Source organism: Brotomerdimonas butyrica (genome assembly GCF_025567305.1).
GTDB lineage: Bacteria > Bacillota > Clostridia > Peptostreptococcales > Anaerovoracaceae > Lentihominibacter > Lentihominibacter butyricus.
Window position 1 is genome coordinate 247027 of the sequence record NZ_JAOQJP010000001.1, and the last position, 57671, is coordinate 304697.

Annotated in this window: 51 protein-coding genes (2 of these 51 only partly in view); 41 read left to right on the forward strand and 10 right to left on the reverse strand. The window is 49.8% G+C overall.

What is annotated here, in order from left to right:
* The 33 genes from spoIIIAA to OCV59_RS01190 form a co-directional block, all read left to right on the forward strand.
* Window positions 1–785, forward strand: partial view of a stage III sporulation protein AA gene (gene spoIIIAA, locus OCV59_RS01030; RefSeq protein ID WP_147592462.1) — the 3' portion only. It extends 136 nt beyond the left edge of the window; the window shows 785 of its 921 coding nt (coding positions 137–921); the start codon falls outside the window, past its left edge; its stop codon occupies window positions 783–785.
* Between the two features lies 1 nt (window position 786).
* A complete protein-coding gene (locus OCV59_RS01035) occupies window positions 787–1299 on the forward strand; it encodes a stage III sporulation protein AB (protein ID WP_147592463.1) in 513 nt (170 codons plus the stop codon).
* A 125-nt stretch (window positions 1300–1424) separates the two neighbouring features.
* Window positions 1425–1619, forward strand: a complete 195-nt coding sequence (gene spoIIIAC / locus OCV59_RS01040) for a stage III sporulation protein AC (protein ID WP_147592464.1) — start codon at window positions 1425–1427, stop codon at window positions 1617–1619.
* A 9-nt stretch (window positions 1620–1628) separates the two neighbouring features.
* A complete protein-coding gene (locus OCV59_RS01045) occupies window positions 1629–2015 on the forward strand; it encodes a SpoIIIAC/SpoIIIAD family protein (RefSeq protein WP_262584027.1) in 387 nt (128 codons plus the stop codon).
* 19 nt (window positions 2016–2034) lie between these two features.
* The gene (gene spoIIIAE, locus OCV59_RS01050; RefSeq protein ID WP_147592466.1) at window positions 2035–3120 is read left to right on the forward strand and encodes a stage III sporulation protein AE; all 1086 of its coding nucleotides are present in this window, start codon (window positions 2035–2037) and stop codon (window positions 3118–3120) included.
* Entirely contained in the window at window positions 3117–3296 is a 180-nt protein-coding gene (locus OCV59_RS01055) for a stage III sporulation protein AF (RefSeq protein ID WP_147592467.1), read from the forward strand. Before spoIIIAE ends, OCV59_RS01055 begins: the two co-directional genes overlap by 4 nt.
* Window positions 3297–3334: 38 nt before the next feature.
* Window positions 3335–3769 (forward strand): hypothetical protein, encoded by a 435-nt coding sequence (locus OCV59_RS01060; RefSeq protein WP_147592468.1) that lies wholly within the window; start codon window positions 3335–3337, stop codon window positions 3767–3769.
* Window positions 3759–4373: a SpoIIIAH-like family protein gene (locus OCV59_RS01065; protein WP_262584012.1), complete on the forward strand. Its 615-nt coding sequence runs from the start codon at window positions 3759–3761 to the stop codon at window positions 4371–4373. The genes OCV59_RS01060 and OCV59_RS01065 overlap by 11 nt, the downstream gene beginning before the upstream one ends.
* A 112-nt stretch (window positions 4374–4485) precedes the next feature.
* Window positions 4486–5907, forward strand: a complete 1422-nt coding sequence (locus OCV59_RS01070; RefSeq protein ID WP_147592470.1) for a sigma-54 interaction domain-containing protein — start codon at window positions 4486–4488, stop codon at window positions 5905–5907.
* A gap of 291 nt (window positions 5908–6198) precedes the next feature.
* Entirely contained in the window at window positions 6199–7428 is a 1230-nt protein-coding gene (locus OCV59_RS01075; protein ID WP_262584013.1) for a saccharopine dehydrogenase family protein, read from the forward strand.
* Between the two features lie 340 nt (window positions 7429–7768).
* The gene (locus OCV59_RS01080; RefSeq protein WP_147592472.1) at window positions 7769–8410 is read left to right on the forward strand and encodes a hypothetical protein; all 642 of its coding nucleotides are present in this window, start codon (window positions 7769–7771) and stop codon (window positions 8408–8410) included.
* A gap of 13 nt (window positions 8411–8423) precedes the next feature.
* On the forward strand, window positions 8424–9872 hold the full coding sequence (locus OCV59_RS01085; protein WP_147592473.1) for a sodium:solute symporter family protein: 1449 nt from the start codon (window positions 8424–8426) through the stop codon (window positions 9870–9872).
* A gap of 16 nt (window positions 9873–9888) precedes the next feature.
* Complete coding sequence (locus OCV59_RS01090; protein WP_147592474.1) at window positions 9889–10128, forward strand: hypothetical protein; 240 nt, start codon at window positions 9889–9891, stop codon at window positions 10126–10128.
* The gene (locus OCV59_RS01095) at window positions 10103–11716 is read left to right on the forward strand and encodes an amidohydrolase (protein ID WP_147592475.1); all 1614 of its coding nucleotides are present in this window, start codon (window positions 10103–10105) and stop codon (window positions 11714–11716) included. Before OCV59_RS01090 ends, OCV59_RS01095 begins: the two co-directional genes overlap by 26 nt.
* A gap of 181 nt (window positions 11717–11897) precedes the next feature.
* Window positions 11898–14435 (forward strand): YhgE/Pip domain-containing protein, encoded by a 2538-nt coding sequence (locus OCV59_RS01100; protein ID WP_262584014.1) that lies wholly within the window; start codon window positions 11898–11900, stop codon window positions 14433–14435.
* Entirely contained in the window at window positions 14435–16615 is a 2181-nt protein-coding gene (locus OCV59_RS01105; protein WP_147592477.1) for a YhgE/Pip domain-containing protein, read from the forward strand. The genes OCV59_RS01100 and OCV59_RS01105 overlap by 1 nt, the downstream gene beginning before the upstream one ends.
* Before the next feature lie 223 nt (window positions 16616–16838).
* Complete coding sequence (nusB, locus tag OCV59_RS01110) at window positions 16839–17240, forward strand: transcription antitermination factor NusB (protein WP_147592478.1); 402 nt, start codon at window positions 16839–16841, stop codon at window positions 17238–17240.
* Window positions 17230–18249: a tRNA (adenosine(37)-N6)-threonylcarbamoyltransferase complex transferase subunit TsaD gene (locus OCV59_RS01115; protein WP_147592479.1), complete on the forward strand. Its 1020-nt coding sequence runs from the start codon at window positions 17230–17232 to the stop codon at window positions 18247–18249. Before nusB ends, OCV59_RS01115 begins: the two co-directional genes overlap by 11 nt.
* Window positions 18231–19439, forward strand: coding sequence for an exodeoxyribonuclease VII large subunit (gene xseA / locus OCV59_RS01120; RefSeq protein ID WP_147592480.1), 1209 nt, complete (start codon window positions 18231–18233; stop codon window positions 19437–19439). The genes OCV59_RS01115 and xseA overlap by 19 nt, the downstream gene beginning before the upstream one ends.
* A gap of 4 nt (window positions 19440–19443) precedes the next feature.
* Complete coding sequence (xseB, locus tag OCV59_RS01125) at window positions 19444–19650, forward strand: exodeoxyribonuclease VII small subunit (protein ID WP_147592481.1); 207 nt, start codon at window positions 19444–19446, stop codon at window positions 19648–19650.
* Window positions 19643–20539 carry a polyprenyl synthetase family protein gene (locus tag OCV59_RS01130; RefSeq protein WP_147592482.1) on the forward strand — a complete coding sequence of 299 codons (897 nt, stop codon included), beginning with the start codon at window positions 19643–19645 and terminating at the stop codon, window positions 20537–20539. The genes xseB and OCV59_RS01130 overlap by 8 nt, the downstream gene beginning before the upstream one ends.
* 3 nt (window positions 20540–20542) lie before the next feature.
* Window positions 20543–22414, forward strand: coding sequence for a 1-deoxy-D-xylulose-5-phosphate synthase (gene dxs, locus OCV59_RS01135; protein ID WP_147592483.1), 1872 nt, complete (start codon window positions 20543–20545; stop codon window positions 22412–22414).
* Window positions 22415–22436: 22 nt separating this feature from the next.
* Entirely contained in the window at window positions 22437–23189 is a 753-nt protein-coding gene (locus tag OCV59_RS01140; protein ID WP_262584028.1) for a TlyA family RNA methyltransferase, read from the forward strand.
* A 39-nt stretch (window positions 23190–23228) separates the two neighbouring features.
* The gene (locus tag OCV59_RS01145; protein WP_147592485.1) at window positions 23229–24419 is read left to right on the forward strand and encodes a pyridoxal phosphate-dependent aminotransferase; all 1191 of its coding nucleotides are present in this window, start codon (window positions 23229–23231) and stop codon (window positions 24417–24419) included.
* A 22-nt stretch (window positions 24420–24441) separates the two neighbouring features.
* The gene (mutS, locus tag OCV59_RS01150) at window positions 24442–27144 is read left to right on the forward strand and encodes a DNA mismatch repair protein MutS (protein WP_147592486.1); all 2703 of its coding nucleotides are present in this window, start codon (window positions 24442–24444) and stop codon (window positions 27142–27144) included.
* The gene (mutL, locus tag OCV59_RS01155; RefSeq protein ID WP_147592487.1) at window positions 27141–29054 is read left to right on the forward strand and encodes a DNA mismatch repair endonuclease MutL; all 1914 of its coding nucleotides are present in this window, start codon (window positions 27141–27143) and stop codon (window positions 29052–29054) included. Before mutS ends, mutL begins: the two co-directional genes overlap by 4 nt.
* 13 nt (window positions 29055–29067) lie before the next feature.
* Window positions 29068–29997: a tRNA (adenosine(37)-N6)-dimethylallyltransferase MiaA gene (miaA, locus tag OCV59_RS01160; RefSeq protein ID WP_147592534.1), complete on the forward strand. Its 930-nt coding sequence runs from the start codon at window positions 29068–29070 to the stop codon at window positions 29995–29997.
* Window positions 29976–31109 carry a tyrosine-type recombinase/integrase gene (locus tag OCV59_RS01165; protein ID WP_262584016.1) on the forward strand — a complete coding sequence of 378 codons (1134 nt, stop codon included), beginning with the start codon at window positions 29976–29978 and terminating at the stop codon, window positions 31107–31109. The genes miaA and OCV59_RS01165 overlap by 22 nt, the downstream gene beginning before the upstream one ends.
* On the forward strand, window positions 31069–32679 hold the full coding sequence (locus OCV59_RS01170; RefSeq protein WP_147592488.1) for a hypothetical protein: 1611 nt from the start codon (window positions 31069–31071) through the stop codon (window positions 32677–32679). Before OCV59_RS01165 ends, OCV59_RS01170 begins: the two co-directional genes overlap by 41 nt.
* 5 nt (window positions 32680–32684) lie before the next feature.
* The gene (locus OCV59_RS01175) at window positions 32685–33980 is read left to right on the forward strand and encodes a methionine gamma-lyase family protein (protein WP_147592489.1); all 1296 of its coding nucleotides are present in this window, start codon (window positions 32685–32687) and stop codon (window positions 33978–33980) included.
* Between the two features lie 45 nt (window positions 33981–34025).
* Entirely contained in the window at window positions 34026–34766 is a 741-nt protein-coding gene (locus tag OCV59_RS01180) for a TVP38/TMEM64 family protein (RefSeq protein ID WP_262584017.1), read from the forward strand.
* 137 nt (window positions 34767–34903) lie between these two features.
* Complete coding sequence (ilvA, locus tag OCV59_RS01185) at window positions 34904–36109, forward strand: threonine ammonia-lyase (RefSeq protein WP_147592491.1); 1206 nt, start codon at window positions 34904–34906, stop codon at window positions 36107–36109.
* 545 nt (window positions 36110–36654) lie between these two features.
* Window positions 36655–36969, forward strand: coding sequence for a LysM peptidoglycan-binding domain-containing protein (locus OCV59_RS01190; protein ID WP_262584018.1), 315 nt, complete (start codon window positions 36655–36657; stop codon window positions 36967–36969).
* A 320-nt stretch (window positions 36970–37289) separates the two neighbouring features.
* Here OCV59_RS01190 and ruvX read toward each other — a convergent pair whose 3' ends face one another.
* From ruvX to OCV59_RS01240, 10 genes are all read right to left on the reverse strand, one after another.
* On the reverse strand, window positions 37290–37715 hold the full coding sequence (ruvX, locus tag OCV59_RS01195) for a Holliday junction resolvase RuvX (protein ID WP_147592493.1): 426 nt from the start codon (window positions 37713–37715) through the stop codon (window positions 37290–37292).
* Between the two features lie 244 nt (window positions 37716–37959).
* Window positions 37960–38208 (reverse strand): IreB family regulatory phosphoprotein, encoded by a 249-nt coding sequence (locus OCV59_RS01200; RefSeq protein ID WP_147592494.1) that lies wholly within the window; start codon window positions 38206–38208, stop codon window positions 37960–37962.
* 315 nt (window positions 38209–38523) lie between these two features.
* Window positions 38524–41151: an alanine--tRNA ligase gene (gene alaS / locus OCV59_RS01205; RefSeq protein ID WP_147592495.1), complete on the reverse strand. Its 2628-nt coding sequence runs from the start codon at window positions 41149–41151 to the stop codon at window positions 38524–38526.
* Between the two features lie 286 nt (window positions 41152–41437).
* The gene (locus OCV59_RS01210) at window positions 41438–41854 is read right to left on the reverse strand and encodes an aspartate carbamoyltransferase regulatory subunit (RefSeq protein WP_147592496.1); all 417 of its coding nucleotides are present in this window, start codon (window positions 41852–41854) and stop codon (window positions 41438–41440) included.
* Window positions 41855–42769 carry an aspartate carbamoyltransferase gene (gene pyrB / locus OCV59_RS01215; RefSeq protein ID WP_147592497.1) on the reverse strand — a complete coding sequence of 305 codons (915 nt, stop codon included), beginning with the start codon at window positions 42767–42769 and terminating at the stop codon, window positions 41855–41857.
* 67 nt (window positions 42770–42836) lie between these two features.
* Window positions 42837–43469 (reverse strand): orotate phosphoribosyltransferase, encoded by a 633-nt coding sequence (gene pyrE / locus OCV59_RS01220; protein WP_147592498.1) that lies wholly within the window; start codon window positions 43467–43469, stop codon window positions 42837–42839.
* Between the two features lie 119 nt (window positions 43470–43588).
* Complete coding sequence (gene pyrF, locus OCV59_RS01225; protein WP_147592499.1) at window positions 43589–44287, reverse strand: orotidine-5'-phosphate decarboxylase; 699 nt, start codon at window positions 44285–44287, stop codon at window positions 43589–43591.
* Window positions 44287–45198: a dihydroorotate dehydrogenase gene (locus OCV59_RS01230; RefSeq protein ID WP_147592500.1), complete on the reverse strand. Its 912-nt coding sequence runs from the start codon at window positions 45196–45198 to the stop codon at window positions 44287–44289. Before OCV59_RS01230 ends, pyrF begins: the two co-directional genes overlap by 1 nt.
* Complete coding sequence (locus tag OCV59_RS01235) at window positions 45192–45941, reverse strand: dihydroorotate dehydrogenase electron transfer subunit (RefSeq protein WP_147592501.1); 750 nt, start codon at window positions 45939–45941, stop codon at window positions 45192–45194. The genes OCV59_RS01230 and OCV59_RS01235 overlap by 7 nt, the downstream gene beginning before the upstream one ends.
* Window positions 45942–46009: 68 nt before the next feature.
* Entirely contained in the window at window positions 46010–47194 is a 1185-nt protein-coding gene (locus OCV59_RS01240) for a dihydroorotase (RefSeq protein ID WP_147592502.1), read from the reverse strand.
* Window positions 47195–47407: 213 nt separating this feature from the next.
* Here OCV59_RS01240 and OCV59_RS01245 point away from each other — a divergent pair, with 213 nt between their 5' ends.
* The 8 genes from OCV59_RS01245 to OCV59_RS01280 form a co-directional block, all read left to right on the forward strand.
* Window positions 47408–48352, forward strand: coding sequence for a DDE-type integrase/transposase/recombinase (locus OCV59_RS01245; protein ID WP_147592503.1), 945 nt, complete (start codon window positions 47408–47410; stop codon window positions 48350–48352).
* Between the two features lie 414 nt (window positions 48353–48766).
* Complete coding sequence (locus OCV59_RS01250; RefSeq protein WP_147592504.1) at window positions 48767–50467, forward strand: 2-isopropylmalate synthase; 1701 nt, start codon at window positions 48767–48769, stop codon at window positions 50465–50467.
* 142 nt (window positions 50468–50609) lie between these two features.
* Complete coding sequence (gene leuC, locus OCV59_RS01255) at window positions 50610–51869, forward strand: 3-isopropylmalate dehydratase large subunit (protein ID WP_147592505.1); 1260 nt, start codon at window positions 50610–50612, stop codon at window positions 51867–51869.
* Window positions 51870–51891: 22 nt separating this feature from the next.
* Complete coding sequence (leuD, locus tag OCV59_RS01260; RefSeq protein ID WP_147592506.1) at window positions 51892–52377, forward strand: 3-isopropylmalate dehydratase small subunit; 486 nt, start codon at window positions 51892–51894, stop codon at window positions 52375–52377.
* Window positions 52378–52438: 61 nt separating this feature from the next.
* On the forward strand, window positions 52439–53518 hold the full coding sequence (gene leuB, locus OCV59_RS01265; protein ID WP_147592507.1) for a 3-isopropylmalate dehydrogenase: 1080 nt from the start codon (window positions 52439–52441) through the stop codon (window positions 53516–53518).
* 733 nt (window positions 53519–54251) lie between these two features.
* Window positions 54252–55550 (forward strand): saccharopine dehydrogenase family protein, encoded by a 1299-nt coding sequence (locus tag OCV59_RS01270; protein WP_147592508.1) that lies wholly within the window; start codon window positions 54252–54254, stop codon window positions 55548–55550.
* Window positions 55551–55697: 147 nt separating this feature from the next.
* Window positions 55698–57392 (forward strand): APC family permease, encoded by a 1695-nt coding sequence (locus OCV59_RS01275; protein WP_147592509.1) that lies wholly within the window; start codon window positions 55698–55700, stop codon window positions 57390–57392.
* Window positions 57393–57660: 268 nt separating this feature from the next.
* Window positions 57661–57671, forward strand: partial view of an Rrf2 family transcriptional regulator gene (locus tag OCV59_RS01280; protein ID WP_147592510.1) — the beginning only. The gene runs 397 nt beyond the window's last position; the window shows 11 of its 408 coding nt (coding positions 1–11); it begins with the start codon at window positions 57661–57663; its stop codon lies beyond the right edge, outside the window.

Sequence of the window (57671 nt, forward strand, 5' to 3'; positions counted from 1 at the left end):
GCGACGGGCGGGAGATAAGTCTGCATGACCGCAGGCTGATGACCCCTGAGATCCTGGACGAGACTCTGAACAGACTGCTGGACTATTCGTACTACGCATACGAGGATGAGCTCTCGAAGGGATACATCACGATAGAGGGCGGACACCGCGTAGGGATATGCGGGACCGTGACGCTCAGAGACGGGAACGTTCATCTTATCAAAGACATTTCGTCGCTAAATATCAGGAGAAGCAGACAGATAATAGGCGCAGCCGCAAAGGTGATAGATTCGGTATGCGACAAGTCGCTGAACACGATACGAAACACGCTCATAATCTCACCGCCTAAATGCGGCAAGACGACGATACTGCGCGATCTGGCACGGACGCTGAGCTACCGCGGATACAGAGTCGGGATATGCGATGAGCGCTCGGAGATCGCAGGCTGCACAGGCGGCGAGAGCAGCTACGATCTCGGAAGCAGGACGGACATACTCGACGGCTGCCCGAAGGCCGAAGGCATACTGATGCTGATAAGATCGATGTCGCCTGACGTGATCATAACGGATGAGATAGGCAGGCACGAAGATGTGGGAGCCATAGAAGCCGCGCTCTGCGCAGGGGTGAAGACGATAACGACCATACACGGCAGCAGCTTTGAAGATGTGGAAAACTCAGCTGTGGGCGAGCTGATACGCAGGCATGTGTTCGAGACGCTGATATTTCTGTCGGCAGAGCCGTGCACGGGAACGGTGAAGCGCATCATGAAGCTTTCGGGTGTGCGGGAAGCAGCCAGAGGTGCGTAGGATGCTGAAGATCGCAGGATGCATACTGATATTCGCGGGGTGTACATCGCTCGGATTCATCAAGTCTTCGGGCTATGCGGCAAGGCGCAGAGAGCTGGAAAACGCGCTCGAGCTGATAAGACTGCTCGCGGTGGAGATCACATACAGACAGGATCATCTGGCGAAGACATTCATGAAAGTGTCGGAGCTGAAACGATGCTGGTTCTCAGACGTGCTCCACAGCTGCAGCCTTTGCATGAAAGAACAGAGACCGCTCGCAGACTCGTGGGAGGCTGCGCTCAGCGAAAATGCGAAAAACTGCCCTTTGCACGAAAGAGACACGGCGGTCCTGCGCGATATCGCGGCGGGGCTCGGCAGGAGCGATGCGAAAGGACAGCAGGATATAATAAAGCCGGCAGTGATACGGCTTGAGACATGTCTAGCGGACGCCGGAGAGCAGGAGAAAAAGCAGGGCAGGATGTACAGAGGGCTCGGAATGGCAGCGGGAGCGGTCATCGCAGTGATGCTGATATGATGATGCAGGCGTTCGCAGAAGGCCGCACACTGCGGCACAGCGGGATCGCAGAGAGGGCGATACCGTTCGCAGCGGGTCGTGCACCGCAGTACAGACGGCAGGTACGGAAATCGGGAGTTTGAGGTATGGAGATAGATATAATATTCAAGATAGCGGCTATCGGTATCGCGATCGCAGTGCTCAACCAGGTGCTGGTCAAGGCGGGGCGCGAGGAGCAGGCGATGCTCACGACGCTGGCCGGGGTGATCGTGGTGCTGATGCTGGTGATACAGATGATAAGCGAATTTTTTGATACTGTCAGGACATTCCTGGAGTTTTAGGTGAACGGCATGGAAATCATCAGGATAGCTGCGCTGGCGCTGACCGGAGTGCTACTGGCGGCTCTAATGAAAAGCGTGAACAGGGAGCTGACGATCTACATAATACTCGCCACAGTGGTGATACTTTTCGTCACGATAATAGACAGACTCGTATACGTCTTCGATTTTCTGGGGGATATATACGATAATGTGGTATACGGCAGGACGTTTTTCCCGGTCATACTCAAAGTGCTGGCAGTGGCATACGTGACGGACTTCACGGCGCAGCTGTGCAGAGACGCCGGTGAGGCGACGATCGGATCCAAGGTCGAACTGGCGGGAAAGGTGATAATTTTCTGTCTCGCCATGCCGGTGCTGACGGCTGTGCTGGAGCTGATCGGTTCGCTTATCGGCTAGAGGATGGAAAGGGCACGATATGGATTACCAGACGATAATAGACGGACAGCTCGATTCGATGGATCTGTCCGGGCTCGAAAGCATGATGTCGGATGCGGCCGGACAGGGCGGCATATTCGGAGACATGACCGTAGAGCAGATAATAAACAGCATGATAAACGGCAGACCGATCTTCGATACGGACAGCATCATAAAAAATCTGACTGATCTTTTTCTGATGGAAGTCAGATCGTCAGTGTTTATAGGCTGCGAGATACTGGCAATATGCATAGTGACGGGGCTGCTGACGAATTTTTCGAACACGTTCGGCAGCAAAACGGTCTCGTCGCTCGGCACGATGATATGCGGCATCATCATCACAGCGCTCTGCATAGGCAATTTCTATCAGACCTACGATTACTGCTCGAGCACGATCGGCACGATGGCCTCGGCGATGGAGATCCTGCTGCCGATAATGATACCTCTGCTGATCTCGATGGGCGGGATCTCGTCGGGGAGCATCATGGATCCCGTCATGGCAGGTGCTGTCACTGGATTCGACTTCCTTATGCAGCACGTTGTCCTGCCGCTCGTTTTTCTGTCGGCGGTCTTCGTGATGATCAATGGTTTAACAGAAAAAGATTATGTAAAAAAGCTGTCGACGTTTTTAAGGAAAGGCGCGATTTTCCTCACGGGTCTGATGATAACGATATTCACAGGTATCACAGCGGTGCAGGGGATCGTGACGAAATCTGCGGACGGCATACTCATAGATACGGCGAAATTTTCGATAGACAACTTCGTGCCCATAGTCGGCGGCTTTGCAGCAGACTCTCTTGATATGGTGCTCAGCTGCATCGGGCTTATAAAAAATGCCGTGGGCGTTATCGGGATCATCATACTGCTTTCGCTGCTTGCAGGTCCGGTCGTGAAGATACTGTCCGTTGCTGCAGTATACAAGCTGATAGCGATCGCAGCAGAGCCTGTTGCGCCTAAGAACATCTCGGACAGTCTGAACGAGATAGGCAACGCCGCAGTGACGATGACCGTGGTGCTGGCGACCGGCGCATTCATGTTCCTTATCTTCATTACTATCATCATGGGTATGGGAGGAGGCAGCTTATGACGGATATCGTGAAACAGTGGGTCAGCAGCCTTTTCATCATAATACTCGCGCTTTCATTCATCGAGATCCTGCTGCCTGATTCATCAATGGGGAAATACGTAAAGTTCGTTTTCTCACTCGTGATAATGGCTACGATCCTGTATCCCGTCATTTATATCGCGGTGGAATATCGGTGAAAGTTTCAGATATACATAGAAAGAGGAGGTAGAGTCTTTTGCTGGAAAAATTCAGAAATGATCCGGGCTTCAGGGACAGATGTGTAAAGGCTGCAGCGCTGCTGATCATCATCGCGGTGATACTGCTTTCCTTTGACGTGTTCACTCAGGGCAGAGACGGCAGGAAACAGATCATAGATGAAGACGGCGGTACGGAAGCCGAGCTGTGCAGCATACTCGCGGATATAGACGGAGTCGGCGAGGTCGACGTGATGCTGCAGCACGACAGCAGTGAACGTGTCAGCGGAGTGATAGTGACTGCGCAGGGAGCCGGAGATCCTGTAGTCAAAAATGATCTGATCAACGCTGTCACCGCGGTTTTCAACATACCGTCGACCAGTGTGGAGGTCTTTGTGAAGAAGTCGGTGAAAAGCTCCGGGGATGCGGCCGGCAGGAGTTCAGGCGAAAAGGGGGAAACATCAAATGAGCGATAAGAAATCAGTGATATCTTTTATAAAGGGCAATAAGAAGAAGGTCGCGGCGCTGATGCTGCTGGCAGCAGGCGTATGCGTCTATTCGATCACGGGAGCAGGAGGCGCAGACAGGACTGCCAGCGACGATGTGCCGCTTCACGACGGTGATGTGCTGGTGGACAGCCTGAACGTTCAGGAGGAAAAGGAAGGCAGCGGCAGTGTAGACGAATCTGCGCTGGTGACGTCGGACGATGTTTCCGAGCTTGAAAATACCGACGCTTATTTCAAGGAGATGAGGGCTACGCTGGACATGGAGCGAAACAAGATAATATCGATGCTCACCGATGCCGAAAGCTCTGCTTCGACAAAGGCAGAAAAGCAGGAGGCGTCGGCCGAAAAAATGCGGCTACTGAACTGCATGGAACAGGAGAAGACCGTTGAAACACTGATAAAGAACAAGGGGCTTCCGGAGACATTCGTCGTGATAACGGACAGCGGAGTCAACGTGACGGTGAACACCGAAGAGCTGGATCAGAGCATGGTCACGAAGATATGCGAGATCATAATGAGAGAAACAGACAGAAAGGCGAGCGAGATAGTCGTTCAGGATGTATCGAAAAAGTAACGCCGGATAACAGATCACACGGCTATGGACTTTTGTAACACATGATGATATCATTGTAACATAAATAAAAGTCGGAATTTTGCGAATAAATCGGTATAAAAAAGGTGTGCACATGTATAAGGATTTTATCAGGAAGAACTACAGGATACTGCTGGATATACTCAACTGCCTCAAAGTCGGAGTTTACATAACAGACGGAGACGGGAACACCGTGTTCCTGAATGACGAGTCGTGCAAGACCGGCGGCCTGACGAGAGAGGAAGTGCTCGGCAAGAATATGGCTGAACTTGAAGAAATGGGCTTCGTCGAGAATTCGGTAACACTGCGGACGCTGAAGAGCGGAAAGGAAGAGGATATCATACAGAACCTCGGGGACGGTGATAAGGTGTTCGTGACCGGCACACCTCTTTACTGCGGCGATGACGGCATCGATCTGATAGTGTGCACAGAACGCAACATCACGGAGACTCTCGTGCTCAGGGATCTGCTGCGCGAACAGAATGAAGACAATGAAAAGATAAAAAAAGAGATCGAATATCTCAAGAATCAGAACATCGTCATGTGGGGAAACATGATAGCGGAAGACGATGAAACGAAGACACTTGCTGAAAAGGCTGCGCGCATAGCCAAACTTGACACTACGGTGCTTCTTACAGGCGAGTCTGGAACAGGCAAGGAAGTCTTCGCAAATTTCATATATCAGAACAGCGGCAGAGCCGGCAGACCTTTCATAAAGATCAACTGTGCAGCGATACCTGAGAATCTGCTGGAGTCAGAGCTGTTCGGATACGAGCCGGGTGCGTTCACAGGAGCAAGCAAAAAAGGCAAGATGGGACTGTTTGAAATGGCGAACACAGGCACACTGTTTCTGGACGAGATAGGCGAGATGCCCGTACATCTGCAGTCGAAACTGCTGAGAGTCCTTCAGGAAAAGGAGATCATGCACGTTGGCGGCAGCAAGGTGATACCTGTTGACGTCAGACTGATAACCGCGACAAACCGGGATCTTCAGAAGGCAGTGGATGAAGGAACGTTCAGACAGGATCTGTATTACAGACTCAATGTGATGCCGCTGGAACTTCTGCCGCTGCGAGGGCGAAAAAAGGATATCGCCGCACTTACGACGTATTTTATCGATCATTTCAATGCGATCTACAAGATGAACAAGGCTATCACGAATGCAGCTGTGGAAGCGCTGCAGCAGTTCGAGTGGCCGGGAAACATCAGAGAGCTGGAGAATATAATCGAGCGCATCATCATCAGCTTTGACGGCGATGTGATAACGAGATTCCAGGTCGAACGCGCACTTGGCGTGCCGGTCGAGCAAAAGGCATCATATACTCCTCAGCTTGAAAACAAAACGATGACAGAGCTCATGGACGAGTATGAGCGCTATATACTCGAAACGATGATGGATACTCACGGGAAAAAAGCAAGCGAAGTGGGAAAAGTGCTTGGCATGAGCAAGGCGACGCTTTCCAGAAAGCTGAGCAAATACGGGTTGAACAAGGGAAGTTCCAGAAATGAAACCTGAGAGGTTCCGGACTGCAACCCTGAAAGGGCTGAAAATCGCATCAGATACAAAAAATACATCTAAAGGTTCCAGAAATGGAACCTTTTCTTATGCCTTCACGCGCCTCGACGGCTGCAGATGCGTCGGCAAGAAGGTATGCTGCGGCTTTGCATGAGAATAAAAAAACGTTGAAATTCCAACGATAGTGCGCTTTGCACGAAATGAATCAAAAGTTTTCTGAATAGTTTGGCATGCATGTTGCTCTATATATGGTCAGTTGAAAAAACATGTAACATGACAGGAGGAAACAGGATGAAAGTTTTGATAGTAGGCGCCGGCGGACAGGGCGGCTCATGCGCATCTATACTGGCCAGACAGGATAATATCGAGGAGATAAGGATAGTCGATCTCAAGGAAGAAACTGCAAAAGCGATAGCAGATCATATAGGCAGTGACAAGGTCAGGACGGGAACGGTGAATGCTACTGACCCTGACGACGTGGCGAGAGCTGCCGAGGGCGTCGATGTCGTAGTCGACATGGTAATGCCGTGGATGGTGCCTTATGTGATGGAGGGCGCGCTCAAGGCAAAGGCTAATTATATAAACACAGCTTTTGACGTGCCGTTCTGGGATAAGTTCGTCGAAGGCGTTGCGATCGAGGATATGCCGCTCTGCAGGGAGTTCAAAGAGGCGGGGCTGACCGCGCTGTTCGGATGCGGATTTGCTCCGGGATGGACTAACGTGCTGGCGAGAAGACTTGCAAACAGACTCGACAGAGTGGACAGCATCAAGATGAGGATAGGAAAGGCAACTCATCTTCCGGGCGAACACGAATACGACTGGGTGCTCAGACCATGGAATCCGGGATGGTCGCCGAAGCAGGCTCTTATCGACTGCGCTGCTCCGACATACGCGCTGGAGGATGGAAAATACGTGCAGTATCCTCCGTTCGGCGGACTGGAGATGTGGGATTTCCCTGAACCGGTAGGACATCTGCCTGTTACGCACCATTCGCATGAGGAGATCTACAGCATGCCGGCTACGTTCAAGGGCGTGAAGGACGTGGATTTCAAATATTACATGATGTATCAGCCTGCGATGTTCTATGCTATGGGACTGTGCTCGCAGGATAAGATCAGGGTAGGAGATGTGGAAGTAGCACCTATCGATGTAGTGACAGCTATGGTGCCGCCTCCTCAGAACAATATCTTCGGCGCTACTGACGAACAGCTCGAGTACGCTGACAAGACTGCATTCATCGAACTCGTTGTGGAAGTGGCAGGAGAAAAAGACGGAAAGAAAATCGCATGGACGGCAAACTGCCCTAAGATGAATGCTCCGGGGCCTGAACTGAAGAAGCTTTACGGAACAGCTCTCGTATACGTATCGCTGCCTCTCGCGACAGGAACGATGCTGATCGACGAGATAGATATGCCGAAGGGTATCGTATTTGCGGATGAACTCGATCCTGAAGTGTTCATAGACAAGATGATGGGCACGGGATATCCGTACAAGTGGAAAGAAACTGTAAAAGAAATATAGTGTCATACGACCTCCAGTAATATATTGACAACAACATTAAAAATGTCGCTGTATCTCAGACGGCATTTTTAATGTTTCAGGGCAGTGGATGAGGACGTACATAAAAGTACGATATGCCTCATAGTATATTTCGTTCAGGGCGGTGCCGGGGCCATGCCGGCCTGCCGCCGATAAATCAAAGAAATCCTGAAGGATAACCTGATGCCGGTCTACGACCGACAAATAAATGAAACCCTAAAGGATACCTTAATGCCGGTCTACGACCGACAAACTATAGAAACCCTAAAGGATACCTTAATGTCGGTCTTCGACCGACAAACTATAGAAAGGAGGATTTTGAATGAGAGATACGGTGGTGAAGCGTCTGAAAACGGCGCCGCGCACAGCGGAACCGCAGACCGGCGAATATCACACGAAACAGGTGGCTGACAGACAGGAGGCCATAGAGAGCAAACTCAGACTCCTGCACGGCAGTATTTTCGGTAAGCCGATGATGAAGTTTGATATCGGGAGAGTCACAGACGTATGGGTGCCTTACTGTTATCTCGAATATGACTTCCGTGTTGAGCGCAATATTTTATTCAAGAAAAAAGGTCTGACAAAAGAAGGCAAGGTGGCCGTGGTGCTGGATGTCAACGAGATGCATCCGTTTCAGTATGATATCTACGAAAGCGGGCAGCTCCCTCTCGTGAAAGGAAAACTCGATACTGCGAAACGGACCGTGATAAAGACAGCGAACACGCTTTCCGATATGGAAAGCAGAGCAGAGGACTACATACAATTCAAGATAATGAAAAAGTTTTACGGACGCAACGCAGCGCTTTACCTGAGCAGCGAGAAGATCTTCTACAGACCTGCCGTTGAAATGGAAATTATCTACAAAGGAAAATACCCGAACATGAGATACGCATATCTCGATGAGTTCGCCGTGGAAAGCGAGCATGTGCTGGGGCTGAAATACAGAGTGGATAATAATTTCTAAAAGGAGGAATCAAATGGCTGTTAATTTTTCTGAAATATGGTCATCGATCGACTGGCTCATAATAGTCGCGTATTTCGTGGCTATCATATCCGTCGGTCTGACGATGCGTAAAAGAGCAAGCAAGAACATGAAGAGCTTTTTCGTGGCGTCGAGAAGACTCACGATACCTGTTCTCGTAGGTGTGGGCGCCGCAAGCTGGTATGACTCGTGGACTATAGTCGGACTCGCTGAGTGCGGTACGACCATGGGTATATGTATCATATTCATATACATCATACCTACGGCGATACTGAGACTTCCTCTCGCCGTGTGGATAGGGCCTCTCGTGAGGAACAAGATACCTGACTGGGTGCTTACGATGCCGGACCTGATGGCATACATGTACGACAGAAAGACGAAGTTCATCATGGCTATCGGCATGCTGCCGCCTTTCCTTTATGAATCAGCGCTGCTGACAGCGGGCGGCTCGGTGATAGCATACGTTACCGGAATGAACATGTGGCTGGCTTTCGCTGCTCTCGGCGTGATAATCATATTCTACACATCGCTGTCAGGGCTCTGGGGCCTTGCGGTGACCGATATGATGCAGTTCGTCGTGATGTCCGTATCGGCAGGCGTGCTCTGCTTCGGACTTTTCAATCACTTTGGAGGATTCGCCACACTGTTCGATCAGGTGGAAGCTGTAAATCCTGATTTCATGACTGTCACTGGCGGGAACGGATTCCTGTCGATACTAGGATGGGTGATCAGTGCGCTGGCAATGTATGCGAACTCTCAGTCATACCAGAGATTCGGATCATCCAAGTCGGGCGGAGATATCAAGGTTTCATACACATGCATCATGATATTCGGACTGTTCTTCAGTACGGTAATGGTATTCGCCGGAATGGCTGCACTGGTGCTCTTCCCTGAAGCTGCATCGCAGGCGCCGTCGGAAGCTTTCTGGGCTGTAGTGTTCACGACTCTGCCGATAGGCCTGAGAGGTCTGTTTGTGGCAGCGCTGTTATCAGCAGTAATGTCAACAGTCAGCGCAGACTATCTGATATGCGGAGCTGTAGTAGTGCATGATATCATCAAGAGTTTCTTCAAACCTGATCTCAGTGACAAGGCTGAAGTATGGGGCACGAGACTCGTTATCTGGATCGTCGGCTTGTTCATGATCGTCGCTACTTATTTCTGGTCAGACGGCATCTCCAAAGCATACTACTACTGCGGAGGATTCCAGGTCGCAGCATTTATCGTGCCGCTCATGCTCGGACTCTTCTACAAAAAGAAGACTCCGTCAGCCGGATTCTGGAGTCTGCTGCTCACTATCGTGGCATATGCAGTATGGGAATTCGTTCTCGGCACACCGGGAGGTATACCTGCAAACGTGGCATGCATAATATTCAGCGTGCTGGTATATGTGATCGTTGCAAAGCTGACCTACAAAGGCGAAGAGAACAAGACTCTCACCGCATGAGAAAGGCAGGGTTAATATGAAAAAAGAACTTAGTGAAGAAAAAAAGACCAAACTCGCATACAGATGGGCGATCATATGCCTGCTGTGCTCTGTGCTGATCGGCGCACTGACGATCGGCAGATCAGATATAGTGCTGCCCGTATTCATGGGCGCGGCTGCGATCCTTTACGGGCCGGTAACTGCATTCCTTTATATAAGAGAAGTAAAGAACGGAGTATTCGAGGTGGGGGATGAAGATGAAGAAGAGAGCGTTTAGGTGCAGGAACATCTACACTGCCGTCTCGCCTGAGCTGATAGACGGCTACGTGATCTGTGAAGGCTCAAGGATAATCTTTGCGGGCACGGCAGACAAAGCCGCGGAGCATATCGACGGGAATACCGAAGTGCTCGACTTTGAAGATAACTTCATAATGCCGGGATTCCACGATTTTCACGTGCATTCCCTTACGGGCGCTTTCATGGAAAAGGACGGCGTGCTGAGACATGCGGACAGCGAGGAGGAAGCTGCGGCGATGCTGTATGCAAAGAACAGCGATGACAGCGGTGGCCGCTGGATCATGGGAGGAGCATGGGACAACTTCAGATGGCCCGGCACCAAACTGCCAACCAGGGAAAGTCTCGACAGGTATTTTAAGAATACGCCGGTATTTCTTCTGAACAAGGAATGCCACGGAGCATGGCTCAACAGCGAGGCTCTGCGCAGGTTCAGCATCACGAGAAATACTCCGGATCCCGAAAACGGCAGTTATTTCAGAGACGCTGACGGCGAGCCGACGGGCTATGTCCATGAAGCAGCCGTGATACCGATGCTCAGAAGTATCCTCAGTGAGATGAGCATGGAAGAGCTTTCAGGATATGCAGAGGCGTTTGCAAAGACTGCAGGCCGCTGCGGCATCACTTCTGTCGGAGATCTGCCGCTTTACGGCGTGAGGGCAGAGCCTGCGTACAGGATCCTTGAAGATAAAGGAAAGCTCAGCGTCAGGATAAACTTTGCCATAGATTTCAAGGAAGAGATAGATGAAATACTCAGGACTAAAGAGGCTTACAGCTCAGAAATGCTCAGATGCATAGGCGTTAAGGACTTTCTGGACGGCACGCCTATGGGTCACACCGGGTTCATGCTCGAAGATTACACCGATATGCCCGGGTTCAGGAGCGAGCCGATGATAGATCCCGAACACCTGAAAGAGCGTGTCGCGCAGATGGCAGCAAACGATATAAAGGTGAGGCTGCATGCATGCGGAGACGGTGCGGTGCGTCTGGGGCTTGACGCTTTCGAATATGCGAAAAGCATGTACGGCGACAGAGACCTCAGACACTGTATCGAGCATATAGAAGCGATATCGCCTGATGATATAAAACGTTTCGGACAGCTCGGGGTCATAGCATCCGTACAGCCTGACCATCTGCCTAAGTACAGCTTTTACGAGCATCCTTTCCACACGATGATAGGCGAGGAGAGAATGAGATACTCCTGGCCGTTCAGATCCATCGCCGACACGGGCGGCAGACTTGCGTTCGGTACCGACTATCCTGTGACAGAGCTGAATCCGCTCCGCGGCATATTCAGGGCTGTTACGAGACTTACCGACGAGCTGCAGCCTGAAGGCGGGTTCTCACCTGATGAAAAGCTGACGGTTCACAGCAGTCTGCAGGCTTATACGTACGGTTCGGCGTTCGCTGCCGACCGTGAGGCGGAGCTTGGCAGTCTGGAGCCGGGAAAACTGGCAGATCTGACGATCCTGGACAGCAATGTGTTCGAGTGCGCATACGACAAAGATGCGATGTTCGGCATGGACGTCCTGATGACCGTCGTCGGAGGAGAGACGGTATATTCAAAGTAAACTGTTCTGTCAAAAATAAATAATACCACTATGTTGATTCCTGAACTAAAAAACGGCACCGCCGCGACAGATGATAAGCACTGTCGCGGCGGTGCCGTTTTTCTGTACAACAAACTGATACTGCCTATAGACAACATTGTGAATTTGATTTAAAATGTATCTGTTAATACAGGAGGTTCTTATGAATACATCATTCCAGATTTTCAGCCGCGATGTGAAAAGGCTGCTGCGAAACAGAGCCGCAGCACTCGTAATGGTGGGCGTATGCCTGCTGCCGTCGCTTTATGCATGGTTCAACATCGCAGCCAATATGGATCCGTACGGCAATACTAAGGGGATCAAAGTCGCTGTCGCGAACAACGACAAGGGTGCAGTGAACGAGATGATCACGCTTAATGCAGGAGATACGATAATAGGAAATCTCAAGGAGAACGACCAGCTTGGCTGGACTTTCACGAGTGAAAAAAAGGCGAAGGAAGGCGTTAAATCCGGTGACTACTATGCGGCGATAGTCATTCCGGAAGACTTCAGCGAATCGCTCGTCAGCATATTGTCAGGCGATCTGAAAAAGCCTGAACTGGACTATTACATAAATGAGAAAAAGAACGCTATCGCACCGAAGATAACGGATACCGGCGCGACAACGATACAGCACGAGATCAATGACACTTTCTCATCGGTGGCTTCGGAGGCCGTTGCTGATATCATCCGTACCGCGGCAGATGATATCGCGGGAGACATCAGCAGCACAGACTGGCATCTCTTCTCTGAAATAGCGGAAGTGCGTGCGAACATCAGTGAATACCAGACCGTGCTTACGAACTTCCAGAACACCGTAAGCAGGTCGGACGATGTGATACAGAGTACCATAAAGTCGCTTGACAAGGTCGATACTGCTGCAGATGCCGCGTCTTCGGCGCTCGGAGACACATCGGATCTGCTGACACAGAGCCGTATCGCACTTGGAAAGTTCGCTGCACAGTTTTCAAAGACGCTTTCGGACGGCGACATACTTTTGAACGATATAGCTGTCTCGACATCCACAAAGCTCGGCGCTTTTGAGACAAAAGTGCTGAAAGCCTCGGCAGCCGTAGACTCAGATATAGCTTCAGCAAATGAACTCATCAAAAAGAACGAACAGATACTCCAGAAGCTCGAAGAGCTCAACGACAAGGTCGGCAGTGATTCGCAGCTCTCGGCTCAGATCGCTCAGCAGATAGCTAAGCTCCAAACTCAGAACAAGGAACTGAACGATCTGCTCGATTCACTCAGCAGCGGCAACGCCGCGATCGGCGAAGCAGTGACTGCCGCACAGGAGACACGCACAGAGCTTGAAAAGATCGCAGAGCAGAACAGAAAATCACTGCAGGATTTCAGGGGCGATTTCGACCAGAACCTGCTGCCGAAGATCAATCAGTCGCTGGACGATCTGGCACAGGTAAGCGGCAGCCTGTCAGCAACGCTGGCCGGTGTGAAGCCTGTGACGAAACAGCTCAGAGGTGTACTGCAGCAGCTCGGCACCAGTCTCGATTCCACCGCTGCGGCTCTGGCGCAGACCGGCAACATACTCAAGCTCGTGGATCAGGATCTGGAAAATATAATAAACGACATAAAGGCGCTGCAGAGCTCGGAGATGTACAAAAAGCTGCTTTCTCTCGAAGGACTCGACACAGAGGCCATCTCTGACTTCATGGCTTCACCTGTGAGCATGAGATCCGATGTGCTTTACGATGTCGAAAACTACGGATCGGGAATGACACCGTTCTATACTAACCTCGCCATCTGGGTAGGCGGGCTGATACTCGTATCGATACTCAAGCAGGAGGTAGACAAGGAAGGGCTCGCACACGGACTGACTGCGACAGATGCATACTTCGGCAGATGGATGCTGTATGTCGCCGCGGCGCTGGTCCAGGCTTTCATCGTATGCCTGGGAGATCTGCTGCTGCTGGGAGTGCAGTGCGTCCATCCTTTTGTATTCATACTCACAGGACTGGTGTGCGCATTCGTGTACGTGAACATCATCTACGCGCTTGCGATCACATTCAAGCATATAGGAAAGGCTGTTGCAGTCATACTCATAATACTGCAGATACCGGGTTCCTCGGGAACCTATCCGATAGAGATGATGCCTTCTTTTTTCCAGAAGCTTTATCCGCTGCTGCCGTTCTCGTACGGCATAGATGCTATGCGTGAATGCATAGCAGGCTTCTATGGATTCCGCTATATAGGAAATATCCTGATTCTTATCGTATTTGCGGGGATCGCGCTTCTCGTCGGACTGATACTGAGACCTCTGCTCATAAATCTCAACCATATGACTGACAGCAGGCTCAGCGAAACGGAAATAATGATATGCGACACGGAAACGTCGCGAAGTGACAGACCGAAGATCAGGACTATGCTCAAAACTCTTATGCGAGACGAGTACGGTAAACAGCGGCTCATGGCCAGATACGTGCGCTTTGAAAGAATGTATCCGGATCTGATCAAGCGCGGATTCATCTGCATGATCGTGATACCGCTCATATTCCTGGTTCTGATGCTGGTAGTGAAAGCGAGGATGCTGTTCCTCGTGCTGTGGATACTGTCGCTCATTTTCCTGTCTGTATATCTGATATGTATCGAATACGTACACGACAGGATGCAGGAACAGTTTGAAATGAGCGGCAAAACTTCGGAAGACCTTATCCACATGATCGAAGAGGAGAACGACTGATGAAAAATATATGGCAGATTTTCAAAAGAGATGTATGGCGTATAAAAAACAATGTCATCGCTCTCATAGTGATAATGGGGCTCACGGTGGTGCCGTGCCTGTACGCGTGGTTCAACATCGCTGCCAGCTGGGATCCATATAAGAACACGGGAAACCTTAAAGTGGCAGTGGCCAGTGTAGACAAGGGCTACGAAGGAAGTCTCATACCGATAGATATAAATATAGGGGACAGAGTACTGTCCACACTTCATGAAAACGATCAGATGGAATGGGTGTTCACAAACAGGGACACGGCAGTCGAGGGCGTGAAGTCGGGCGACTACTATGCTGCGATAGTGATCCCGGAGAATTTCAGCAATGACATGATGAGCCTTTTCTCAGAGGATATAGAAAAACCGCAGATCACCTATTATTCGAATGCAAAGGAGAACGCCATAGCTCCGAAGGTCACCGAAAAGGGAGCTTCGGCGATACAGAACCAGATAAATCAGGTATTCATCGAAACGGTTTCCGATACCGGGCTCACAGTCATGCAGTCCGTAATCAATATGACAGATGAAGAAGATACAGGTTCTCTTGTATCGAACCTGCTGAGGAACCTGCGCAATATTTCCGGTAGCCTTGACGCCTCGTCGGAAACGCTGAAATCGTTTTCAGGCATGACGTCGTCGATACAGCAGCTGACCGGATCGACAGGAGATTTCCTCGATTATGTAAAGAAGCAGTCTTCCGACGGGTCGGGCACTCTCAGCGGCATGCAGAAAACGGTTTCCGACATACGCGACACGCTGAACGGAACCACAGACAGCATAAACAAGCTGCTGGATTCCAGCAAGGGATATTATCAAGAGGTATCAAAGCTAGTGGATTCGGCATTCGAAACACAGGCAGCAGATGCGAGAGCCGTGGCAGATACCCTCGACACAGTCGCATCAAAGGTAGACGGCACAATCAGCTCGTATACTGAGATGAGAGACTCCATCGCGGCACTCGGCGAAAGCAATCCTGAGCTTTCCGCGCTGACAGAACCGATCGTTGCAAAGCTCAATGCATCGATAGCGACGCAGACGGAGCTCAGCGAAAGTCTGAAATCCACAGCGGAATCTCTCAGGACTTCGGCAACGGATGTCGTGACTGCCAAGAAAGAGCTCGACAAGCTGATAGATGAGAGCGTCAAGGGCATAGACAGCGTGAAAAAAGAATATGAAGACAACGTGAAGAGCATACTGAACAAGCTTTCAGCATCACTGGGCAGTGCAGGCAGCGATATTTCCGATCTGCTCAGGCAGCTGGACAAAAGCGTTGACGGTATCCGCGAACTGACTGATTCAGCGACATCGGATCTTGCGGCGATACAGAACGCGCTCGACAATTCGGGTGCACTTCTGGACAGAGCTTCATCTAAGGTCAGTGGTATGATCACAAAGCTGGAGCAGATGCAGCAGAGCGGTGATTTCTCGGAACTCAGATCGCTGTTATCGGAGAACAGAGAAGCACTGTCCCAGTTCCTGGCAGCGCCTGTTTCGCTGAAGACTCACAAGGTATACGAGATAGAGAACTACGGTTCTGCGATGGCTCCCTTCTATTCGACGCTTTCGATCTGGATCGGCGGCATAGTCCTGGTTGCTATGATGAGCGTTACTGTATCCGACAGCACTCTTGAAGGCCTTTCAGGCGTAAAGAACAGCCATCTGTACTTCGGACGGTACATACTGTTCTTTATCATGGGACTGATGCAGAGTACACTGATAGGACTGGGGGATCTGCTCTTTCTGGGTATCCAGTGCAGACATCCTTTCCTGTTCATGCTGGCGTGCTGGTTCTCGAGCATAGTTTATGTAAACGTCATATACACTCTGACGGTCTCATTCGGAGATATAGGAAAGGCTATAAGCGTCATCCTGCTTGTGATACAGGTTGCAGGAACGGGAGGTACATTCCCTATAGAGGTCGCGCCGGCATTTTTCCGGGTGATCTATCCGCTGCTGCCGTTCACACACAGTATGGCAGCCATGCGTGAGACCGTCGGAGGCATGTACGGCATGGATTACTGGGCAGATCTGATCAAGCTTTCGGTATTCCTGATACTGTCGCTGATAGTCGGACTCGTGCTCAGAAAGCCTATCATCAGGCTTAACGACAAATTCTCTGAAAAACTTGAAGAAACAAAAGTCATGTAGCATACAGGCCGATTGTGTTTTGCATTTTTATTTGATATAATATATATTGAGGCGGTTTTATGAGTACGAACAAAGGCATCAAAGCCGCCGATATAAATAGAACAAAAGTGGCTTCGCCACACATTTTCATATAAAACTTTTGCTGATATGCAGGGATTGTCAAAAGCGATATTTCCTGCATAATGAAAAAGATGTTTGAACACCATCGGAGGACAAGAAAAAGATGACAAGAAACGAAGCTCGTGAAATACTGATGCAGATACTATATGAGATGGACGCGTCAAAATCCATGGATGCGGAAACAGCTGAAAGGCTCGCACAGGAACGTCTGAAGGGTATGAATGCACAGAGAGGCACGCATCTGCTCTGCAGCATAATCGAAAATCTGGATGCGATCGACAGCAGTATAAACGAAAAGAGCAGATCATGGAAAACGGGGAGGATGCCCAAGGTCGATCTGGCGATAATGAGGCTGGCGATAGGCGAGATACGTTTTGACGACACAGTGCCTCAGGCAGTAGCGATAAACGAAGCCGTGAACCTTGCGAAAAAATTCAGCATGGAGAAATCTTCCGGATTCATCAACGGCGTTCTCGGCGCGATAGTCAACCAAGATGAAAAATAGATTCATCCTGGGGATAGATACCAGCAACTACAAGACGTCGGCAGCGCTTACCGATATGCATCAGAACGTTGTATGTGATCTGAGAAAATTTTTGAAAGTAAAACAGGGCGAAAAAGGATTGAGGCAATCTGACGCCCTTTTTCAGCATGTCAGGAACCTGCCTGAACTGTTTGAAGAGCTGGCAGGCAGTGCGGACGGCGGAGTGTGCGGAGAAGCAGCGAACGATCTGTATGCCGGACTTGCAGCTGTCGCATATTCCTCAAGGCCGAGACCCGTGGAGGGTTCGTATATGCCGGTTTTTCTCGCAGGCGAAAGCTTTGCCAGATCGCTGGCGGCACTGGCTGACATACCGGCACTGCCGTTTTCACATCAGGAAGGGCATATCGAGGCGATAAAGGCATTTTCACAGCTGAAATGCGCAGACCGAATCATGGCGTGCCACTTTTCGGGAGGTACGTCAGAACTGCTCGAGGTCACTGCAGCGGACGGCCATACGGGATATGACATAGAGATAATCGGCGGCTCGAAGGACATCGCGTTCGGACAGGTGATCGACCGTGCCGGAGTGATGCTCGGGATGAGCTTCCCGGCGGGCGAAGAAATGGACAGGATCGCCGAAGCGGCAGATGGAGCTTCAGACGTTCTGACCCGGATCAAAGTCAGAGACGGATGGCTCAATCTCTCCGGAATAGATACACAGATAAAGCGTACGCTTGAAAGCAGCGGCGCAGTATCATGCGAATCTGCAGGTCCGCTGATACGAGAGATCTTTGAAAAAGTTTCAGATGCAATGACTGACATGGTCATCCAGGGCGCCGAAAAGACCGGCATCAGCGATATCATCATGGCGGGCGGCGTCACATCGAGCTCGTTCATCAGACGGAGAGCTTTGAAAAGGCTTGACGCGGCCGGGATAAATGCTGTATTCGATGAAAACGGACTGGCACAGGACAATGCCGTGGGGATATCGGTTTTAGGAGGAAAGGAAATATGGGGATCAAACCTGTAAAAGTTTCTCAGCTGAACAATTATATAAAACGCATACTGCAGTCGGATCCCATACTCGGCAGTGTCTCGGTGATCGGAGAGATCTCCAATCTCAAATTTCACAATTCGGGGCACGTGTATTTTTCGCTCAAGGATGAAAAGAGCAGGATAAACTGCTTTCTCGCGGCAGACAACGTCGATGCCGTGGAAGACATGCTGGTGGAAGGAAACGAAGTGACCGCCAGGGGGTATATATACCTCTATGAGCGCGGCGGCAGCTATTCGCTCAACGTGCGGACGATGGAAAGCGCAGGCAGGGGAGATCTCGCCGCGGCTTTTGAAAAGCTCAAGGCCAAGCTCGAAAAAGAAGGGATCTTCGATCCCGCGCACAAAAAAGCACTGCCGTTCTTTCCGCAGAAAGTCGCAGTCGTCACATCTCCGACCGGAGCTGCTGTCCGGGATATCGTCAAGATCATCACAGGCAGGAACGACTGCGTGGATATCGTGATATATCCTGTGCTGGTGCAGGGACCGTATGCGGCGGAAGAAATAGCACATGCGATAAAAGATATAAACGAAAACCACAGCGATGTGGATATAATAATAACAGGCAGGGGCGGCGGCTCGATGGAGGAGCTGTGGGCATTCAACGAGGAATGCGTCGCGCGCAGCATCTACGGATCGGACATACCCGTGATATCAGCGGTAGGACACGAGACGGATTTCACGATCTCGGATTTCGCGGCGGACCGCAGAGCCGAGACTCCGACCGCAGCCGCGCAGATGGCCGTGCCTGATACGAAGGAGCTGCGAGATCGTATCGAAGCGCTCTGTACAGAGATGAAAAGGAACCTCGGGACAGTCTGTGACAGCAGGCGAAAAAGCCTGGAACTGCTGGATCCGAAGAGTTTTGCACGAAACCTCAGGAGCAGAGCTGCGATGGAGCAGATGGCACTGGATAACATAATATATGATATGGAAAACCACATCAGATCGATGATCGTTTCGCTCAGGCACAGGACAGAGCTGCTTCACGAGGCTGTATCCGCGGCAGATCCGCAGAACATACTGAGCAGAGGCTACAGTATCGTCACGGACGGCGGCGGGAATATAGTAAAAGACTCTTCCAGTCTTGAAATAGGACAGACTGTCAGCATCAGACTCGCAGGAGGAAGCGCTCAGGCTGATGTGACTGCGATCGGAAAGGAATAGTATCATGACAGAAAAAAAAGAAACGTTTGAAGAAGCACTGAAGAAACTCGAGAACGCATCTGAAAAACTGAAGTCAGAAGACATTTCTCTCGAAGATGCGATCAGAAGCTATGAAGAAGGCATAAAACACTATAAACGATGCAGCGAGATACTGGAAAAAGCCAGTCAGAAAATAGAAACACTTACGAAACAGGAGGCGTATCATGACTGATAATACTTTTAATGATTACAGAGAACTGCTGGAAGAACATCTGCTGGATTTCATACCGGATGTGGATCACAAGAGTATCACTCTTTACGAATCGATGAAATACAGCCTTTCTGCCGGAGGCAAGCGGATAAGACCTGTGCTTCTGCTCGCGGCATGCGATTTCTGCGGCGGCAGCATAACAGAAGCTCTGCCTTATGCATGCGCGATAGAATATATACACACGTACTCGCTCATACACGACGACCTGCCGTGCATGGACAATGACGACCTGAGAAGAGGCGTGCCTACCAACCACAAGGTGTACGGCGACGCGGTGGCGACACTCGCGGGAGACGGACTGCAGTCTGCGGCTTTCGAAGCGATGAACACGGACATGCTGATGTATTTCGATGATGGCGATGCACTCAAGAGAAGGATCCGGGCAGCATACGAGATCAGCAAGGGATCCGGCTGCAGAGGCATCGTGGCCGGACAGATCGCGGACATGGAAGCCGAAGACAGGAACTGCTCGAAGGAAATGCTCGACTATATACACCTGACGAAGACATCGGCGCTGATCGTTGCCGCAGTCAAGGCCGGAGCTCAGCTCGGTAACGCAGATGAAAAGATGCTCGAGGATCTTACTATATACGCTGAGAATCTGGGGCTTGCATTCCAGATCTGCGACGACCTGCTCGACGTAGAGGGCAGTGAGGAAGAGATGGGAAAGAAAACAGGAATGGACTGCGTCAACAAGAAAGCGACATATCCTGCACTTTACGGAATAGAAGAATCAAAAGAAAGGCTCGATGAGCTGACGGCGACTGCCATAGACGCACTCAGCGAATACTATGACAACGCTGAAGTTTTTGTAAAGCTGGCAAAAGATCTGGCTGTAAGGGGAAGATAGAAAATGAGTGGATTTCTCAAAAGCCTCGACCTGCCTGCCGACCTGAAGATAATGGATTACGAGGAGCTCGATCTGCTCACATACGAGATAAGAGACTTCCTCGTCGAAAGCGTTTCAAAGACGGGCGGTCATCTCTCTTCGAACCTTGGCGCGGTGGAGCTTTCCATAGCGCTGCACAGAGTGTTCGATACTCCTGAAGACAAGATAATATGGGACGTCGGACATCAGACTTACGTGCACAAGATCCTTACCGGAAGGTGCGATCAGTTCCCAACACTCAGACAGATGGGCGGAATGAGCGGCTTTCCGAAGAGTGCCGAAAGTCCGTACGACGTGTTCGACACCGGCCACAGCAGCTCGTCCATATCGCTTGCGCTCGGGATGGCTGCGGCCAGAGATCTTTCAGGCGAAGGCTACAACGTAGTTTCAGTCATAGGTGACGGAGCGATGACAGGCGGACTGGCGTTCGAAGCGCTGAACAACGCGGGAACTCTCGATACGAAGATGATCGTGATACTGAACGACAACGGAATGTCGATATCCCACAATACAGGTGGTATGTCGAAATATTTCAGGAAGCTCAGAGGCTCGCGCAAATACATAGCGATGAAGGCCAGGATAAAGAAAAACGTTTCCAGAGTACCGCTGATCGGCGACGGCATCGTGACAGGTCTGCAGCATCTCAGAAACACCGTCAAATACGCGATGATCGACGGTATCATATTCGAAGAGCTGGGATTCAAGTATTTCGGCCCGGTCGACGGCCACAACATAAAAGAGCTTTGTGAAACACTTGAAGTGGCGAAGGAATTCGACGGCCCCGTATTCATACACGCGATGACTAAAAAAGGCAAGGGGTACAGCAAGGCTGAAGAAAAGCCTAATGTGTTCCACGGAATAGGACCGTTCGACATGGAATCGGGGGAGCCTGTGAAAAAATCGGCAGCTCCGTCCTATTCGGCAGTATTCGGCAGCAAGCTCAGCAGCATGGCAAAAACCGACAGCAGCATAGTCGCGGTCAGTGCTGCGATGATGGAAGGAACAGGGCTTGCGGGTTTTCATGAAAAATATCCCGACAGAGCCTTTGACGTGGGGATCGCGGAAGGCCACGCAGTGACATTTGCGGCAGGCCTTGCAAAAGCCGGGATGAAGCCGTTCGTCGCGGTATATTCGACATTCCTGCAGAGAGCTTACGATCATATCATGGAGGATGTTTGTCTCCAGGAACTCCCTGTAGTGCTGTGCATAGACAGAGCCGGCATCGTGGGAAATGACGGGGAGACTCATCATGGAGTTTTCGATCTCAGCTATCTGAAGCACATACCGGGTCTGACCGTGATGGCTCCGAAAGACGGCAGCGAGCTCGAGGCGATGCTGGAATTTGCGGCATCATTTGACAGTCCGTGCGCGATAAGATATCCGAGAGGCGCGGCTCCGCAGCTGGGAGCTGTGGAAGATATGCAGCCTGTACAGCCGGGAAGGGCCGAGAGACTGCGTTCAGGCAGCGATGTCGACATATGGGCTTTCGGGGCGATGGTCGAAAAAGCGCTTGAAGCCGCGGAGCTGCTTGAAGCCGGCGGTATAAGCGCCGGTGTGGTCAATACCAGGTTCCTGTGCCCTCTCGACAGCGAGGCGCTCGAAGCGGCAGCAGGCAGCGTTTCGCTTATAGTCACAGCAGAGGACAATGTGATACCCGGAGGACTGGGAGAAGAGATAAACGACGTGCTGAAAAACAGCGGCACCCGAATAATGAATATAGGATGGCCCGATACGTTCATAGAACACGGCACATGCGGCGAGCTTTACAGCAAGTACGGCATGGACGGACATTCTATAGCGGAAAGGATAAAACAGGAATTTGAAAGAAAGACTTGATGTAATACTGACAGAAAGAAATATGTTTCCGTCAAGAGAAAAGGCGAAGGCTTCCGTGATGGCGGGACTCGTATATGTAGACGGACAGCGCGTTGACAAACCGGGAACATCTGTAGATACAGAGGCCGAGATCACCGTGAAGGAAGCGCTGTGCCCGTATGTCAGCCGCGGCGGGCTCAAGCTCGAAAAGGCGCTTGAGCTGTACGGGTTTTCGCTTGAAAACGCCATAGCTGTCGACATAGGAGCGTCTACGGGAGGCTTTACAGACTGCATGCTCCAGAAGGGAGCGAAAAAAGTCTTCGCGATAGACGTCGGATACGGCCAGCTCGACTGGAAGCTGCGAAACGACCCGCGCGTGGTCAATATGGAAAAAACCAACGTCAGATATCTCGACACGGATACTGTAGACAGCGATGTGGATTTTATCAGCATCGACGTCTCGTTCATCTCGCTGAAGCTGATCTTCCCTGTAGCTGCAAAGCTGCTGGCAGACGACGGAAGTCTGGTATGTCTTGTAAAGCCGCAGTTCGAGGCGGGCAGGAGCCAGGTGGGCAAGAAGGGCATCGTCAGGGATGCGTCAGTCCATAAAGAGGTTATCAAAAATGTTATAGGTTATGGAAAGGATAACGGGCTTTACAGCCACGGGCTCACTTATTCTCCCGTGACGGGAACCAAAGGCAATATAGAATACCTTCTTTATATGAAGAAAACTCCGGCGGAAACAGAGCCGGACATCGACGGAACAGTTGAAGATTCCCACAGGACACTTGTGTGATATTTACAGAACATAGAGAATAAAGGAGCATAAAACAATATGAATATATCAAAGAAACTACAGAATATAGAACAGTCACCGATACGAAAATTCAATCCATATGCGCTTGAGGCAGAGGCAAGGGGCATAAAGATATACAGACTCAACATAGGACAGCCTGATATCGAAACACCTCCGTGCTTCATGGACGCGATCAGAAACTACGATGAAAAAGTCATCGCGTATGCAGAGTCAGGCGGAGTGGCAGAGCTTCAGGATGCGATATGCGATTATTTCAAGGCATATGGAATGGATTTCGAAAGAGACGAGGTCATGGTGACGAACGGAGGTTCGGAGGCTCTGACGATGGTGTTCAACAGCATCCTTGATCCCGGCGATGAGATCATAACAGCAGAACCTTTCTACGCAAACTATCAGACATTCGTCACTACGGCAGACGGAGTCATCGTGCCGATGACGACCAGAGCTGAAGACGGCTATGATTATGCCGATGCGGAGCTGATAGAATCAGCGATCACGGACAAGACCAGAGCCATCATCTGCACAAGCCCGGGAAACCCTACAGGCAGAGTGCTTTCGATGGATGATATAAGACTTATAGGAGAGCTTGCGATAAAGCACGATCTGTGGATCGTCGCAGACGAGGTATACCGCGAATTTGCATACGACGGCAAGGATATCACTTCATTCGGTATGGTACCAGAGATCAGAGACAGAGTCATCCTCATCGACTCGGTGTCGAAGAGATTCTCGGCATGCGGTGCAAGAGTCGGATGCATCGTCAGCAAAAACAAGGATCTGATGGACAGCGTGATGAAGATAGCCCAGGGAAGACTGTGCTGTCCTACGCTCGACCAGATCGGAGCTGCAGCACTTTACAGACTCGATCGCTCATACTACGACAAGGCAAGAGAAGAGTACGAAGCGAGAAGAGACGCGGTGTACGATGAACTGATGAAGATACCCGATATCGTGTGCAGGAAGCCGGGCGGATCGTTTTACATCATGGCAAAGCTGCCGGTCGACGACATAGAGGACTTCCTCATGTTCCTGCTGAGAGAATTCGACGATAACGGCGAGACAGTGATGTTCTCTCCTGCAGAAGGATTCTACGCTACCCCGGGACTCGGAAAGGACGAGATCCGTATAGCATACGTGCTGAACAGGGACGACATGAGAAGGGGCGTAGAGCTCATCAGACTGGGACTCGAACAATACAAGAACAGATAACTGATACGGGAGGAGATTTGCGATGGCGGCACCTAAACTTTCACCGATGATGCGGCAGTATATGGAGATAAAAGAGGAATACCGGGACTGTATCCTGTTTTTCCGGCTTGGCGATTTTTATGAAATGTTTTTTGATGATGCCACACTCGCTTCCCGTGAACTTGAACTTACACTTACAGGAAAAAACTGCGGTATGGAAGAAAGGGCTCCGATGTGCGGAGTTCCTTTTCATTCAGCGGACACTTACATAGCGCGACTCGTGGAAAAAGGCTACAAGGTCGCTATATGCGAGCAGACCGAGGATCCGGCGGCGTCAAAGGGGATCGTCAGGCGTGAAGTCATCCAGATAGTGACTCCCGGCACGGTGCTCAGCAACTCGATGCTCAGAGAGAACGAGAACAACTACATCGCGTCCGTATTCGCTGGGGATGATACGCTGGGGCTTTCGTACTGCGACGTTTCCACCGGCGAGATATATCTCACCTCAATATCAGGCGCGGGTATGAAGGAGAATTTTGTCAACGAGCTCGTCAGGATAAACGCCAGCGAGCTGATCCTCGATGAAAATTCTGCCGAAGCGATCGATATCGAGAGCATCAGGCCTGTGACCGGAGCCTATATCAATACGCTCGACAGATCGTACTACGGCACCGACGCCTCACGTGATGTGATAAAGAGGCAGTTCGACGTGTCCGCGGTATTCGGCATAGGCGTCGAAGAGGATTCGCCGGCAGAGGCAGCGCTCGGAGCGCTGCTGCTCTATCTGCACGAAACTCAGAAAAATGCACTTGGTCACATAGCATATCTAAATGTATACAGCATGGGGCAGAGGATGTCGCTGGACAAGTCCACGATAAAAAACCTCGAGCTGACTGAAACGCTGTTCGAGAAAAAGCTCAAAGGCTCGCTTCTGGGAGTGCTCGACAGGACGCATACGGCTATGGGTTCGAGAAAGCTCAGACAGTGGATAAATGAACCGCTCAATGACGTTGCAAGGATAAGCGCGCGACTGGATGCCGTCGATTCGCTCCTCGACAACATACTGGTTCGCAACAACATCACTGACGCGCTCAAACGCGTGTACGATTTTGAGCGGCTGACCGGCAGGATAGCCTGCGGCACGGCGAACGGCAAAGATCTCATCGCGCTGCGCAATTCATGCCACGTCCTTCCGGACATCAAGGATGAGCTGATGTCGACAGACTCCGCGCTGCTTTCCGAACTGGAGAGCAGGATACATACGCTGAAACAGGTATACGACACGATAGACACCGGGATAGTCGAAGATCCGCCGTTTTCCGTAAAGGAGGGCGGCCTGATAAAGGAAGGCTATTCCCAGGAGCTGGACGAACTCAAAAGTTCGATAAAGGATGCTCAGGACTGGATCGCGGGACTGGAGGCCAGCGAACGCGAACGAACAGGGATAAAGAACCTCAAGGTCGGGTTCAACAAGGTATTCGGATACTATCTCGAGGTGACGAGGTCGTACTACGACATGGTCCCTGACAACTATATCAGAAAACAGACGCTTGCCAACTGCGAGCGTTTCATCACTCCCGAACTCAAGGAGACAGAGCGCCTGGTGCTGAACGCAGAGGCGAAAATCAACCAGATGGAGTACGATCTTTTTACTGATATCCGAAAGTCTCTGCAGGAGCATATAAGAGAGATCCAGGAGACATCAAGAGCGATCGCGTCGCTTGACGTGCTGATCTCTTTCGCGGATGTGAGCGAGAAGAACGGTTATGTAAAGCCTGCAGTCGACGGCGGGGAGGTCATCGAGATAAGGAAGGGCAGGCATCCTGTAGTCGAGAAGACTATAAGAGACGGGATATTCGTCAGCAATGACACGTATCTCGACAAGAAAAAGCAGAGCCTGCTGCTGATAACCGGGCCGAACATGTCCGGAAAATCCACATACATGCGCCAGACCGCACTGATAGTCCTGATGGCACAGGCGGGCTGCTTCGTGCCGTGTGAAAGCGCGCACATAGGCGTATGCGACAGGATATTCACGAGGATCGGAGCTTCCGATAACCTGGCTCAGGGGCAGAGCACGTTCTTCGTCGAGATGAGCGAGCTGGCTTATATACTCAACACCGCTACATCGAGAAGTCTGGTGATACTCGACGAGATCGGGCGCGGCACCAGCACGTATGACGGTCTTTCTATCGCATGGGCCGCTGCGGAATTCCTGAGCAGGCCCGAGCGAAAGATAAGGACACTTTTTGCGACACATTACCATGAAATGACGCAGCTTGAGGGCACGGTGGAAGGCGTTCGCAATCTCAACGTGGATGTTGCTGAGGAAAACGGCGACGTCGTCTTTCTGCACAAGATCGTCGAGGGCAGTGCCAGCAGGAGCTACGGCATACACGTTGCAAAGCTCGCGGGAGCGCCTTCAGAGCTTCTGGAGCGTGCGCAGGAGCACCTTTACGATCTGGAAAGCAGCGGAGAATGTATCTCCGGGGCTGCAGCATCAGCCGGACATTCCGTAGCTTCAGCGGCAGGGTCTACGAGAACAACTGTTTCTGAGACGTCCTGTACGGATGACGAAACATCCGTTCGTGAAGCGTGCGGCGCAGGCTGCGAAGAGGAAGTGCAGCTTTCCATGTTCGCATCGATCCCTGACCCTGTGACGCAGCGGCTTAGAGACCTCGATCTTATGGACACGACGCCTTCCGAAGCACTCAGGATACTGGAGGAACTTAAGAAATATCTATGATAAGAGTTTTGGACAAAAGCATCGCCGACAAGATCGCTGCCGGTGAAGTGATCGACAGACCTGTGTCGATCATCAAGGAGCTCCTGGAGAATTCGCTCGATGCAGGAGCCGACAGCATCACGGTGGAGATCAGAAACGGCGGGAAAACATACATAAGAGTGACCGACAACGGATGCGGCATAGAGAGCGATCAGGCAGAGATCGCGTTCAGACGGCATGCGACCAGCAAGATATCATCTGCAGAAGACCTCGATGCGATAGGCACGCTCGGCTTCAGAGGCGAGGCGCTCGCCAGCATATGCGCAGTTTCGAGAGTCGAGCTGATCACGAAGACGCGCGATGCCAGGACAGGGCAGAAGGTAGCGGTCGATGGAAGTCAGATCATCGAAAACACGGCGACAGGCTGTCCGGACGGCACTACCGTGACTGTGCGCGACCTGTTCTACAATGTTCCGGCCAGGCGCAAATTCATGGGTTCGGACAGTGCAGAAACGAGACGTATCGTCGACATGGTCTCGAGGATCTCTCTCGCATATGTAGATGTGAAGATAACACTGATAAACGGAAACAAGACCGTGTTCGCGACACGCGGCAACGGCAACATATACAACAATATCATCAAGATATACGGAAGCGATATCGGACGCGACCTGCTGCCTGTAGACGGCAGACAGGGAGATTTCATCATCAGGGGATTCGTATCGCCGCCGTCTGAGTCGGCTCCGTCGAGAAACAAGCAGATCTTCTGCGTGAACGGCAGAGTCGTATCGAGCAAAGTGCTGGAAAAGGGGCTTGAGGACGCTTACAGAGAAAAGCTGTTCGCGGGCAGGTTCCCTGTGGCTTTCCTGTTCCTGAGCCTGCCTCCCGAGAAGCTCGACGTCAATGTGCATCCTACCAAAAAAGAGATACGCTTTGACGACGATTTCGAGGTGGAGGACTTCGTGAGAACAAATGTTTCCAAAGCGCTCCGCGCAAAGGAATCTTTGCCTCAGATAAGGGGCGAGAACCTGAAAAACCAGGTGAGCACAGGCGAGGAGCAGACCGTAAATCTTTATGAAAAAACGCCTGCGACAGCTCTTTACGCGAATGACAACGGAGAAAAAAACACCACGACCGATGGTCGGATTTTCGAAAAAAATGCATCCGGCGCCGCAGCTGTGCAGACTCCGGGATCCGCTGCTGTGACGGCCCCTGAAGTTCCAGTCGTGAAAGTGCGCGAACAGGGAGAACAGGTAGAGATAAAAAGCCTGCTGTCGGAGATGCGCGAAGAAAGGCAGGACACAGAACAGCGCGACCGGGAGATGACTCCGAAAAAACCTGACCGCAGAGACTTCGACTTCCGCGAGCTGCACTATATGGGTGCGCTTTTCAACACGTATATCATGGCGTGCGACGACGATGATTTTTATCTGATAGACCAGCATGCAGCGCATGAACGGGTGTTCTACGAGAAGCTGCTCCGTCAGTACAATGAACGTGAAAAACTCAGCCAGCAGCTGCTGCTCCCATTGAACATGAACGTTTCCGCGAATGTCACGGTGACCGAGGATGTGTGGATCGAAGACGTCCGCAGCATGGGCTACGACATAGAATTTTTCGGCAGCAACACGTACATAGTTCGTGAGATACCGGCGTTCATGGAACTTCGCGAGGCCGAGGATTTTCTGACCGACTTTTTCAAAGAGCTCGGATCAAGACCGGATCTGACCGACAGGAATGTGCTGGAAAAGATCGTCATGCGCTCATGCAAGAGCGCTGTAAAGGGCGGAGATGTGCTGACGGAAGCGGAGATCGACGGCCTGATAAAAGATCTTTCGGCATGCGTCAATCCGTTTTCGTGCCCTCACGGCAGACCTACGTTCATAAGGATGACGCGATATGAGATAGAAAAATTATTCAAACGAGTATAGAGGAATGACTTACATGAACAAGATCATCGCACTGGCAGGTCCGACTGCCGTGGGAAAGACAAAATTCGCAATAAAGCTCGCGGACGAGTTCGACGGAGAGATAGTATCCTGCGACTCGATGCAGCTTTACAAATACATGGATATCGGCAGCGCCAAGCCGACGCCGGAAGAGATGGAGCAGGCAAGGCATCACCTCGTGGACATGATAGATCCGCGCGAGGAATTTTCGGTAGCCGAATATCAGAGACTTGCAAAGCAGGCGATATCTGACATATTTTCAAGAGGAAAGCTGCCGGTGATCTCGGGAGGCACGGGGCTTTACCTGAATTCGCTCCTGTACGACATGGATTTTTCGGCGGCGCCGCAGGATCAGGCATACAGGCAGGAGCTTGCGGAGATAGCTGAAAAACAGGGGGATGACGTACTGCACAGCATGCTCGCAGAACAGGATCCGCAGGCCGCGGCGGCGATACATCCGAACAACCGCAAGAAGGTGATACGTGCACTGGAAAGACTGCGCGACGGCGAAACAAGAGTGCGGCCTTTCAGCGGTATAAAAAACGAAACAAAAGACTATGACGTGCTCCTGATCGGTCTGACGAGGGATCGTGCAGAACTTTACGAAAGGATCAACAGACGTGTCGATATACTTGTGGAACAGGGGCTTTTCGACGAAGTTTCAAGGCTCAGAGATATGGGGCTTACAGCCGAAAACATCTCTATGAAAGGTATCGGATACAAGGAGATACTGGACTTTTTTTCAGGAAAATATTCGCGTGACGAGGCGATCGATACGATCAAAAAAAACACCCGACATTACGCTAAAAAACAGTTAACGTGGTTTAGAAGATATGATAAAATGAACTGGTACAATATTTCAGAATTTGATAACGATGATAATGCAGCAGGGGTGATAGCAGCGTGGGTACGGAAAAATTTATAAGACTTCACAACAAGAGTGACAAGCCTGACAACATAGTGATGAAAGAACATCTGCTTGCTTCGAAGTGTGAAGATATCCAGAAACAGCTGCCCTCATTTCTCAAAGGTTTTTTCATATATCTCAAGGGAAATGTGCTGCCGATGACGAGACTGTCATACCTGAATGATATCAAGTTTTTCTGTCAATATTTAATAGATGAGACAGAACTTACGGCGGCGAAGAAACCGTCTGACATAAAACTGGAAGAATTCAATAAAATAAAAGCAGTTGATATAAACATTTTCATAGACTACTGCCGCAGATACACTGTGGAGAAAGACAATGAGACAGTGGTGTATGAAAACAGCAGCAAGACTCTCGCCAGAAAGAAATCCTCGCTCTCTGTGATGTTCAAGCAGCTTTACAGAGATGAGATGATCGAAAAGAACATCACCGACGGGTTCGATCCCATCAGGGTCCCGAAGGCCGGTGAACGCGAGATCAAGGCGCTGCAGGACAACGAGGTCATGCTGATGCTGGACGCGGTCTCAACCGGAGAGCATCTTACGGCGAAGGAACGTCAGTACTGGGAGAAGACAAAGAAAAGAGACAAGGCGATACTGATACTGTTCATAACGTACGGTCTCAGGCTGTTCGAGCTGCAGCAGCTCAACGTGTCGTCATTCAACTTCCATAGAGGTGAATTCAAGATCTACAGAAAGCGCGACAAGGAAGCTGTAATGCCACTCAATCACTCGGTCACAGAGGCCGTGAAAGATTACATCGAAAACGAGCGTGCAAATGACGATATGATATCCGACGAGCATAAAGACGCGCTTTTTCTTTCTCTTCAGGGCAGGCGCATGACAGAAAGACAGATCCGCGAGCTCGTAAAAAAATACACGTCGATCGGCCTGGAGACTTCGAGAAAAGCCGGATACAGCCCGCACAAGCTGAGAGCAACGGCGGCGACAAGCCTGATCGCAAGAGGCAATTCGATTTTCGACGTACAGGCGCTGCTCGATCATGAGCAGGTGACTACTACGCAGCTTTATGCGAACCATAAAATAAACGTAAAAAGAGATCTCGTCAATGATATGGAATGGGAATCAGAGAGAAAAGAAAGGAAATGACAATATGAAGCGATTAGCTATTTTATCGGTTACTATGATTTTTGCAACGAGCTCGATTGCAGCTGCACCGCTTTCTTTCGCCGAAACTAATGCTGATACGACCACAAACAGGACGACCCAGTCATATGACAGCAAATCAGTAAAAACTAAGACTGCAAGTGTCCAGAAAGACACTTCATGGTTTGAATATTATGATCTGAAAGATACATATGAGATCTCCAGCGAAGAGGAACTGCTGGGATTTGCAAGCCTCATAAATGAAAACCAGACAGACAGCTGGAAGCCTAACAGGATAGAGAACTTCGAAGGCGTCACATTCGTGCTCACAGATGATATAAAGCTCACGACGAGTGAATGGACTCCGATAGGCAGCGGCAGCGCTTCATATTTTGCCGGAGTGTTCGACGGCAACGGACATACGATCAGCGATCTCAAGGTAGACAGCGCTTCAGGCCTTGCCGGATTTTTTGGATATCTCAAGGGCGAGGTAAGAGATCTTACCGTGGAAGGCACCGTGAAATCAGGTGACAGCAGCTGCGGCGGCATTGTCGGGCAGCTTGACCCGGAAGGAAAGGTAACGGGCTGCACGGCTGATATCAAAGTCACCGGAAGGGACAAGACGGGAGGCATCGCAGGCTACAACAGTGGCGGCACTATCGAGCTGTGCACGAATCTGGGAGAGATCTCGGGAACATACAAGGTAGGCGGTATCGTCGGTGAGAACTGGGGCGGCACTGTAGACAAATGTGCAAACAAGGGAAAAGTCGAATCATCCAAAAGAGGTGTTGCGACATACGGCACCGGCGGCATAGCAGGCAGATCGGTATCATCTGAAGCAGAAGTCGCACATTCATACAATACAGGTGAGATCGTATCCGACACTGAGGCTACAGGCGGCGTAGTCGGATATATGAACGCTTCCGGCTCTACGATCATCGACTGCTACAACACAGCCAAAGTCATAGTAAAAAACAAGGCTGACGCCCAAAAGATCGCCAAGTCATACTCAGGCGGTATCGTCGGGATAGCCGGTGCTACTGATGTTTACATAAGGAACTGCTATAATTCGGCTCAGGTGCTGAATGCAGACGTAAACGGCGGTGTGGTCGGATACTATATCAATGAGAAAAGCAACCCCGATCATGTAAAATACCTGCGAAACAATTATTATCTCAATGATAGTGCAAAGACAGGCATAGGTCTGCTTGAAAACGAAAACGACAATAATCTTTCAAAGGCAGCAGCCGGGATATCATCGAGCAGTCTGACAGGGCTCGCTTCATCGCTGACAGCGGCATACAAAGATGATATGGGCATATACGGGAATAATGGATTCCCTGTTCTCGAGTGGCAGGAATCTGTTTCGGAAGATCAGCGCGACTACATGGATAATGTATCGACAGACGTACAGAAAAAACTTGACAAGTATATCATGGAAAGTTCAGGAAGTTCACAGTATGGACAAATCATCCTCAACTTATTTACACCTGATAACTATATAAATGATGCAATGCTCCTCTATAATGGAAACAAAGAGGATATAAAAAATAAAGTGGAGAAGGAAAAATAGATAACATGCAGAAAAATACCTACAAATTACTCACAGAAAAATTCAATATCTCGGAAAAAGTCCTCGATCTTATAAACAGGAGCGAGAATCTCGTGAAAGATACTTTTGATGAGCTTGACGATATCATGGCGTACAATCAGTACAAGGTGCTGGATGCGTTCCAGAAAAACACCATCAGAGATATGCATTTCGGATGGAACACGGGCTACGGATACGACGATCCGGGAAGGGACGCCATCGAGAAGGTATATGCAGACATATTCCACACGGAGGCTGCACTGGTACGTCCTATCATCGTAAACGGCACGCATGCGCTCACGCTCACGCTGATGGGTATACTGCGCCCGGGAGATCAGCTGATATACTGCACAGGCTCGCCTTATGACACTCTCGAGGAAGTTATCGGGATCAGAGGCGAAGGCAAGGGATCTCTCAAGGAATACGGCGTTTCATACGATCAGGTGGAGCTCACACCTGAGGGCGGCATAGATTTTGAAGCACTCAGAAAAGCGATCACTCCGGCTACGAAGATGATCACTCTGCAGAGAGCGACCGGTTACGGATGGAGAAAGGCCATCTCGATCGAAGAGATCGAAGAATGGGCGAAGTTCGTCAAGAGCATAGATCCTGAGATAATATGCATGGTAGACAACTGCTACGGTGAATTCCTTCATACAAAAGAGCCTACTGATGTAGGCGCTGATGTCGTTGCCGGATCACTGATCAAGAATCCGGGCGGCGGACTCGCACTGACCGGCGGATATATAGCGGGCAGACAGGATCTTATCGAAAAGATCTCGTACAGGATGACATCGCCCGGAATAGGCGGCGAGTGCGGTCTCACATTCGGACAGACGAGAACTATGCTGCAGGGTCTCTTTATCGCACCTAAGACAGTGAACGGTGCTGTAAAGGGCGCCATACTGTGCGCAAAAGCTTTTGAACTGCTGGGATATGACGTGTGCCCTAAGCCGGATGATATCAGGAGCGACATCATACAGGCTGTAAAACTCGGCACTCCGGAGGGCGTGATAGCATTCTGCAAGGGTATCCAGGCTGCAGCGCCTGTCGATTCTCACGTTACTCCTCTGCCATGGGATATGCCGGGATATGATGATCCTGTAATAATGGCTGCCGGCGCATTCGTGCAGGGCTCTTCGATAGAGCTTTCGGCAGATGCACCTATAAGACCTCCTTACGTTGTGTATTTCCAGGGAGGCCTCACTTACGAACACTCAAAATTCGGTGTTATCAAGGCATTACAGGAGCTCTATGATGAAAAACTTATAACTGTTGTTTAATGAATGAGGTCTGTTTCAGACCTCTCTTTAACTAGTGAGGGAAAAATGGCTATTTCAACGGAAAAGAAGAACAAACTCAGAAAGTATTTCAAGATATTCGGTGCTGTATTAAAATTCGCACTTCTGCTGGTTATTCTTATAGGATTGCCTCTGTATATATATTTCGCTCATCACGAATGGATCCAGATGTTCTCGAATATGGAGAACGTTGAGGCGTTGTTCAAAGAGTACAAGGCTCAGAGCGTGTTCATATATATAGGTTCTCAGATACTCCAGATAGTTATATGCATAATCCCCGGGCAGTGGCTTCAGTTTGCTGCCGGGTACATGTACGGGTTCTGGCTGGGATATCTTTACTCGCTGATAGGAGCGTTCCTCGGTTCCGTTCTGACATATTATATAGCGAAAATACTGGGGCATGACGCCATGCATCTGATCTTCGGAGAAGAAAAGATAAAAAGCATGCTCGAAACGCTGAACAGCAAAAAGGCAGTCGTACTGGTCTTCCTGATATTCCTGATACCGGGTGTGCCGAAGGATCTCTGCAACTACGTGGCAGGACTTTCCGAAATGAAGCTCAAACCGTTTCTGATCGTCTCGCTGATAGGCAGGTCTCCAGGAATGATGGGCAGCCTGCTCATAGGAAGACAGATATACACAGGCGGATATGTCAGCGCTGCCGTCATCGCAGCTGTTGCAGTCGTTCTGTTCGTACTGGGGCTGATATTCAGGAAAAAGATCACAGTTTTCCTGGACAAGTGCTACGAAAGACTCATGAACATGTGATATACTGTTTCAGCCGGAGCTTCATGTGATCGCAGATCATAATGCTGCGGTCTCAGCATCACTATATCACGGCATCAGTGCCGGACGGTGTACCGCTCACACTTTACATCGATCTACTATTTACAGGAGAAAAACATATGCTTACACTCGACAAAATATATCACGCAGCATTCGTACTGAAAAATGTTGCAAGAAAAACAGATCTCATCAAAGCTACTAAGCTCTCGGACAAATGCGAGCTTTATCTCAAGACTGAGAACCTTCAGGAAACCGGAAGCTTCAAGCTCAGAGGCGCCTATTATAAAATAAGTCAGCTCACTGACGAGGAAAAAGCGCACGGCATCATCGCATGCAGTGCCGGAAACCATGCGCAGGGCGTTGCGATGGCTGCGTCTCATAACGGTATAAAATCGATAATATGCATGCCGGACGGTGCACCGCTCAGCAAGGTCGAGGCGACCAAGCAGCTGGGAGCAGACATACGTCTGGTAAAGGGCGTATACGATGATGCGTATGCAGAAGCACTGAGGATACAGGAAGAGACAGGTGCTACTTTCATCCACCCTTTTGATGACGATGAAGTGATAGCAGGGCAGGGCACGATAGGTCTGGAGATCCTTGACGAGATCGAAGATCTGGATGCGATAGTTGTCCCGATCGGCGGCGGCGGCCTGATCTCAGGAGTAGCTTATGCAGTAAAGCATCTCGATCCGAGCATAAAGATATACGGTGTACAGGCGGCCGGCTCGGCCAGCATGTATGAGAGCCGTCGTGCCGGACATCCGGTGATGCTCGAATCAGCTGCGACATTTGCAGACGGTATCGCTGTAAAACAGCCAGGAGACACCACATTCAAGCTGGTAGAGGAATATGTAGATGAAATAGTCACAGTATCCGAAGACGAGATCGCGGCAGCGATACTTGCTCTTATCGAAAAGCAGAAAGTCATCGCTGAAGGTGCAGGAGCAGTTGCCGTGACTGCGGTACTGTTCGACAAGCTGCCTGTCGAAGGCAAAAAAGTCGCATGCATAGTATCAGGCGGCAATATAGATGTGAACATACTCAACCGTGTCATAACGAGAGGTCTCGTGACGAGCGGCAGAAATGCAAATCTCACGATCGCTCTCACCGACAAGCCCGGACAGCTCCAGGAAGTAGCTGAGATAATCGCACGCTGCGGCGGCAATGTAGTTGCTGTGCATCACGACAGGGCTGATGCGAACATGGCGATAACAAGCTGTTTCCTGAAGATCGCACTTGAGACACGAGACCACGATCAGATAAACGAGATCAAGCGTGAGCTGTCGAACGCCGGTTTCACGCTGGTGACGGAGCGAGTCTAAGACCGGGACGGGCTGAATTGCAGATCAGGTCAGGCGGATCAGCGTGAAATCAATCGTGAAATCAACGCGGAATTGCGAAATATGATGAAAGCGTATACGTGCACGGTTTTGCAGCAAAACTTCGTGAATGATCGTGGATGATTTTACTGTAAAACCAAAAGATAAGTTATAAAAATATGTTCCTGGTAAAAATACTCGCAAAACAGATATTCGAGAACATGCGTTTACCAAAGCCAACAGATATATAGTTTGGCTTTGGTATTTTTTATTGCAAAAAATCCCGACTTTCAAAGAAAATCTTCCCCAAATAGCGGTTAGAAAGCTGATTTTTGGTAAAAAGCCTTGATAAAAACAGGATTTTCAGCGTGAAAATGCCAAAATCTGATCCGTCAGTGCAGTTTATTGGTATTGTTCCATGGCTCGTTTTTATTTTAAGAACAAATGTTTATTTAGCCATTGACAACGAACATACATTCTGATATACTCTAGTTACATCAAAAGAACAAATGTTTCAAGAAAAGAAACAGGGAAGTGAGGAGTGTCATATGAAAACTACTTGCAGAAAGAAATATAGGATCAAATCAAAATTCAGATTCATAACATCTGTCGTTATAATGGCAGGCCTTATGATCGGCATCATAGGAGCTGTTTCAGGGCTGAATGTTTCAAGAGCGCTGACAGAAACAAAATATAAAGAAGTGCAGATATGCTACGGCGATACTTTATGGGATATCGCCAATACATACAAATCTGATGATACAGACACACGAAAAGCTGTATTCGAGATATGCAAAGCAAACGATATCGAAGCATCAGATCTGGAACCCGGGATGACGATCTCAGTACCCGAAGATCTATAAATGCACATCTTTTCGATGGTATAAGATATCAAAAGCGCAAAATAAAATCGCTTAAATCGAAAAATAGAGCTTCAAAAAATCGAATCATCGATAAAAAATTATTAATTTATAGCATCATGGACAACGTCTCGAAAAAATCATAATAAACATATATTCCAATCAAGAAAAACAGGCACTGCATATAAAAACTGCAAATGCCTGTTTTTCTTATAACATATGAAATCTCACATAGAGATGGACATATGGGATTTTCACTTTAACTATTCCCATAATTATGATTATAGGAATAGTTGCTTTTCTCTAATATCGCTCTCCTATTCCTATAATGAAGCCAGATAACCCTGCAGGATTATTACTGCGGCCTGTTTATCGATCACTTTTTTTCTTTTACCGCGGCTCACATCTGCTTCGATCAGAACCTTTTCGGCCATGACAGTGGTCAGACGTTCATCGTAAAATTCGATCTTCACATCTGCCATGCCGCTGCTGCGCATTTTATTTTCGAGCATCGTTTTGAATTCGTATACTTTTTCGGTCTGCGGACTGTCAGTTCCATCGAGCTTTTTAGGAAGTCCGATCACGACAGTGTCGCAGCCGAACTCTCTGATATAATCCATTACCTTGCCGGAATCCTTTCTGATCCCTACTCTTTCTATAGTCGTTACACCCTGCGCCGTTATATTGAGTGCGTCGCTTACAGCAACGCCTATAGTTTTATCACCTACGTCAAGTGCCAGTTTCTTCATTATCTTTTTATCCTTCCTGTACCATTCATTATATTGACTGTATACCGTAAACATCGTGACCTTACTTTTTCTATGGTCGCTACTCTATACGCTGTTATTCAGCTCGTATGATACTGAGACCGCAGCATTATGATCTGAGATCAGCAGTTAACATAATTTTTTTATCGCAATCAAACGGAGAATTCTTCACTCAAAAGAAAAAGGCGGACATTGCTGTTCGCCTTTTTAATTGATCTACAAGTCATTATCTGCGGAGATATGCTCTGATGAGTTCTTCTACCAGATCGTCTCTTTCGATTCTTCCCATTACGTTTCTGGCATTGTTGTGGCTCGTAATGTATGAAGGATCGCCGGATAAAATATATCCTACCATCTGATCGATAGCGTTATACCCTCTTTCCTCCAGCGCATCGTATACTATATTTAAAATCTCTTCGATAGTTCTCTGCTCTATTTTATCGAAATTATCATACATTCTAGTTTGCCTATCCATCGTATAACCTCCGTTCATCTATATATTGGAATTATAACACCCTCATATACTTAAATACAAGTAAAAACATATATTTACACAAAATTATCACATCTTGTATATATTGTAAATCGTCAGCATTGTCATTCAACTCAGGAACCTTGCAGGATCCTGAGCGCCAGCCTGTGCCATATCGGCTTTACAGCCTACCGCCGCCACCACTGCTACCGTGATTTCCTTGATCATCTTGCCGGGCAGCGTTGCCGAAAAATCAGTGTAGATCCGGTGCCGATGCAGTAATGATCGCTGAAGCTCTATTTTGCGATTTAGCTGAAATTATGCCTGAAGCAGCTCTGCAGCCTTTGCAAAAGCATCAGGGATCTTTGCAGGATCCTTAGCGCCGGCCTGTGCCATGTCAGCCTTGCCGCCACCGCCGCCGCCTGCTGCTGCTGCGATCTCCTTGATCATCTTGCCGGCGTGATAGCCTTTTTCCACGACATCGTCTGACAGTGAAACGAGGAATGTCACCTTGCCGCCTGAAACTGCAGCGAATACCATAGCGATGCCCTTGTTGTCAGCCTTGATCTGGTCTGACAGACCTCTGAGGTCATTGATGTTGTAATCATCGAACTGCTTTGTGATCAGCTTTATTCCGTTCACTTCAACAGCTTCATCTATGAGACTGCCGAGACCCTTGTTCATCTCTGCCTTCTTGAGTTCTTCGACTTCCTTCTTGAGCGCCTTGACCTCATCTGCAAGTGCTGACGCTCTGTCCGTGATCATATCGCGCTTTGCCTTGAGTATGCCTGAAACGTCTGATATGAGAGCTTCATCTTCATTGTACTTTTCGAGGATTCCCATTCCTGTAACAGCTTCTATCCTTCTCACGCCAGAAGCGACTCCGGATTCACTGAGTATCTTGAATGCACCTATCTGTCCGGAGTTTTTCACATGAGTACCTCCGCACAGCTCGCAGCTGTAGTCTCCTATCGAAACGACTCTGACAGTATCGCCGTACTTTTCGCCGAAGAGGGCCGTAGCGCCAGTCTTTGCAGCATCCTTCGCCGACATCACTTCAGTAGTGACATCCAGGAAGTGGCTGATCTTGTTGTTGACCATCTCTTCAACGCTTGCGATCTCTTCTGCAGTCATAGCCTGGAAATGGCTGAAGTCAAATCTGAGACCATCCTTTGTAACAGACGAACCTGCCTGCTTTACATGATCTCCGAGAACTTCCTGGAGAGCCTTGTGCAACAGATGCGTTGCAGTATGATTTGCAGAAGTCCTGTTTCTCTGAATTGCTATCGGCATAGCTTCGACGCTGTCGCCTACCTTGAGCACTCCGCTGAGCATCGTTACCTTGTGCACGAAAGCCTTGCCCATTTTCTTGACTTCGAGGACCTGCAGCGCACAGTCATCGTTGTACATGTATCCTTCGTCACTTGCCTGACCGCCGCTTTCCGCATAGAACGGAGTCTTGTCGAGGACGATCATGCAGGTCTCGCCTTCTTTGGCACTGCCGAGCGGCTTCTGGTCATGGAATATGGACTTGACTGTGCCGAGAGTCACCAGCGTGTCGTATCCTGTGAATTCAGTCTCTTCACCGTGTACGAAAGCGTTCGACGCTTCATCCCATCCTGCGCCTTCCATTGCCTGCTCTACGTGCGAACGTTCTTTCTGCTCTGCCATCGCAGCTTCGAACCCTTCGACATCCACTGAGAATCCCGATTCTTCAAGGATCTCTCTCGTAAGATCGATAGGGAATCCGTAAGTATCGTGGAGCTTGAATGCGCTCTCGCCGTCAAGCACTGTATTTCCTGACGATTTGAGTTCGTCGATGTAACCGTTTATTATCCTCATGCCCTGGTCGATGGTAGCTGCGAACCTGTCTTCTTCGGCAGCAACGACCTTGCCGATCATCACGCGGCGTTTTTCCAGCTCAGGATAAGCATTCGCCGATATGTCGATGACTCTGCCGCAGAGCTTCGAAAGGAACGGTCCTTCGATGCCGAGGAGTCTGCCGTGTCTTGCAGCTCTTCTGATGAGTCGTCTGAGGACGTATTCTCTTCCCTCGTTGCCCGGAGTGATACCGTCGCCGATCATGAACGTCATCGATCTGAGATGGTCTGTGATTATCCTTATCGAAACGTCAGTGTCAGCTTCTCCGTTTTTGTATTCCACGCCGGAGACCTGAACGACGCCGTCAAGTATGTGTTTTATAGTATCTATATCGAATATCGAGTCAACACCCTGCATGATGCATGCCAGACGCTCGAGTCCCATTCCCGTATCGATGTTAGGATGCGCCAGATCAGAGTAGTTGCCTTCGTCATCACGGCTGAACTGAGTGAACACGTGGTTCCAGAACTCGATGTATCTGTCGCAGTCACAGCCCGGTTTGCAGTCAGGGTTGTGACAGCCGTACTTTTCGCCTCTGTCATAGTAGATTTCCGAGCACGGACCGCACGGACCTGTTCCGATCTCCCAGAAGTTGTCGTCCTTTCCGAGACGGACGATCCTTTCCTCCGGCATACCGATGATATCCTTCCAGATAGCATACGCATCATCGTCATCCTCGTAAACAGTCGCCCAGAGCTTGTCAGTCGGCATGTGGAGCACCTGAGTGATGAATTCCCAGCCCCATGTCAGCGACTCCTTCTTGAAATAGTCTCCGAATGAAAAGCTTCCGAGCATTTCAAAGAATGTGCCGTGTCTTGATGTAAAGCCCACGTTTTCGATGTCGCCTGTCCTTATACACTTCTGACATGTAGTCATACGCTTGCTCGGCGGAGTCTCGATCCCTGCGAAGTAAGGCTTCAGCGGCGCCATGCCCGAGTTTATCAGAAGCAGACTCTTCTCATTCTTGCCCGGAACCAGCGGGAAGCTCTGTCTCCTGTAATGTTCCTTTGATTCGTAAAAGCTTAAAAACAGTTCTCTGATTTTATTCAAACCGAGTTTTTCCATGATGTGTATCCTCCTAAAATCCGGACACCGGCAGACATGAATACCTGCATCCGGTCCTTTATAATGCAGGAAATACCGCTTTGCGATATTCCATAATATCAAAAAAATCGCCCGCCAGCACAAGATACCGGCGGAGCCGACTTTATAAGTATACCAGAAATACATTCCAATTTCAATAAAAATGACGTCCCGCGCATCAAATCCGAACGATCCCGTAACGGGCATTCTCGATGATGTGAGACGTCACTTCACGATAGTTTTATACAGTTTTTATCCTGTTTTTACACTATTTTGCTTTGCTCTCGCAGTATATGCATCTGTATACGAGATTTTCCCTGTCTGTGAGCTTGAACACATGCGGCAGCTCCTGCTCCGTAGTCGTGATGCATCGCGGATTCTTGCACTTTATGACATCCGTGATCTCCTCAGGCGGCTCGATATGCGTGCGCTTTGCAAGCTTGCCGTTTTCGATGATGTTTACCGTGATGCCTGCATCGATATAGCCGATCGCATCGAGGTTGACGTCGATGATCCTGTCGATCTTGATGATGTCCTTCCTGCCGAGCTTCTGGCTCTCTGCGTTCTTGATCAGTGCCACCTGGCAGTCCAGTGAGTCCAGTCCGAGGATCTTATAAAGCTTCATGCCTGCGCCTGCTTTGATGTGGTCGAGAACTATGCCGTTTTCTATCTTTCCTATGATCATTTATTTCACCTCCAGAAGCTTGAGTATCAGTGCCATTCTTATGAATTTGCCGTTGAGCACCTGCTCGAAATACGTTGCTCGCGGATCGTCGTCGACAGCGACAGAGATCTCGTTGACACGCGGCAGCGGATGGAGTATGCTCAGGTCTTCCTTCGCGTTGTCCAGCTTGTCCGGCGTGAGGATATAGCTGTCCTTGAGTCTTATATAGTCCTGTTCGTTGAAGAATCGCTCTCTCTGTACTCTCGTCATGTAAAGTATGTCGAGCTGCGGCATCGCTGCCTCGAGGTCTGTGGTCTCGATGTATTCGATGTTGTTTTTCTCCAGCACTTCGTGTTTGAGGTATTCAGGGATCTTCAGCTCTTCAGGCGAGATAAGTATGAATTTCACGTTTTCATAGCGAGACATCGCACTTATCAGCGAGTGTACCGTACGTCCGAACTTGAGGTCTCCGCACAGACCGACTGTCATGTCGCTGAGCCTGCCCTTTTCCCTGCTGATCGTCAGAAGGTCAGTGAGCGTCTGTGTAGGGTGGTTGTGGCCGCCGTCTCCTGCGTTTATCACAGGAACGGTCGACTTTCTCGAAGCGACCATCGGTGCGCCCTCTTTCGGGTGCCTCATCGCGATGATGTCGGCATATGCTCCTACTGTCCTTATCGTGTCTGCTACACTTTCGCCCTTTGATGCTGAAGAGCTCTGAGCTTCCGAGAACCCCAGCACGTTTCCGCCCAGCTCGTACATAGCAGCCTCAAAGCTGAGTCTCGTTCTGGTCGACGGCTCGAAAAACAGCGTTGCCAGCTTCTTGCCATGGCATTTTTCAGCGTACTTTTCGGGGTGAGCGATTATGTCCTTCGCCACGTCTATCATCTCATCGATTTCTTCTGTACCGAGTTGCATGATGTCGATCAAATGTTTCATTTGTACCTCCTTTTGATCACGTTTTGATAGTTTTGATATATCTGAAGCATGTCGTCATTCTGTCTGACTATTTCTCTATCCAGCTTTCGTCCTGCGGGTCGTCCCTGAAAGCCTTGAGCTTGACGAGATCTGATTCCCTGATGTAGCCTGTCTCGACTGCCACCTGTGAGATCGTGTCGAAATCCGTCAGGCTTATGTTCTTCACGTCTGCCGCAGCCAGTCTTTCAAGTCCTTTTTTCATTCCGTATGTAAAGATGCTCACCACGCCGAGTACTTCAGCGCCTGCCTCGCGCAGGGCTTCGACCACGTCTATCACGCTGCCGCCGGTCGAGATCAGATCCTCGATGACTACGACCTTCTGGCCCTTTTCAAGACGGCCTTCGATACGGTTGTTCCTGCCGTGATCCTTCGCTCCCGAACGCACGTATCCCATAGGGATCCCCATGATGTGTGCCGCGATCGCCGCATGTGCGATGCCTGCAGTGCTCGTTCCCATCAGCACCTCGGCTTCCGGATAGTTTTCCTTTACAGTGTCTGCTATCGCCTGCTCGACCGTGTTTCTGATCTCAGGCGCAGTAAGTATCAGTCTGTTGTCACAGTATATCGGGCTCTTTATGCCGCTCGCCCATGTGAAAGGCTTCTGCGGGCTGAGGAAAACCGCTTCGATGTCGAGCAGTCCTTTTGCTATTTTTCTCTTCATTTTCTACCTCCGTTTTATGTAAAGTCTCAGCATTCCGGCTGTGTGCCGGCTGTCTCTCAGACAAGCATGCCGGTGTTTCTCAGATGTCTCTCATGCGGATGCTCCGCAGCCGGGCTTTGTCAGCCGACGAATTCTTCGACGCATCTTTCGTATGCCGCGAGCGGATCGTCCGACGCCGTGATGCTCCTGCCGACTACGATGTAGTCCGAGCCGAGCTCCCTGGCCTTCGCAGGCGTAGTGACTCTGGCCTGATCGCCTTTATCGTCATCTGCAAAGCGCACTCCCGGGGTCACCGTCAGGAAGCTGTCGCCGCACATGTCGTGCACCTTAGGTGATTCGAGCGGAGAACATACGACACCGTCGAGACCTGCAGCCTTTGCATTAGCCGCATAGTGAGCCACCACCTGCTCCATCTCCCTGTCTATCAGCAGATCGCGCTGCATCCTTTCCTCGGTCGTGGAAGTCAGTTGTGTGACAGCTATCAGCAGCGGACGCTCTCCGTCTCCCGAGCTGAGCCCCTCGATCGCCGCTTTCATCATGTCTATCGTTCCGGCAGCGTGCACATTGCACATGTCTACACCGAGTCCGGCGAGCACGCTCATAGATTTTCTGACCGTGTTAGGGATATCGTGAAGCTTCAGATCGAGGAATACCTTATGCCCCCTCATCTTCAGGATCTTTACGATATCGGGGCCTTCCGCATAAAAAAGCTCCATACCGATCTTCACATATGGTCTCTTTTCTCCCAGCTTGTCGAGAAAGCGCAGCGTTTCCTCACTGCTGCTGAAATCACATGCGATTATTACGTCTTTTCCCATTAATGTGCACCTCCTGTTATCTCTCTAAGATCACTTATACCGTATTTTTTCATCGTCTCCGGCAGCTGCAGCACTATGTCTCTGCACACATACGGATCAGTCAGGTTGGCTGCCCCGATCTGCACTGCCGTCGCTCCTGCCAGCATCATCTCGATCACATCTGAAGCTGTCGAGACGCCGCCGATGCCGATGATCGGCACATCCACCGCCTCATACACCTGATATACCATCCTGAGGGCCACCGGGAACACTGCAGGTCCCGAAAAGCCGCCCATTATATTTGCCACTACCGGCTTTTTCGTCCTGAGATCTATCCTCATCCCCAGCATCGTGTTTATCAGCGAGATGCCGTCTGCACCGGCGTTCTCGCAGGCTTTTGCGATGGAGACTATATCTGTGACGTTAGGCGAAAGCTTCACGATCACAGGCTTTCTGACTGCATCCTTCACTGCGCTCACCACCTGTGCCGCAGCATCCGGGTCAGTGCCGAACGCGATGCCGCCACCGTGGACGTTCGGACAGGAAACGTTGACTTCCAGCCACCCCACCTGATCACACGCGTCCAGACGTCTGCAAACCTCGACGTACTCTTCGACTGAAAATCCGCCGACATTTGCCATAACTTTTTTATGTAAACACTTGCTCAGTTTCGGCAGTTCTTCTTCTATCACCTTGTCGATGCCCGGGTTCTGCAGGCCTATGGAGTTTATCATTCCTTCTCTGCACTCGGCTATCCTCGGAGTCGGGTTCCCGAACCTCGGTTCCAGCGTGGTGCCCTTGAAAGAAAATGTTCCCAGCATGTTTATGTCGAACAGTTCGGCGAATTCATATCCGTATCCGAATGTGCCGCTGGCTGCCATCACCGGGTTGTCAAGCGTGATGCCGCACAGATCGACTTTTGTATTTACCATATTACCTCACCTCTTTCCAGCACCGGTCCTTCCTTGCATATCCTTTTATTTCCGTATTTAGTCTTGCATGAGCAGCCCATGCATGCTCCGAAACCGCAGCCCATGCGCTCCTCGAAGCTGAACTGGCCGCCTGTCTCTGCAGGCGCTGTATCGTTTATCGCTCTGAGCATCGGCAGAGGTCCGCACGAAAATACGTAGCTGTAGTCGAGAGTCTTCATCACGTCCGTAACGAAGCCTTTCACGCCCAGGCTGCCGTCGACAGTCGAAACGATGACCTCAGCGCCGAGCCTCTTGAATTCCTCTATGTAAAAGCTCTCGGCTGCCGTGTTGAAGCCGAGCACTACGACCGGATTTTTGCCCTGGGCGATCAGAAGTCTGCACAGTCCGTACATCGGCGGCACTCCGGCGCCTCCTCCGACCAGCAGAGGTCTGTCTCCGATGCCGCGCTCCTCGCTTATATCGTAGCCGTTTCCCAGCGGACAGAGCACATCCAGCGTTCTACCTGCGGGCATCATGCTCATCGCTTCCGTGCCGTTTCCAACGGTCTTGTATATTATAGTCAGCTCTCCGTCAGTCCAGTCGCATATCGAGATCGGTCTTCTCAGGAAGAATCCGTCTATTTTGATGTTGATGAACTGCCCCGCGTTCGTGACGCCGGTGCCTTCCGGCGCTGAAAGCTTCATTTCATATGTCCTGTCTGCTATTTTTTTATTCGAAAGTATTGTGAAATCCGATTTTTTCATTGCTGTTTCTCCATGTCGAATGTCTTATTACACAACATCGTCCCATACATATCATTCATGGCGCCATATTATTTGTACTGCCATACGGTATTTCCGTCAACGACAGTCAGCAGGCACCTGCCCTTTACATCCCATCCGTCGAACGGGCAGCTCCTTCCCATCGTCATGAACTTTTCTGGATCGACCTTGTAGGTTTCGTCAAGATCCCAGATCGCGAACGTCGGCTTCTCCTTGTGCAGTTCTTCTTCGATGCTGCATGTGCTCATGCCGAAATGCTTTCTCGGCTCCGTGTACATCAGATCTATGAGTCTGTCCAGCGTGATCACGCCTTTTTCGACGAGCTCAGTGTACATAACAGGGAATGCGGTTTCCATGCCGACGATCCCGAATGCGCTGCCTGCGAAGCCTCTGCTTTTTTCCTCAAGGCTGTGCGGTGCATGGTCTGTCGCTATCATGTCGATCGTGCCGTCCTTTACCGCTTCTACCAGTGCAGCTTTGTCTTCGGTGCCCTTTATCGGCGGGTTCATCTTGAACCGGCCGCTGTCTTCTATTTCATCGCGTGAGATCGTCAGGTAGTGAGGCGCAGTCTCGCATGTGATGTCGAGCCCCTCAGCTTTCGCCTTCCTGACAAGTTCGATGGATTCCTTCGTGGAAACGTGGCACACGTGGTATCCGCAGCCGGTCTCTCTGACGAGCTCTATGTCGCGCTCCAGCTGTTTCCATTCGCTTTCAGAGCTTTCTTTCGGAAAGCTCTCGTCTTCGCAGTGCGCCACGATCAGTTTCCCGAGCTTCTTCGCGCGTTTCATCGCGTCGCGCATCATGCTTTCCGATGCAACGCCTCTGCCGTCGTCGGTGAATCCGATCACGTGCTCCGCCATCGCCTCCATGTCAGCAGGCTCGTTTCCGAGTTCGCCCTTAGTGATCGCTCCGTACGGGAAAACGTTGACCTTCGCATCCCTTGCTATTATATCGAGCTGCACCTTGAGGTTTTCCATGCTGTCCGGACACGGATCCAGGTTCGGCATCGAAAATATGTCGGTGAATCCGCCTGCCGCAGCCGACATCGTGCCGCTCGCCATCGTTTCCTTATATAAAAAACCCGGCTCTCTCAAATGCACATGTACATCTGTAAGACCGGGTAAAATATAACGATCTGCAAAAAGCGAAACATCAATACCAGCAGAAACGAGGTGTTCCACAGCTATGTTATCAAGATCTGCAACTCTAATGAATCTTCCGTAATCTTCTCTCATCGCGTTCTCCAAAATCAACTTGCAATTTAACATCCTTATGTTTATATCATACCATAGAACACGTGTCAACAGGAAAAAATTTTCAGACATTTCTCAGTTTGTAGGGTTACAATACATGTGTTACAACATAATAAAGAAAAAGCGGAAACTTCAATTCTGTGTTAAAGTTAAGTTACCACACCAAACCATTACACAGGAACAGGAGGTTTCCGCATGACAAGTATAACACAAGATATGAAGTACCGTCTATCCCTGATCAAATATGCTGAAAAATACGGTGTTACAAAAGCTGCTATCAAGTACAAAACCAACCGCCAGTATATCTATCGCTGGAAACGTCGTTTTGATGGCTCCATACACTCCCTTCGCGACCGCTCCAGACGCCCTCATTCTCACCCAAACCAGCACACCGCTCAGGAAATCACGCTCATCCGTAATATGCGCAGAAGAAATCCCAATGCCGGCCTTGTGACCTTTTGGGTAAAACTCAGACAGCGTGGCTATACAAGGTCGATTACAGGTTTATACCGCTTTCTCAAAAAACAGGGTATGACACCTGAAAAGCTTCCTAATCCCAAATATGTTGCAAAGCCTTATGAACAGATGCTCTACCCCGGACAGCGTATCCAGATCGACGTTAAATTTGTTCCTTCATTCTGTCTTGTCGGCGATGCGAAAGGTAAAAAGTTCTATCAATACACTGCAATCGACGAATACTCCCGCTGGCGCTATGTGGAAGCCTTTGAAGAACACAGCACATATTCATCTTCTGTTTTCCTTGAGCATCTCATCAGGCATTTTCCAATGCCTATAGAGTGTGTTCAAACAGACAATGGCACTGAATTCACCAAACGCTTTACACAGCCGGGAAAGGAAACTTTAACGATGTTTCAGCGCACCCTGAAAGATAACAATATCCGCCACAAGCTGATCAGGCCTTTTACACCGAGGCATAATGGGAAGGTAGAGCGCAGTCATCGCAAGGATAACGAACGCTTTTACGCCTCCCACAGATTTTATTCTTTTGAAGATTTTTCGAAGCAGCTGCAGCAATACAACTACAGGGATTACAATCGCTTTCCTATGCGTCCTCTGGGGTGGAAATCGCCTCAAACTGTTTTAGATGATTTCGTACTTGATGGTGTAACATATGTTTGACAAACCTACATTATTTTGTTCGCAAAGCTGGTTTTTGTGGTTGACAAACAGAATTTCTTCATTTATATTAGTAACATACATGTAAATACAGATGCAGTGAACGGAATAAGTTTGACAAAAATATTTCAGCGAGCAGTCGGCTGGTGCAAGACTGTATATGGAGTCAAATGTCTCGCCCGGGAGCATCAGACCTTAAGTGGGTATGTGATTTTTCAAGCAAGTGTGGACCCGGCAAGCGGCGAGCGGACTTGGAACGGCATGAACCGAAACAGCATACCAATAAGAGTGGTACCGCGGAAGCTTATGCCTTCGTCTCTTAGCCTGAGACGAAGGCTTTTTTATGACCTGCCTGTATCTACGATACAGCGCACCTGAACGGCAACGAATCATATTAAAGAAAGGACAGATATAATAATGAAGAATTACGATAAATACAAGGTTGGATATTTTCCTCCGGCAGAGCCTCATAACGAATGGGTAAAAAAGGATCACATCGAGAAGGCGCCGATCTGGTGCAGCGTCGATCTCAGAGACGGCAACCAGGCGCTGATCGTGCCGATGAGCCTCAACGAAAAGGTGGAGTTCTTCAAGTATCTCGTTAAGATCGGTTTCAAACAGATCGAAGTCGGCTTTCCGGCAGCATCGAAAACAGAGTATCAGTTCCTCAGAAAACTGGTAGACGATGACCTCATCCCGGATGACGTTACGGTTCAGGTGCTCACCCAGTCCAGAAAGCATATAATAAAGAAGACATTCGAAGCGCTCCAGGGTGTAAAGAAGGCAGTCGTGCATCTTTACAACTCGACGTCGCTTGCACAGAGAGAGCAGGTTTTCAAAAAAGAAAAGCCTGAGATCATCAAGATCGCGACGGATGGAGCGGCACTGATGAAGGAATACGCTGCAAAACACCCTGAGACGAAATTCTCATTTGAATATTCACCTGAGAGCTTCACAGGCACGGAAGTGGATTTTGCAGCAGAGATATGCAACGCTGTCATCGATATATGGGAGCCGACACCGGACAACAAGGTCATCATAAATCTGCCGGGAACAGTGGAGATGTCTATGCCGCATGTATATGCATCACAGATCGAATATATGTGTGCAAACCTCCACAACAGGGAAAACCTGATCATCTCGCTCCATCCGCACAATGACAGAGGAACAGCCGTTGCAGACGCCGAGCTGGGACTCCTCGCAGGCGGCGACAGGATCGAGGGAACGCTCTTCGGCAACGGCGAGAGGACAGGAAACGTCGATATCGTAACGGTAGCGATGAACATGTTCTGCCACGGAGTCGATCCGGAGCTCGATTTCTCGAACATGCCTGAGGTAGTAGAGACATACGAAAAATATACAGATATGAAAGTCAATCCGAGACAGCCGTACGGCGGACAGCTGGTATTCGCGGCATTCTCGGGATCGCATCAGGACGCTATCGCAAAGGGCATGCGCTGGCACAAGGAAAAGGATCTCAAGACGTGGTCGGTACCGTATCTGCCGCTCGATCCGCAGGACGTCGGCAGAGAGTACGAGGCGGATGTCATCCGTATCAACAGCCAGTCCGGCAAGGGCGGCATAGCATACATCCTGGAGCACAATTTCGGATATATGATCCCGCCGCAGATGAGAGAAGAGATCGGATACATGGTGAAAGACATCTCCGACCAGGAGCACAAAGAGCTCACACCGGTCGAAGTATATCAGGCATTTGCACAGGAATATGTCAACGTGTTCGATCCGATCGACATCACGGACGCGACATTCAGGAAAGCTTCGGACTTCAAGTCGAACGACGGCATGATCGCAGACATCAAGGTCCGCATAGCAGACGAAGTGTACAAGTTCGAGGCAGTCGGAAACGGCCGTCTGGACGCGATCAGCAATGCGCTTAAAATGTCGCCGTACACATTCGACTATAAATTCGTCACTTACTCAGAACATGCGCTTTCGGCAGAGTCAAGTTCAAAGGCTGCAGCTTATGTCTGCATCGAGGATCATGACGGCAACACCTTCTGGGGCGTGGGAACTCACGAGGATATCATCCTGGCGTCGGTAAACGCTCTGGTAAGCGCACTCAACAGACAGAACAGAAAAGATCACTTCGTTGAATAGTCCGCAGCGTCCGTTTCGCAGGGAGGCAGCAATGCAAAGCTGCCAGCTCCGCAGCATGCATTACGCAGAGGAGCTGTACGAGCAGTACGAAGAAATGGACAGGCAGATTTGATATATCAGTTGAATAAAGGAGGAATACGATATGGGAATGACAATGACCCAGAAAATACTGGCGGCTCACGCAGGACTCGATAAGGTCGAGGCCGGACAGCTGATCAGAGCAGATCTCGACATGGTGCTCGGCAACGACATCACGACGCCGGTTGCGGTGAACGAATTCGAGAAAGCCGGATTCGACGGCATCTTTGACAGAGAAAAGATATCGCTGGTAATGGACCATTTCACACCGAACAAGGATATAAAAGCAGCAGAACAGTGCATGAAGTGCAGGACTTTTGCAAAGAGATTCGACGTGAAGAACTTCTTCGACGTCGGCAGGATGGGTATCGAGCATGCGCTCCTTCCTGAACAGGGGATCGTAAAAGCCGGCGACTGCATCATCGGAGCAGATTCACACACATGTACATACGGAGCGCTCGGCGCATTTTCCACAGGCGTGGGAAGCACCGACATGGCTGCGGGAATGGCAACAGGGCAGGCATGGTTCAAGGTGCCTGAAGCTATAAAATTCAACCTCAAGGGCAGGCTCAGCGAAAACGTGACAGGTAAAGACGTGATACTGCACATAATCGGCATGATCGGCGTAGACGGCGCGCTTTACAGATCCATGGAATTCATGGGCGAAGGACTTGCGAGCCTTTCCATGGACGACAGACTCTGCATCGCGAACATGGCGATCGAAGCAGGTGCAAAGAACGGCATCTTCATGGTCGACGAAGTGACGGAAAATTACATGAAGGGCAGAGTGCAGGGGGAATGGAAAGTATATACTCCTGACGACGATACGGAATACGTGGAAGAATACGAGATCGACCTTTCAGCACTGAAGCCGACGGTTTCGTTCCCGCACCTTCCTGAGAATACGAAGACGATCGACGAGGTCGGCGACGTGCCTATCCAGCAGGTGGTCATCGGATCGTGCACGAACGGCAGACTCGAGGACATGGCGCTCGCAGCAAAGATCCTCAAGGGCAGAAAAGTGCATGACGACGTAAGAGCGATCATCATCCCGGCAACGCAGCAGATCTACAAGGACTGCATCAAAAACGGCTACATCGATACGTTCATTGATGCCGGATGCGTCGTATCGACACCGACATGCGGACCATGTCTCGGCGGACACATGGGCATCCTGGCAGCAGGGGAGAGATGTGTCGCAACGACCAACAGAAACTTCGTAGGAAGAATGGGACATGTAAAATCAGAAGTTTATCTGGCAAGCCCGGCTGTAGCGGCTGCGTCAGCTGTTACAGGAAAGATCAGCGGACCGGACGAGCTGTAAAGGATGCAAGGAGGAGAAAGATATGAAAGCACAAGGAATCGTTCATAAATACGGAGACAACGTCGACACAGACGTTATAATCCCTGCAAGACATCTCAATACAGCGGACCACAAGGAGCTGGCAAGTCACTGCATGGAAGATATCGATGCGGATTTCGTAAATAAAGTAAAGCAGGGCGACATCATGGTAGGCGGAGAGAACTTCGGCTGCGGATCGTCCAGAGAGCATGCGCCTATCGCTATCAAGGCGAGCGGTATAGACTGCGTCATCGCGAAGACATTTGCGAGGATCTTCTACAGAAACGCCATCAACATCGGACTGCCGATCCTGGAGTGCCCGGAAGCGAGCGAAGGGATCGACGCAGGCGACAAGGTATCGATCGACTTTGACACAGGCGTGATCACAAACGAGACAAAAGGCGAGACATACCAGGCTCACCCTTTCCCTGAATTCATCAAGGACATCATGGCCAAAGGTGGACTGATGAACAGCATCACGGGCAAATAACCGCGCAGAAGCATAGAGCTGCACAATCGCATAAAGACTCATAAAGACAAGGAGAATCGATATGAACTATAAAATAGCAGTCGTTCCCGGCGACGGCATCGGCCCTGAAGTCGTAGGACAGGCCATCAGAGTGCTGGACAAGGTCGGAGAAAAATACGGACACACATTCGAATACACTAAGGTGCTGGCAGGAGGCTGCGCTATCGACGCAACAGGAAAATGCCTGCCGCAGGAAACGATAGATACATGCAAAGCCGGCGATGCAGTGCTTCTCGGCGCTGTAGGCGGCTGGAAATGGGATACGCTCCCGGGCAGCGAAAGACCTGAAATGGCCCTTCTCGGCTTGAGAAAAGAGCTCGGACTCTTTGCAAACCTCAGACCTGCGCTTTTATTCGAACAGCTCGCAGACGCGTGCCCTCTTAAGCCTGAGATCGTAGAGGGCGGACTTGACATCGTGGTAGTGCGCGAGCTCACAGGCGGCATCTATTTCGGCGAAAAGGGCACGAAAGAGACAGACCTTGGCCCTGCAGCCTACGACGTGGAGCAGTACGCAGAGGAAGAAGTGAGACGTATCGCAGAAGTCGCATTCGACATGGCGATGAAGAGAAACAGGAAGGTCACAAGCGTAGATAAGGCGAACGTGCTGGAAAGCTCGCGCCTGTGGAGAAGGGTAGTCGCTGAAGTCGGCGAAAAGTACCCTGAAGTCGAGCTGAACAACCTTTACATAGACAACGCCGCAATGCAGATGGTGAGAAATCCGAAGCAGTTCGATGTGATCGTTACGAGCAACATCTTCGGCGACATCCTTTCAGACGAAGCCAGCATGATAACGGGATCGATCGGTATGCTGCCGTCGGCTAGCCTTGCAACGGGCAACTTCGGCATGTACGAGCCGGTGCACGGTTCGGCGCCTGACATCGCGGGCAAAGATATGGCAAACCCGATGGCTACGATCCTTTCGGCAGCGATGATGCTCAGATACACGTTCGGGCTCGGCGAAGAGGCAGATGCGATCGAAGCAGCTGTCAAAAAAGTGCTCGCAGACGGATACAGGACGCCTGACATCGCTAAGGAAGGCGAGGAGACTATCGGTACTGTAAAGGCCGGCGATCTCATCGTCGAGGCGATACAGGAGCTGTAAAGGCGCAGCGTACGCGCCGGCAGGCAGGTTCAGGAGTGCCGGCAGAGACCGCTGACCGGCGGTTTTGCGGATCTGCAGCGTGCATGTGTCCGGCGATAATAAAAGAGCCGGCAGGCAGGAGGCCTGCAGTTTTACATAAAAGAAAAACATAAAAGTACAGAAACTGCCCCGGATTTCAAGAGATCCGGGGCAAAAGTTTATAAAAAGCATGTGTCGAACAATGTCGTTGCGTGAAAACGATAACTTGTTTGCGCAGGCTGTTAAAAAATATTAAATATTTTTAAAAAGTCTAAAAATTGCCGCAAATGGTGAAACTCCAATTATAGCGGCAATTTTTTAATTGAATCGTCAACTAATTAACGATGTATTATGTTGCGAGAAATTGATAATGGTATTGCGCACAGGCTCGTCCATGATGTATTGTAAACGAACAAAGATCACAGAAAACTATAGAAGGGAGCGTGGAAACCACCTTATGACAGTAATCGTAGCACTGCGGCACAACGTACGCAGGTGCCGCTGACACAATGAATTTGGAGGTGGAACAGCACAGGACTTTACAGTTCGTGCTCAAAATGACAAAAGGATTTATGAACAAGATATACGCAGCAATTAGAAATTTAAAGAAAGATTTTGATTTAAAGACGTAATATCTGCAGGAAATCCGGCTGTTGATAATAGCCTGGGAATATCTTGCGTGACGGATATTACGTGAAATATTTTGAGGTGAATTATGAAAAAAGTATTAGTATTAGGCGTTGGAGCTCAGGGCAGTGCAGCAGCAAAGAGACTGGATCTGGAGCCAAACGTGGAAGAGGTTATTTGCGCGGATTATGATCCGAAGGCAGTGGAAAATATCGTCAGCCAGCTCAAAAAGGGCAGAGGTGTGCAGGTGGATGCCCATGACAAGGACAGTATCGTTGCCGCAGCTCAGGGAGTGGATCTGATCCTTAACGGTCTGCCGCTCGAATGCACGAAAAACGTGCTGGACGCAGCTCTTGAGGTAAAAGCCAATTATCAGGACTACGCATCGACCATCAACATGGAGAATGTATGGAGAGAAAGCGAAGAAGCGAAAGCTGACGCAGATATCAGATGCGAAAAGATCACCGCACCGGGAACTCAGAAATGGTTCGACAGTCTGAAGGCTCAGTTCGAGATCTACGGCCCTAAGTTCGAAGCTATCGACAGACTGGCGATAGTAGGAACGGGATCAGCTCCGGGACTCATCTGCTGTGCAACGAGAAACGCGATGAAATATCTCGACAAATGCGATACTATTTATAATTTTGTATGGGAAGGCGCTATAGCTGAAAGATTCCAGCCATTCTGGTGGTCACCGGTGACAGCGCTTACAGATATGAGTGAAGCAGGCATTGCTTTCGAAAACGGACAGTTCGTCAACACACCGGCTTTCGGAAACCCTGTAAAGAGACAGTATGACTACATGGATGAAGAGATCACGTTCATGGAACACTCGCATGATGAACCTCTGCACTATGGGTTCAATGCTGAAAAGTACTTCAAGGGATGCAAGAATGCTTACTTCAAATATGCGGGAGCAGGAATGGACTTCGCAAAACCTCTCAGCGAAGCAGGCCTTCTGAGCCGTGAGGAAAAAGACTTCAATGGAAATAAAGTGGTTCCGTTTGATTTCATCCTCAGCCATATCCCTCCGGCACCTAAATACAAGGAAGAAATACAGGCGATCATAGACGAAGGTCTGAAGAAAGACGCAGGCTGCATGGTCATCGAAGCATACGGACAGAAGGACGGCAAGGACGTTCTCGTAGAGACGCACGTATCAGCGCCGGGATTCGTAGATTCCTTCGAAAAGGCAGGAATAACCGCTGAGATGTACCTGACAGGGCAGGGCGGATTCTTATTCTCAAAGATGTTCGTTAATGACAAGTTCGATCAGAAGGGTCTCATCTCATCAGATATGCTGAGTTTTGACCAGGTGGATACATATTTTGATTATGCATCGGAACTGGATATAACTCTTGATACAGTAGTAAAAGAACTCAACTAAAAGCTTCATATTATTATGTTTGATTATACCGGAATTATATTCACAATGTGATATATTGATGTCTATTATGCAGGAAAGCCGCTGTGCTGCTCAGGCGGCGGCTTTTCCTGTTATTTAGAGGATTTACTATTAAAAAAGGAGGATAATATGACTCAAAAACAGAACACTAATGTTGCTCAGGTCGGAGAACATGGTCTGAAAAAGCATGACATCAAAGTTTCGACAGTAGTATTCATGATCTTCTGTCTGGTAGCGGCAGGCTGCTACGGAATCGAGGAAATGATCCCTGAATGCGGCCCCGGCCTTACCATAGTAATGCTCTGTGTGCTGCCGTTCGTATGGGCGCTGCCGTTCGGATGCGTTGCTTCCGAGCTGGGGTCGGTAAGACCGCAGGAAGGCGGCTACTACAAGTGGGTACAGGAAGCACTCGGAGAATTCTGGGGTTTCCAGGCAGGATGGTGGAGAACCATCTCTATCTACATCGATAACGCTGTATACGTTATTCTGGCAGGCGGATACGCCGCAGCTCAGTGGGATCTGGGCTGGACCGGAGAATTTGCCATCAAGGCTGCAATGATAATCATATTTACATGGATCAATATCCGCGGCGTAAAGGATGTAGGTATAGCAAGCACGATACTTTCGATACTCGTTATGGTAGCATTCGGACTCGTTGCAGTGTGCGGCTTCATGAACTGGGGCGGCAATGCTGAGACGGCTGACACTATCTCGTTCCAGCTCACGGCATACGAAGCAACAGGCGCTTCAGACTGGCTCTTCTTCATAGCAGGAGGAATCTCAGTCGGCATGTGGATGTACTCGGGATACGAGTCGATGTCGACGATCGCAGGTGAAGTTTCGAATCCGCAGGTCATCCCTAAGGGAACCCTCATCACTATACCGCTTATCATGGCTGTATATATCCTGCCTACTATCGCAGGCCTTGGCTCACTGGGTCAGTGGGAGAACTGGGGAACAGAGGCAGGAACTGTAGGATACTCAGACGTTGTACAGGAATTCTGGGGACCTGCATTCGGTGTATTCTTCGTACTGGTTGCGATATTCGCACAGTGTTCGATATTCAACACCTACATAGCATCGGGTTCCAGAGGCTTCTTCTCGCTGGCAGATGATAATCTGGCTCCGCCGCTTCTCGTAAAATGTGACAAGAAACACGGAGTGCCTTATATCGCTGTACTGACAGTAGCTGTTTCAACGATGATACTATGCATGCTGCCGTTCGGGTTCGTAATAATCCTTGACGTGCATATGCTCATCGCATCGTACATACTCGTTTATATCTCCGCTATGATCCTCAGAAAGAAGATACCGGCGGAAGAATACAAGTTCAAGATCCCCGGAGGATTCGGACTTCTGGTCGTATTGTGTATCGTACCGATCTGCGTGGCACTGTTCGCGATCTTCATCAACGGATCCGACTACTACATAGGCGGTATGACGGCGATGGCAACAGGTCCGTTCCTTTACATCATCTGGAGAAAGATGTACGGCGGTCTCACGAAGAAAGACCCTGTCGCATTCCCGGGAAACAAGAGGACCGGTCTGGCAGTAGGAGACACGAAGAGGATATCTCTGCTGTTCCTGTTCATGACTGTCATGAACGCAGTTACATGTGTATTCGTGCCTTGGTATGAAGGCTGGGGAACTGAAGATGCATGGGAGGCAGGAGATTACTTCGACGGCATAATGGAAAACGGCAATGTCGATACTATCGTAAGCGTGATAGGCAACTATCTGCATATATTCACAGCAGTATGCGCTGTACTCTGCGTAGTATTCTTCATAATTTCCAGAAAGGTAGAGACGTCGAAAGCGAAATAGCAGAAGCGGTTTAATCGGATATTTTATTATTCCGGAAATATCAATAAAAGTTTCATATGAAAATATGTGGCGAAGCCACTTTTGTTCAAAGGCGCATTGTTATGTAACGCCGTATAGTCAAAAATCAGAGGGCGCTGTGCCGGGATGTGATATTCACCCTGGGCGGCGTTCTTTTTTATAGCGTTGGGCGTGCGGACCGTTCATACTTGACAGCTGTGGTAAAGGATAGTATACTTTACTAAAAAAGTATGATAACGACTGCAGGGAGGTGACCGGTAT

What these genes read in the sequence shown, in the direction of transcription:
- OCV59_RS01115 (WP_147592479.1), top strand. Translation starts at nt 17,230, where the DNA reads ATGAAAAATAGATTCATCCTGGGGATAGATACCAGCAACTACAAGACG.
- OCV59_RS01235 (WP_147592501.1), bottom strand. Translation starts at nt 45,941, where the DNA reads ATGAAAAAATCGGATTTCACAATACTTTCGAATAAAAAAATAGCAGAC.
- OCV59_RS01270 (WP_147592508.1), top strand. Translation starts at nt 54,252, where the DNA reads ATGAAAAAAGTATTAGTATTAGGCGTTGGAGCTCAGGGCAGTGCAGCA.
- leuC (WP_147592505.1), top strand. Translation starts at nt 50,610, where the DNA reads ATGGGAATGACAATGACCCAGAAAATACTGGCGGCTCACGCAGGACTC.
- OCV59_RS01230 (WP_147592500.1), bottom strand. Translation starts at nt 45,198, where the DNA reads ATGGTAAATACAAAAGTCGATCTGTGCGGCATCACGCTTGACAACCCG.
- OCV59_RS01140 (WP_262584028.1), top strand. Translation starts at nt 22,437, where the DNA reads ATGTTTCCGTCAAGAGAAAAGGCGAAGGCTTCCGTGATGGCGGGACTC.
- pyrB (WP_147592497.1), bottom strand. Translation starts at nt 42,769, where the DNA reads ATGAAACATTTGATCGACATCATGCAACTCGGTACAGAAGAAATCGAT.
- OCV59_RS01100 (WP_262584014.1), top strand. Translation starts at nt 11,898, where the DNA reads ATGAATACATCATTCCAGATTTTCAGCCGCGATGTGAAAAGGCTGCTG.
- OCV59_RS01180 (WP_262584017.1), top strand. Translation starts at nt 34,026, where the DNA reads ATGGCTATTTCAACGGAAAAGAAGAACAAACTCAGAAAGTATTTCAAG.
- OCV59_RS01190 (WP_262584018.1), top strand. Translation starts at nt 36,655, where the DNA reads ATGAAAACTACTTGCAGAAAGAAATATAGGATCAAATCAAAATTCAGA.
- pyrF (WP_147592499.1), bottom strand. Translation starts at nt 44,287, where the DNA reads ATGGGAAAAGACGTAATAATCGCATGTGATTTCAGCAGCAGTGAGGAA.
- OCV59_RS01250 (WP_147592504.1), top strand. Translation starts at nt 48,767, where the DNA reads ATGAAGAATTACGATAAATACAAGGTTGGATATTTTCCTCCGGCAGAG.
- spoIIIAE (WP_147592466.1), top strand. Translation starts at nt 2,035, where the DNA reads ATGGATTACCAGACGATAATAGACGGACAGCTCGATTCGATGGATCTG.
- ilvA (WP_147592491.1), top strand. Translation starts at nt 34,904, where the DNA reads ATGCTTACACTCGACAAAATATATCACGCAGCATTCGTACTGAAAAAT.
- OCV59_RS01055 (WP_147592467.1), top strand. Translation starts at nt 3,117, where the DNA reads ATGACGGATATCGTGAAACAGTGGGTCAGCAGCCTTTTCATCATAATA.
- spoIIIAC (WP_147592464.1), top strand. Translation starts at nt 1,425, where the DNA reads ATGGAGATAGATATAATATTCAAGATAGCGGCTATCGGTATCGCGATC.
- OCV59_RS01085 (WP_147592473.1), top strand. Translation starts at nt 8,424, where the DNA reads ATGGCTGTTAATTTTTCTGAAATATGGTCATCGATCGACTGGCTCATA.
- OCV59_RS01090 (WP_147592474.1), top strand. Translation starts at nt 9,889, where the DNA reads ATGAAAAAAGAACTTAGTGAAGAAAAAAAGACCAAACTCGCATACAGA.
- OCV59_RS01245 (WP_147592503.1), top strand. Translation starts at nt 47,408, where the DNA reads ATGACAAGTATAACACAAGATATGAAGTACCGTCTATCCCTGATCAAA.
- OCV59_RS01035 (WP_147592463.1), top strand. Translation starts at nt 787, where the DNA reads ATGCTGAAGATCGCAGGATGCATACTGATATTCGCGGGGTGTACATCG.
- OCV59_RS01210 (WP_147592496.1), bottom strand. Translation starts at nt 41,854, where the DNA reads ATGATCATAGGAAAGATAGAAAACGGCATAGTTCTCGACCACATCAAA.
- OCV59_RS01275 (WP_147592509.1), top strand. Translation starts at nt 55,698, where the DNA reads ATGACTCAAAAACAGAACACTAATGTTGCTCAGGTCGGAGAACATGGT.
- miaA (WP_147592534.1), top strand. Translation starts at nt 29,068, where the DNA reads ATGAACAAGATCATCGCACTGGCAGGTCCGACTGCCGTGGGAAAGACA.
- mutS (WP_147592486.1), top strand. Translation starts at nt 24,442, where the DNA reads ATGGCGGCACCTAAACTTTCACCGATGATGCGGCAGTATATGGAGATA.
- OCV59_RS01070 (WP_147592470.1), top strand. Translation starts at nt 4,486, where the DNA reads ATGTATAAGGATTTTATCAGGAAGAACTACAGGATACTGCTGGATATA.
- OCV59_RS01170 (WP_147592488.1), top strand. Translation starts at nt 31,069, where the DNA reads ATGATATGGAATGGGAATCAGAGAGAAAAGAAAGGAAATGACAATATG.
- mutL (WP_147592487.1), top strand. Translation starts at nt 27,141, where the DNA reads ATGATAAGAGTTTTGGACAAAAGCATCGCCGACAAGATCGCTGCCGGT.
- OCV59_RS01240 (WP_147592502.1), bottom strand. Translation starts at nt 47,194, where the DNA reads ATGAGAGAAGATTACGGAAGATTCATTAGAGTTGCAGATCTTGATAAC.
- xseB (WP_147592481.1), top strand. Translation starts at nt 19,444, where the DNA reads ATGACAGAAAAAAAAGAAACGTTTGAAGAAGCACTGAAGAAACTCGAG.
- leuB (WP_147592507.1), top strand. Translation starts at nt 52,439, where the DNA reads ATGAACTATAAAATAGCAGTCGTTCCCGGCGACGGCATCGGCCCTGAA.
- OCV59_RS01145 (WP_147592485.1), top strand. Translation starts at nt 23,229, where the DNA reads ATGAATATATCAAAGAAACTACAGAATATAGAACAGTCACCGATACGA.
- nusB (WP_147592478.1), top strand. Translation starts at nt 16,839, where the DNA reads ATGACAAGAAACGAAGCTCGTGAAATACTGATGCAGATACTATATGAG.
- ruvX (WP_147592493.1), bottom strand. Translation starts at nt 37,715, where the DNA reads ATGAAGAAACTGGCACTTGACGTAGGTGATAAAACTATAGGCGTTGCT.
- leuD (WP_147592506.1), top strand. Translation starts at nt 51,892, where the DNA reads ATGAAAGCACAAGGAATCGTTCATAAATACGGAGACAACGTCGACACA.
- dxs (WP_147592483.1), top strand. Translation starts at nt 20,543, where the DNA reads ATGAGTGGATTTCTCAAAAGCCTCGACCTGCCTGCCGACCTGAAGATA.
- alaS (WP_147592495.1), bottom strand. Translation starts at nt 41,151, where the DNA reads ATGGAAAAACTCGGTTTGAATAAAATCAGAGAACTGTTTTTAAGCTTT.
- OCV59_RS01045 (WP_262584027.1), top strand. Translation starts at nt 1,629, where the DNA reads ATGGAAATCATCAGGATAGCTGCGCTGGCGCTGACCGGAGTGCTACTG.
- OCV59_RS01075 (WP_262584013.1), top strand. Translation starts at nt 6,199, where the DNA reads ATGAAAGTTTTGATAGTAGGCGCCGGCGGACAGGGCGGCTCATGCGCA.
- pyrE (WP_147592498.1), bottom strand. Translation starts at nt 43,469, where the DNA reads ATGAAGAGAAAAATAGCAAAAGGACTGCTCGACATCGAAGCGGTTTTC.
- OCV59_RS01130 (WP_147592482.1), top strand. Translation starts at nt 19,643, where the DNA reads ATGACTGATAATACTTTTAATGATTACAGAGAACTGCTGGAAGAACAT.
- OCV59_RS01080 (WP_147592472.1), top strand. Translation starts at nt 7,769, where the DNA reads ATGAGAGATACGGTGGTGAAGCGTCTGAAAACGGCGCCGCGCACAGCG.
- OCV59_RS01105 (WP_147592477.1), top strand. Translation starts at nt 14,435, where the DNA reads ATGAAAAATATATGGCAGATTTTCAAAAGAGATGTATGGCGTATAAAA.
- OCV59_RS01065 (WP_262584012.1), top strand. Translation starts at nt 3,759, where the DNA reads ATGAGCGATAAGAAATCAGTGATATCTTTTATAAAGGGCAATAAGAAG.
- OCV59_RS01200 (WP_147592494.1), bottom strand. Translation starts at nt 38,208, where the DNA reads ATGGATAGGCAAACTAGAATGTATGATAATTTCGATAAAATAGAGCAG.
- xseA (WP_147592480.1), top strand. Translation starts at nt 18,231, where the DNA reads ATGGGGATCAAACCTGTAAAAGTTTCTCAGCTGAACAATTATATAAAA.
- OCV59_RS01175 (WP_147592489.1), top strand. Translation starts at nt 32,685, where the DNA reads ATGCAGAAAAATACCTACAAATTACTCACAGAAAAATTCAATATCTCG.
- OCV59_RS01095 (WP_147592475.1), top strand. Translation starts at nt 10,103, where the DNA reads ATGAAGATGAAGAAGAGAGCGTTTAGGTGCAGGAACATCTACACTGCC.